At 41.5% G+C, this 57671-nt stretch carries 51 protein-coding genes, 1 pseudogene and 1 other annotated feature (1 of these 53 running past the window's edge); of the genes and pseudogenes, 42 read left to right on the top strand and 10 right to left on the bottom strand.

All coding sequences use genetic code 11. From position 1 onward, the window contains the following. The 10 genes from VP97_RS07105 to VP97_RS07060 form a co-directional block, all read left to right on the top strand. Positions 1-76 carry the end of a sensor domain-containing diguanylate cyclase gene (locus VP97_RS07105; RefSeq protein WP_156153437.1) on the top strand. Its footprint begins 1052 nt before the window's first position, so the window shows 76 of its 1128 coding nt (coding positions 1053-1128); the start codon falls outside the window, past its left edge; it ends in the stop codon at positions 74-76. Between the two features lie 35 nt (positions 77-111). Beyond that, entirely contained in the window at positions 112-573 is a 462-nt protein-coding gene (locus tag VP97_RS07100) for a hypothetical protein (RefSeq protein WP_050181047.1), read from the top strand. Positions 574-750: 177 nt separating this feature from the next. Beyond that, positions 751-2832, top strand: a complete 2082-nt coding sequence (locus VP97_RS07095; RefSeq protein ID WP_050181046.1) for a metallophosphoesterase family protein — start codon at positions 751-753, stop codon at positions 2830-2832. Between the two features lie 62 nt (positions 2833-2894). After that, complete coding sequence (locus VP97_RS07090; protein ID WP_050181045.1) at positions 2895-3209, top strand: DUF3892 domain-containing protein; 315 nt, start codon at positions 2895-2897, stop codon at positions 3207-3209. Positions 3210-3834: 625 nt separating this feature from the next. Continuing rightward, entirely contained in the window at positions 3835-4851 is a 1017-nt protein-coding gene (locus VP97_RS07085) for an HD domain-containing protein (RefSeq protein ID WP_050181044.1), read from the top strand. Between the two features lie 78 nt (positions 4852-4929). Continuing rightward, the gene (locus VP97_RS07080) at positions 4930-5580 is read left to right on the top strand and encodes a hypothetical protein (protein WP_050181043.1); all 651 of its coding nucleotides are present in this window, start codon (positions 4930-4932) and stop codon (positions 5578-5580) included. A 41-nt stretch (positions 5581-5621) separates the two neighbouring features. After that, entirely contained in the window at positions 5622-5996 is a 375-nt protein-coding gene (locus tag VP97_RS07075) for a helix-turn-helix domain-containing protein (protein ID WP_050181042.1), read from the top strand. An 81-nt stretch (positions 5997-6077) separates the two neighbouring features. Then, the gene (locus VP97_RS07070) at positions 6078-7166 is read left to right on the top strand and encodes a 5-methyltetrahydropteroyltriglutamate--homocysteine S-methyltransferase (RefSeq protein WP_050181041.1); all 1089 of its coding nucleotides are present in this window, start codon (positions 6078-6080) and stop codon (positions 7164-7166) included. 255 nt (positions 7167-7421) lie between these two features. Next, entirely contained in the window at positions 7422-8627 is a 1206-nt protein-coding gene (locus VP97_RS07065) for a ParM/StbA family protein (protein ID WP_050181040.1), read from the top strand. 33 nt (positions 8628-8660) lie between these two features. Further along, on the top strand, positions 8661-9242 hold the full coding sequence (locus VP97_RS07060) for a hypothetical protein (protein WP_050181039.1): 582 nt from the start codon (positions 8661-8663) through the stop codon (positions 9240-9242). A gap of 70 nt (positions 9243-9312) precedes the next feature. On the opposite strand, the gene VP97_RS07055 is transcribed toward VP97_RS07060, so the two are convergent. Continuing rightward, positions 9313-10650, bottom strand: a complete 1338-nt coding sequence (locus VP97_RS07055) for an MATE family efflux transporter (protein WP_050181038.1) — start codon at positions 10648-10650, stop codon at positions 9313-9315. 429 nt (positions 10651-11079) lie between these two features. On the opposite strand from VP97_RS07055, the gene VP97_RS07045 reads away from it, so the two are divergent. From VP97_RS07045 to VP97_RS24480, 14 genes and pseudogenes are all read left to right on the top strand, one after another. Continuing rightward, positions 11080-11487 (top strand): GNAT family N-acetyltransferase, encoded by a 408-nt coding sequence (locus VP97_RS07045; RefSeq protein WP_172656742.1) that lies wholly within the window; start codon positions 11080-11082, stop codon positions 11485-11487. 463 nt (positions 11488-11950) lie between these two features. Beyond that, positions 11951-13150, top strand: coding sequence for a staphylopine family metallophore export MFS transporter CntE (gene cntE / locus VP97_RS07040; RefSeq protein ID WP_050181036.1), 1200 nt, complete (start codon positions 11951-11953; stop codon positions 13148-13150). 453 nt (positions 13151-13603) lie between these two features. After that, positions 13604-16279, top strand: coding sequence for a beta-glucosidase (locus VP97_RS07035; protein ID WP_245629857.1), 2676 nt, complete (start codon positions 13604-13606; stop codon positions 16277-16279). Between the two features lie 128 nt (positions 16280-16407). Continuing rightward, positions 16408-17904 carry a glycoside hydrolase family 30 protein gene (locus VP97_RS07030; protein WP_050181035.1) on the top strand — a complete coding sequence of 499 codons (1497 nt, stop codon included), beginning with the start codon at positions 16408-16410 and terminating at the stop codon, positions 17902-17904. A gap of 78 nt (positions 17905-17982) precedes the next feature. Continuing rightward, positions 17983-18228: a binding site (T-box leader), on the top strand. Between the two features lie 56 nt (positions 18229-18284). Next, on the top strand, positions 18285-19451 hold the full coding sequence (gene trpB / locus VP97_RS07025; RefSeq protein ID WP_050181034.1) for a tryptophan synthase subunit beta: 1167 nt from the start codon (positions 18285-18287) through the stop codon (positions 19449-19451). Positions 19452-19497: 46 nt separating this feature from the next. Continuing rightward, positions 19498-20247, top strand: coding sequence for a hypothetical protein (locus tag VP97_RS07020; RefSeq protein ID WP_050181033.1), 750 nt, complete (start codon positions 19498-19500; stop codon positions 20245-20247). A gap of 213 nt (positions 20248-20460) precedes the next feature. Beyond that, complete coding sequence (locus VP97_RS24485) at positions 20461-20727, top strand: GNAT family N-acetyltransferase (RefSeq protein ID WP_425388444.1); 267 nt, start codon at positions 20461-20463, stop codon at positions 20725-20727. A 173-nt stretch (positions 20728-20900) separates the two neighbouring features. Then, complete coding sequence (locus tag VP97_RS07010) at positions 20901-21332, top strand: GNAT family N-acetyltransferase (protein ID WP_050181032.1); 432 nt, start codon at positions 20901-20903, stop codon at positions 21330-21332. Positions 21333-21612: 280 nt separating this feature from the next. Next, on the top strand, positions 21613-23052 hold the full coding sequence (gene hpaB, locus VP97_RS07005; protein ID WP_050181031.1) for a 4-hydroxyphenylacetate 3-monooxygenase, oxygenase component: 1440 nt from the start codon (positions 21613-21615) through the stop codon (positions 23050-23052). A 349-nt stretch (positions 23053-23401) separates the two neighbouring features. Beyond that, entirely contained in the window at positions 23402-23965 is a 564-nt protein-coding gene (locus VP97_RS07000) for a hypothetical protein (RefSeq protein WP_050181030.1), read from the top strand. A gap of 216 nt (positions 23966-24181) precedes the next feature. Continuing rightward, positions 24182-24946 carry an NAD-dependent epimerase/dehydratase family protein gene (locus VP97_RS06995; protein WP_050181029.1) on the top strand — a complete coding sequence of 255 codons (765 nt, stop codon included), beginning with the start codon at positions 24182-24184 and terminating at the stop codon, positions 24944-24946. 246 nt (positions 24947-25192) lie between these two features. Continuing rightward, on the top strand, positions 25193-25363 hold the full coding sequence (locus VP97_RS23760) for a hypothetical protein (protein ID WP_156153435.1): 171 nt from the start codon (positions 25193-25195) through the stop codon (positions 25361-25363). Between the two features lie 1022 nt (positions 25364-26385). After that, on the top strand, positions 26386-26556 hold the full coding sequence (locus VP97_RS23755; RefSeq protein ID WP_156153434.1) for a hypothetical protein: 171 nt from the start codon (positions 26386-26388) through the stop codon (positions 26554-26556). 20 nt (positions 26557-26576) lie between these two features. Beyond that, positions 26577-26756, top strand: a pseudogene (locus VP97_RS24480) (alcohol dehydrogenase); the annotation flags it as partial. Positions 26757-27171: 415 nt separating this feature from the next. Here VP97_RS24480 and VP97_RS06990 read toward each other — a convergent pair. Together VP97_RS06990 and VP97_RS06985 are read right to left on the bottom strand one after the other, a co-directional pair. Then, positions 27172-27657: a DUF4188 domain-containing protein gene (locus VP97_RS06990; RefSeq protein WP_050181028.1), complete on the bottom strand. Its 486-nt coding sequence runs from the start codon at positions 27655-27657 to the stop codon at positions 27172-27174. Between the two features lie 2 nt (positions 27658-27659). After that, the gene (locus tag VP97_RS06985; protein ID WP_082220275.1) at positions 27660-28214 is read right to left on the bottom strand and encodes a PadR family transcriptional regulator; all 555 of its coding nucleotides are present in this window, start codon (positions 28212-28214) and stop codon (positions 27660-27662) included. Between the two features lie 727 nt (positions 28215-28941). Between VP97_RS06985 and VP97_RS06980 the strand changes: the two genes are divergently transcribed. The 3 genes from VP97_RS06980 to VP97_RS06975 all read left to right on the top strand — a co-directional run bounded on the left by VP97_RS06980 (position 28942) and on the right by VP97_RS06975 (position 30490). Further along, complete coding sequence (locus VP97_RS06980; RefSeq protein WP_050181026.1) at positions 28942-29799, top strand: manganese catalase; 858 nt, start codon at positions 28942-28944, stop codon at positions 29797-29799. Between the two features lie 173 nt (positions 29800-29972). After that, a complete protein-coding gene (locus tag VP97_RS24345; protein WP_216594921.1) occupies positions 29973-30158 on the top strand; it encodes a hypothetical protein in 186 nt (61 codons plus the stop codon). A 146-nt stretch (positions 30159-30304) separates the two neighbouring features. Further along, a complete protein-coding gene (locus VP97_RS06975; RefSeq protein ID WP_050181025.1) occupies positions 30305-30490 on the top strand; it encodes a type Z 30S ribosomal protein S14 in 186 nt (61 codons plus the stop codon). A 185-nt stretch (positions 30491-30675) separates the two neighbouring features. On the opposite strand, the gene VP97_RS06970 is transcribed toward VP97_RS06975, so the two are convergent. After that, positions 30676-31188, bottom strand: a complete 513-nt coding sequence (locus VP97_RS06970; protein WP_050181024.1) for an immunoglobulin-like domain-containing protein — start codon at positions 31186-31188, stop codon at positions 30676-30678. 81 nt (positions 31189-31269) lie between these two features. Between VP97_RS06970 and VP97_RS06965 the strand changes: the two genes are divergently transcribed. Further along, on the top strand, positions 31270-31896 hold the full coding sequence (locus VP97_RS06965; protein ID WP_050181023.1) for a LysE family transporter: 627 nt from the start codon (positions 31270-31272) through the stop codon (positions 31894-31896). On the opposite strand, the gene VP97_RS06960 is transcribed toward VP97_RS06965, so the two are convergent. Beyond that, the gene (locus tag VP97_RS06960; RefSeq protein WP_050181022.1) at positions 31893-33254 is read right to left on the bottom strand and encodes an amino acid permease; all 1362 of its coding nucleotides are present in this window, start codon (positions 33252-33254) and stop codon (positions 31893-31895) included. The two genes, VP97_RS06965 and VP97_RS06960, sit on opposite strands and share 4 nt — an antisense overlap. Positions 33255-33468: 214 nt before the next feature. Next, positions 33469-33744, bottom strand: coding sequence for a YqhV family protein (locus tag VP97_RS06955; protein ID WP_050181021.1), 276 nt, complete (start codon positions 33742-33744; stop codon positions 33469-33471). A 704-nt stretch (positions 33745-34448) separates the two neighbouring features. Here VP97_RS06955 and VP97_RS06950 point away from each other — a divergent pair. Together VP97_RS06950 and VP97_RS06945 are read left to right on the top strand one after the other, a co-directional pair. Beyond that, positions 34449-37223 (top strand): sensor domain-containing phosphodiesterase, encoded by a 2775-nt coding sequence (locus VP97_RS06950; protein WP_050181020.1) that lies wholly within the window; start codon positions 34449-34451, stop codon positions 37221-37223. 24 nt (positions 37224-37247) lie between these two features. Beyond that, the gene (locus tag VP97_RS06945; RefSeq protein WP_050181019.1) at positions 37248-38882 is read left to right on the top strand and encodes a thiamine pyrophosphate-binding protein; all 1635 of its coding nucleotides are present in this window, start codon (positions 37248-37250) and stop codon (positions 38880-38882) included. A gap of 93 nt (positions 38883-38975) precedes the next feature. On the opposite strand, the gene VP97_RS06940 is transcribed toward VP97_RS06945, so the two are convergent. Then, entirely contained in the window at positions 38976-39722 is a 747-nt protein-coding gene (locus VP97_RS06940; RefSeq protein WP_050181018.1) for a hypothetical protein, read from the bottom strand. A gap of 231 nt (positions 39723-39953) precedes the next feature. Then, positions 39954-40115 carry a hypothetical protein gene (locus VP97_RS24200; RefSeq protein WP_172656741.1) on the bottom strand — a complete coding sequence of 54 codons (162 nt, stop codon included), beginning with the start codon at positions 40113-40115 and terminating at the stop codon, positions 39954-39956. A 187-nt stretch (positions 40116-40302) separates the two neighbouring features. Between VP97_RS24200 and VP97_RS06935 the strand changes: the two genes are divergently transcribed. Both VP97_RS06935 and VP97_RS06930 read left to right on the top strand, forming a co-directional pair. After that, positions 40303-41145, top strand: coding sequence for a pentapeptide repeat-containing protein (locus VP97_RS06935; protein WP_050181017.1), 843 nt, complete (start codon positions 40303-40305; stop codon positions 41143-41145). A gap of 483 nt (positions 41146-41628) precedes the next feature. Beyond that, complete coding sequence (locus VP97_RS06930) at positions 41629-43026, top strand: NCS1 family transporter (RefSeq protein WP_050181016.1); 1398 nt, start codon at positions 41629-41631, stop codon at positions 43024-43026. Between the two features lie 592 nt (positions 43027-43618). Here the strand turns inward: VP97_RS06930 and VP97_RS06925 are convergent. Next, positions 43619-45232: a PucR family transcriptional regulator gene (locus VP97_RS06925; protein WP_050181015.1), complete on the bottom strand. Its 1614-nt coding sequence runs from the start codon at positions 45230-45232 to the stop codon at positions 43619-43621. Positions 45233-45378: 146 nt separating this feature from the next. On the opposite strand from VP97_RS06925, the gene allC reads away from it, so the two are divergent. The 8 genes from allC (at position 45379) to VP97_RS06885 (ending at position 54228) form a co-directional block, all read left to right on the top strand. Then, positions 45379-46620: an allantoate deiminase gene (allC, locus tag VP97_RS06920; protein ID WP_050181014.1), complete on the top strand. Its 1242-nt coding sequence runs from the start codon at positions 45379-45381 to the stop codon at positions 46618-46620. Between the two features lie 13 nt (positions 46621-46633). Beyond that, positions 46634-47881, top strand: coding sequence for a pyridoxal-phosphate-dependent aminotransferase family protein (locus VP97_RS06915; RefSeq protein ID WP_050181013.1), 1248 nt, complete (start codon positions 46634-46636; stop codon positions 47879-47881). Between the two features lie 83 nt (positions 47882-47964). Continuing rightward, a complete protein-coding gene (locus tag VP97_RS06910) occupies positions 47965-49317 on the top strand; it encodes a uracil/xanthine transporter (protein WP_082220273.1) in 1353 nt (450 codons plus the stop codon). Then, entirely contained in the window at positions 49310-50509 is a 1200-nt protein-coding gene (locus VP97_RS06905) for an amidase (RefSeq protein WP_050181012.1), read from the top strand. Before VP97_RS06910 ends, VP97_RS06905 begins: the two co-directional genes overlap by 8 nt. Then, complete coding sequence (locus VP97_RS06900) at positions 50506-51372, top strand: fumarylacetoacetate hydrolase family protein (RefSeq protein WP_050181011.1); 867 nt, start codon at positions 50506-50508, stop codon at positions 51370-51372. The genes VP97_RS06905 and VP97_RS06900 overlap by 4 nt, the downstream gene beginning before the upstream one ends. A gap of 295 nt (positions 51373-51667) precedes the next feature. Beyond that, positions 51668-53056, top strand: coding sequence for an allantoinase (locus VP97_RS06895; protein ID WP_050181010.1), 1389 nt, complete (start codon positions 51668-51670; stop codon positions 53054-53056). Positions 53057-53216: 160 nt separating this feature from the next. After that, a complete protein-coding gene (locus VP97_RS06890; RefSeq protein ID WP_050181009.1) occupies positions 53217-53789 on the top strand; it encodes a membrane lipoprotein lipid attachment site-containing protein in 573 nt (190 codons plus the stop codon). A gap of 28 nt (positions 53790-53817) precedes the next feature. After that, the gene (locus VP97_RS06885) at positions 53818-54228 is read left to right on the top strand and encodes a hypothetical protein (protein WP_050181008.1); all 411 of its coding nucleotides are present in this window, start codon (positions 53818-53820) and stop codon (positions 54226-54228) included. Between the two features lie 306 nt (positions 54229-54534). Here the strand turns inward: VP97_RS06885 and VP97_RS06880 are convergent, their stop codons facing one another. Further along, complete coding sequence (locus VP97_RS06880) at positions 54535-55173, bottom strand: cupin domain-containing protein (protein WP_050181055.1); 639 nt, start codon at positions 55171-55173, stop codon at positions 54535-54537. A gap of 601 nt (positions 55174-55774) precedes the next feature. On the opposite strand from VP97_RS06880, the gene treP reads away from it, so the two are divergent. After that, the gene (treP, locus tag VP97_RS06875) at positions 55775-57214 is read left to right on the top strand and encodes a PTS system trehalose-specific EIIBC component (RefSeq protein WP_050181007.1); all 1440 of its coding nucleotides are present in this window, start codon (positions 55775-55777) and stop codon (positions 57212-57214) included. Between the two features lie 209 nt (positions 57215-57423). Continuing rightward, on the top strand, positions 57424-57671 hold a 248-nt coding region (locus tag VP97_RS06870; RefSeq protein ID WP_172656740.1), incomplete at its 3' end, for a transposase.

Genomic DNA, 57671 nt, shown 5'->3' with positions numbered 1-57671 from the left:
TCCTTTGTTTAAGCAGGCTGATCAAGCTTTATATAGGGCAAAACAGATGGGGCGAAACAGGGCATACATGCAATAAAGAAAAGAAGAAACACGGGTGAAGGAGAAAGGTAGATGGATAATTTTAAGTTACATGCCGGTAAACCCTTTCTTTTTAAAGAAAAGCTGGCTCAACAGCTTTCTTTATCCCAATCGCTACATCAGTCATTCGTGGAGAAACGATTTTGGTTTTGCAGCATGGATATAGGTGAATGGGAAGAGGTTGAAATCTTTATTGAAGGAGACGGGGAGGGGCCAGGTGAGTCGTTTATAAAAATAGCTGAGCAAATAAGCGTTCAATGGCCGGGGCATGTTGATACAGCGCTAGGTTATTTACAGACCTTTATGCCGGCACAGCATTTGGACGGCTATCACTTGTCTTCTATTTTAATTGGAACGATTTCAACAATAAACGAAGTGGCAGTTTGTGGATTTTCCTTATCTTTTGTGTATGGTGACTACCCGGATGCTTTTCAATTCAAGGTGAAATATAAAAAAGATGGCTGGCCGATCGGTTTTGAAGGAGGACCTCTTTAAAAAATTGAAGCCCACGATATAAGCTTATGAAGAAATGTAAACAAACTCTGCCGCTGCGGAGTTTTTTTTGTGGGAATGATCGGATCAATAAGAGACAGTACTTCATTGTTCGGCTCACATTTTATTCCATTTTTGAATATTCTATAAGGTAGTCTGAAAGGAAAGGAGTGGAGGCTGGTGAATCTTCCTGTTATTTTGTCGGGACCCATTTTACGAAGAGTAGATCAAAGTAGTGTCTTTGTTTGGATTGCCACGAGCAAACCGTTTCAGATCAGCGCAAAGCTATACCAAATCCATCAGTCGGATAAAGATGGTTATCATTTGATCAGTGACCAGAGTGAGATGGAGTGTATTCGTTTTGGGAAGCGTTTATTCATTTATATGATTAAAATAGTAGCGGATAAAGGAATCTTTCCGCTTGAAACGCTTCTCGGCTACAATCTTTTTTTTACAAGTGATTCGACTACCGTTGATTTGAGTGATTTTGGTCTGCTTGAGCCAGGCAGCAACTCGCTTGTATATGGAAACCTTCCCTATCCCTCTTTTTTTATTTCAGAAGGGAAACATACAAATATTTTATACGGTTCATGCCGGAAATTACATGGAAAAGGCGAAGATGCTATGGTTGCAGGTGATCGACATGTGGAAGAAACCTGTCGATCACTTGAGAAACGGCCACAAGCGCTTTTTTTACTGGGAGATCAAATTTATGCGGATAATGTGGCAGATCCGCTGTTTCCTATTCTTACCTCGCTTGGCCGGCAGTTGATCGGTAAGGAAGAACCTCTTTACAAAGTAGATAAACGCCTCGAACAATATCCATCTCTTTACAAAATCCATGGAAGAAAATTTATTATGGATCATTTATGCCGGTTTACATCGAATCAATCTCACAATCACGCTATTCAATTTTCTGAATACGCGGCACTATACGTATTATCATGGGGTCCTCAGGTATGGGAATGTATACAAGAAAATGGGGGACTGTCTGTATTTGAAGAAGAGTTGACAAACGATCGCATTCATTTCGCTTTTTCTAGAGAATCTGCTGTTCATAAAGTATACGAATGGGAACTCCGTCAGCATAAACAGCGTTTTTCAGAACAAGCAGAAGAACTGAGAGAGTCAATCGCTTCATTACATCACATCAGGCGTCTGCTGGCAAACGTGCCGACTTATATGATCTTTGATGACCATGATGTAACAGATGATTGGAACATTACGCAGGAGTGGAAAGAAAATGTACAGGGGACCTCTCTGGGACGTCATGTTGTCGCCAATGGAGTTGGTGCATATTGGGCTTTTCAAGGCTGGGGTAATGATCCAGATTCGTTTGGGCAGACTTTTTTGAAAGTGATGAAACGATATGCCGGGCGCTTTGACGTGGAATCTGAGGGCTATAAGGACTGGCTTTACCACTTATTGAACTATTCATCGTGGCATTTTACCGCTCCGACTGAGCCGAAAACCGTTTTTTTAGATACAAGGACCAAAAGAGGATATGAGTATTCGTCTGTCCCGGAGAAAATTGGCCGGATCATACAAGAGACTTTGCAAAGTCCAGAGCTGATCCGCCAAAGTGCCTGGCCGGCGATTGCCACATCACTTAAAGAAAGCGGCTGGAAAAGAGGGGAGATGTTAATCGTAGCATCGCCTACTCCGCTATACGGATTGGGCTTGATTGAATCCACTTTGCACAGGTACACCAATCCTCTTCGCCTCGCTGGTATCCCAGTGCATGAGCTTTTTGATTTTGAAGCATGGAAATACAATGGAAAAGGATTTACAACGTTTTTGCGGCAAATCTTGAATTGGGCTCCACGCCAATGCTTCATTGTTTCAGGAGATGTTCATTATGCATCTTCAGTTCATACAACAGTTCAATCAAATGATGAACGTAAAGCCCATATTATTCAATGCACAAGCAGCCCTCTAAATAACGCCAGTTTTTCAGGCATCTGGGGCCGGCTGGTACAGACTGTCACCTGGGTCAATGCGTGGAAACGAAAAAAGAAGCGAATCGTTCGATACTGTGATGAGCAGGATCGAATGATTCATCAAGAACCTGGCATTCATGTGCCAGAAAACTGCCAGTGGAAAGAAACAATCCAATATATACCGACGGATCGTGAAACGATCATGGAAACCACCAATAATATCGGTCTGCTCAGCTTTACAGAGACTTTTGCACAAAATGAGTTATTCATGAGCGAAGCCCAGGAGAAAAAGAGAGTCCGTTTTAAAAGGATCGATTTTTAATAAGCGTTATGATGAGTAAAAAGAGCTGATCCTGCCATACTAGCCAAAAAGGAGGGTATGGTATGCCACAGGACAGATTTGAACAGGCATATGATCAGTATAAACAGCAAAGCCAGGAAGGTACTTTTCGGGAAAATAGAAACTCTCAGCCGGACGGCCAGGAACGCATTATCGCAGTCCGGAAAAACGAGGACGGGGACATCATTGCTTTTAAAACAGCCAGCGGCCGGGAGCTTGATTACCTTGAAGCGCTGCAGGAAGCAAAAGCAGGAAAACTCGCTCATGTTGATGTGTTTGAGCGGTACGGGCGGGAAATCATTCGCAGTGAACCTGATGGTACAAAAGAGAATAATTTGGATAATCTCGATGCTTTTTAAGCGGAATCGTAGCCGTGTTTCTTACACTAATTGTAACCTGAAGACAAAGCCTCTTACCTCGGATAAGGCTTTGTCTTCGGTTTTTTTTGGATGTCTTCTTCCTCCTTTATAGCACCTGCTATCCGAAATATGTAGTCTGTCATTTACCATGATTTTATTTAATAAAGTGCCCTTCCAGCGATAATTTTGTCAGGTACCTCGAAAACAAAAAGATACTTTCATTTTTACTTTCTTGCGTTCTTTTAAAAGGTGAATTGGAACTTTCTGTTTAATATTAACTCACCAGGATATATAATAATAAAAAGTTCTCGTTTCGAGAACTTTTTAGGAGAAAGGCATAAAAAAGAATCATATTGCCTGGCAAAAGACCCTTTTGGATATTATATATATGGAGAAACGGATGATGTATTGATTTTTTTAAGGCCTATTTGAGATATAAAATGGGAGCTATACTTTTACTGGGAAAAACAAGACTTATTGCAGAATGTAACAAGAAATAATAAAACATAGTCAATTATTATGATTGATGTGTCATAAACCACCCATGCTAAAACAAAAAGCTGTGAAAGAAAATTTTTGAGTGCTTAAAAGTGGTAATGATAAATGACTTAAAGGAGCTAAAGTGATGGAAAAGATAGTATCCGAAGGGAGATTTCTAGAGTATATTTTAAATTCAATGGATGAATCCCTAATTTTAATTGATCAGAACCTGAAGATCCAGTATGTTAATCCTTCTGGAGAGCGGTTATTTGGGCTTGAAGGGCTTCCATATCAGGGTAAGCATATTTATAATGAGTCAAAATTTGTACAGCTGCCCTTCAATTATGATAAGAAAGTATTGGATGAAGTGCTGCAAACGGGCAAAGCACGAAAAGACGTTTTAAGAAAAACTTTTACTGGAAGAACGCTGTCAATGAATGCCATTCCGTTAGTGGAAGAAGGCGTGAAAAAGGGCGTTTTGGTTACGGGGAAAGATGTAACCGATATTGTCGATATGCAAAATGAAATTGATATGGCTTTTGCTTTGACACTCCCAAACAGTAAGGTAGAATATAAGCTCAAGAACACAGTGGAATATAATGATATTTATGATCCTCAAACAAAAATGATTACCATCACAGGTATCATATCCGACGGAGGCTATCGCCACGTAGTCAACTGTTTGAAACTCCTCTCCCATTTGTATCAAAAAGGGATTGCCAAAGTAATTGGCATTGATAAAGATCAATTGGTACAGGCTTTTATTTTCCATGATTTAGGCAAAACACAGCCGGTTCTGTCTATCGGGGATATCGTTGATCCTAAAAAAGCTTTTGAAGATGGAAAGCTTCATGCCTATCGAGGAGCTGAGATTGCCAAACAATTTTACTCGGTACATGAGGACATTGTAGAAATTATTCGTTACCATCATCATGGAGAGCATGAACTCCCTGGTACTTTCCCATGGCGCTTACGTCCTATGTACCGATTATTTCAGGTTGTGGATGGCTTGTCGGCTTCTATTACACGAGGTGGGGGAAAGGTGGAGTTCAGTGTGCAGGATTGTACCCTGACCATAACGGAAATCAATCATCGGCCTCAATACAATGGAACCTGGCAAGTTGATTTGTTTACAGGAACAAAACGCAGGCTGGAGTCATAAGTATTTTATGTTTTGATCCCATATTCAAGCTCACTACATCTCTAGAGGTACTATAAAACAGTAAAAGGTATGAGGTTTATGGACGACTATCTTATTCAATCACTAGAAAAATTTGTTTATACGAAAGAAATAAGAAAGATACTTGCGAGCATTGAACCTGGATTAAAAAATAACAAGGATCTATCAGCCGTTTTTTTTCATCTTTATCAAAAGGATTTAATTGGTGAGTATGAACTGGTAGCTTTCCAAACAAAGTATATGTTAAGTCAGTTCACTTCCTTGATGGAACGTAATTTTCAGAATTTAGATTGCGGTATATATATCCATGATGAAAATGAACTGAAGTTATGGAATGGATCAACGGCTAGCGTTTCAGCAGGCTATAATGAATACTCCAGTGGTTTATCAACTGAAAATGATATTTTAGATGGGGATAAAGTGCCTGTTTATATGAAAGAAATTGTGTCAATTTCAGATGTGGAAAGAGGAGAAGATATTACGTCTTTGAATCACAAAAAGGATCTTTTGAAAAATGGATATCGTTCAGTATGCTGTTCTCCTCTTACCTATAAACAACATACAATTGGCCATTCTGTTATGTTTTCTACAACGAAAAGGATTTTTACCGCAAATGAAATAAAAATGTTCAGTATGTACAACACACTCATTGAAGAAAAACTAGCGGAAATTAAAAACCATTTAATTCCCTTTATTAAAAGTGCCAAATAAAAAATGCTTATCCATAAAAGTAATTGAAAGAGGTGGTTAACATGATTGGATATGGAGAAAAATTAAAAGAGCTTCGTCTGGAAAACAACCTTACAATGGGTGATGCGGCCAGAATTGTAAGTATCGCAAAATCGACTTATGCAGGATATGAATCTGAATTCCGGCAGCCTTCTTTAGAAAAAATCACCCTGTTTGCTCACTATTACAATGTTTCAGTAGATTATATATTATGTTTAACCGACCAAAGAGAAAGAAAAGATCTAAATGAGGGCTTTAATGCGAAGAATCTACTCTCAGAAGAGCTTCATTGGGATGGTATCCCGTTAAATGAAGAAGAATTAAAGCATATGAATGAATTTTTAAAAACAATAGAAGAGAGAAATAAAAAAAGTAAAACAAGCAAAAAATTCGGGTAGGTGGAAAAGAAATACTGCCCAACAGATGTTTCCTTTTTTTGCTTGAAATGATACCCTAGTAAAGAAAGGAGTTTGATAGGAATGACAGCACCATTTTACGCCGATCATGTCGGCAGTTTCCTTCGCCCCGAGCGTATAAAGGAAGCACGTTTACAAAAAGAAAGCGGAGACATCACGGCGGAACAGCTTCGCTCGATTGAGGACGAAGAAATTATTCGTCTTGTTGAGAAGCAAACAGAAGCAGGCCTCCAGGCCGTAACAGATGGAGAAATGCGCCGTGCATGGTGGCATTTTGATTTTTTAGCAGGTCTTGATGGCGTGGAATTGTATGAAACAGAAGCCGGTATTCAGTTTGCCGGCGTGCAGACGAGAGCACACGGCATTAAAGTAACGAGCAAGGTTGATTTCACTAATCATCCAATGATTGAGGATTATAAATTCTTACATAGCATTAAAGGTGATCGTGTCGCAAAATTTACGATCCCAAGCCCGAATATGCTTTTTTTCCGCGGTACAATCGATAAAGCAGTGTATCCGGATCAGGAAACACTTCTGCTAGACCTGGTTGCTGCTTATCAAAAAGCGATTCAAGCGTTTTATGATGCAGGATGCCGTTATTTGCAGCTTGACGATACAGCGTGGGCGGTCTTTTTCTCTGAAAAAGGCAAAGAGCAGATTGCAGCACGCGGTCAAAATCCAGAAGAGCTTTTGCGTACGTTCCAGCGTGCAATCAATGAATCCATCGCGAAAAAACCAGAAGATATGGTGATCACCATGCACATTTGCCGGGGTAATTTCCGGTCAACCTATACAGCAACCGGTGGTTATGACGCAGCAGCAGAAGTTATTTTCGGCGGCCTGAATGTAGATGGCTTATTCCTTGAATTTGACGATGAGCGTTCAGGTGGATTTGAACCACTAAAATATGTGAACCGTTCAAACTTAAAAATTGTACTTGGCTTAATCACATCTAAATACGGGGATCTTGAAGATCCAGAAGCGATTAAAGCACGTATTCAAGAAGCGGCCAAGTGGGTTCCGCTTGAGCAGTTGTGCTTAAGTCCACAATGCGGATTTGCTTCAACGGAGGAAGGTAATTTGCTGACGGAAGAAGCGCAATGGGAAAAGGTACGCCATGTTGTAACTATTGCAAAAGATGTTTGGCAATAAAAAAGGAGCTGTCCCAAAAATCGATGAAAGTCGATTTTTGGGGCAGCTCTATTTTTGTGTGCAAATTAACCGATTGAAGTAAAAACATTCATTAGACATGCACATTAGCAGCTTTCGAAAATTTTTTTTCATAGAGAGGTAATTTACAAGAATAATTACTAGTATTGTGTAATAACCTATATTATTCTCTTATTTTTTAAAAAGAAACACGCTGCTCGTCTCTATTGGCCTACTTACTTAAAAGGAGAGATTAATATGGAGAACACGTATGATTTGATTGTTTCGAACGACAACGGAAATAGTGAGCACAAGTTGGTCATTAATGGGATTCCTGTAAAGCACCCAAATGTTTTTGCACGTATCTCAAAACCGCGGTCTGAAAAGAAAACAACTTTGGTAGAAGCGATAAACGAGCTGCACAATAACATTGATATTACCATTTCAAGTCCAGCCATTAAGCTTGCAGATAATACGAGAGTGCTCGTCGGACACGCGGCAATGGCAGGAGTGGCAGCAAGCAAAGTAAAAAACATGAATTTAGAAAAAGGGAAAAAGCATGAGCAGGATCTTCCCATTATCAATACACTCGGAATTGTAGCTGTAAAAACAGTACAAGAGCATTTTTCTGAAAGAAAAAAAATTGAAAACAATGATGTGCTAGAGGTAACGGTAAATATGTCTACATGTCTGCCGGCTTCTGTTTATAACGAAGTAAATGCAAAAATCTTTAAAGAACGTTTTCAAAAAGGAACCCATATGGTTACTGTGAACATAAAAAGTGATTTAAGAGTAGTCGTAAAAGTAACCTTTGGATATGTTGGCGTATCAGCTGAAGGAACGCCTCCATTATTTGAAATTATTGAAGACGGAGAAGGAAACTACCGCTCCGGAGATATGTTTGAAGAATTTATTAAGCAGTACAACATGAAAGCGGATTTAGATGGTCAGTATTTTCAAGATAAAAATTTAATGCATATTGACATTGGAGACGGCACAACAGAATTGATTATCACAAATGGATATGAATTAAAACATAGTGAAGGTTTGGAATATGGTCTGGGTGTAGCGCTTGAGTCGGTTGTTAGTATTTGGAAAGAGAAAAAATCTTATACACGGCAGGATATCTCTGAAATTATTAAGTCAAAGTCCCATGCCTTTAAGGAAGATATTTTGACGGATTTAAACGGAGAACCACTGGAAAACTTATCATTCGATATTGCGGAGGATGTGCAGAGCTTCGTAAATAATATGCGTTCAAAAGAAATCCATATCGCGGTTGTTTATGGCGGCGGCTCCATTCTATTAAAAGATCATTTGTACAGCAAGTTAATGGCGATTGCCAAAAAAGAACGGTTTAAGCTGCTATGGATTCCGCCTCAGTATGCAGTAGACATGAACGTAAACGGTTTAAATACATTTAATGACATTTATATGGACGAATTGACGACCCCTGTCTCATAAAGATGGAAGGAAGAAGGAGTGGAGGAAACCCATATGCAGGAAGACAAAAAGCCGACAATTTACGTGAAGACTGCGAGCTCTGCCTGCCCCGATATTGTCGGAGACTGGGCAGCAGGGCAAAAGAATCCGAACGAATCAATTAAATACTTGATTATTCAGCTGGCTGCCCATTTCGGAACCGCCGATATTTTTGATCCGACTATTATCAATACGTTAAATACAATGTTAAGTCGCAATCAAGCGGAAAGAATGCAGGCTCAGGCAGGGCAGGAAGACAGCAGCAAGCATATGCTTCAGCAGGCGGAGATTCTCCCGCTGATCACTGCAGAAAAAGAAACAATGACGAAAAAGAAAGCAGAGCCAATCGGAAACAAGGATATTGTCGAGCTGAAATTTGTTAATGACGTAAGTGCAAAGAAAAGCCAATCCGAGACTGCTAAAGCGGAAGCATCGTCTGTAAAAGAAAAAAACGGCAATAAAGATAAGAAAAAAGAAAACGAAGAAACGGCTCAACTTGAAATCGAAGAGGAAGCAGTTCCAAAAGAGGAAAAAGAAAAAAACCCGAAAAAGAAAGTGGCCAGACGGCCTGGAACCGCCTCAAATATTATGCAGTAAAACAGCAAAAATGACCTGCTTCGCCTGTGCTGTTTGATCAGCAAGGGCGTGCAGGTCACTTTTGTTTTTGTCAGCGAGAAGCAAACAGATCGATCTGCTGCCACTTGCCAAACCAGTAGTATCCAAAAGAAAATAAACTGCTAATCACAAAGCTTATCCCCATTCCCAGCGCAATACCGTTTTCTCCCCAAAAAGCTGAGCAAAGGTAGGTAAGTGGATAGCGTAATACCCAGAAAGAGAGAATGTTTAGGATCAATACTTGATACATTGCGCCGGATGCCCGGACCACTCCGTTTAAAATAAAATTTAATCCAATAAAGGGATAGAAAAAAGCCACGATCTTTAAATAGGATGTACCAAACTGGACGGCTTCTTCCTCCTCAATAAATAAGGTAATGGCAGATCGGGCCAGCACAAAAACGAGTACAGCAATTAGCAGCATCATGATGAAATTATATAAAGCGCCATAAAAAGCAATTTGCCGAACTCGATTCCAATGGCTGCCAGCTATATTCTGTCCAGCCATGCTGTTAACGGCTGTGCCAAGTGCCATAGCAGGAAGTGTAATCAAGCTGTCTAAACGCTGTGCCGCCCCGAAACCTGCAGCGGCATCCCCTCCAAAAGAGTTGACCACGGTCATGATCGCTGTTATACCCGCATAAATAACGGTCATCTGCAATCCGGCTGGAATACCTAATTTTAAAATAAGCAGCACTTCTTCCTTTTTCGGCAAAGCTGGAATCGAAAACGGAACGACTTTCTGGCGAAGTGTATACAAAACACCAAGCACAAAAGCCAGTCCCTGTGAGATAACCGTAGCCAGGGCAGCACCCCTTATACCAAGGTCAAAGGTAGATATCAAAATAGGATCAAGTACAATATTTAAAAGAACGGCAGCAAGAACAAAGAGCAGGGGGGTTTTACTGTCTCCCAGTGACCGTAAAACGGTACTGATAAAATTGTAGCCAAGCAAAAAGAGAATGCCGATAAAGTTAATCTGTAGATATGTAGCAGCATCTGGAATCATCTCTGCTGGTGTATTTAGTAATCTTAACATTGGTTCAGCATACAAGTACCCTGCTGCGCCCATTAAAATAGACAAGCCTGTTAAAAGAACAACGAAAGCATTAAGAAAACTTTTTAATCCATTCTTACTTTGATTTTCGCGCTGCTGGGATAAAATTGTAAGAGCTGCGTTGTTAATGCCAAGAATAAAAGATAATACTGTCAGGATCACTGTACTGGCAATACTAACCGCTCCGAGTGCAATTGCCCCGAGCAGGTTTCCGACCCACAGAGAGTCGACAAACTGATACGATACCTGCAGCAGATTCGCTGCCATAATGGGTGTTGAAAAGAAAAATAGTTGTTTAAATATATTTCCACTTGTAAAATCTATTTGCTTCACATAACCGTCTCCTTTATATCACACTTCATAATTTATCACAAAAATACCCGGGCTTCAGTATCAGCACCTCCAGAAAGAAATAAAACGAGATTCTTTTTTAGTATGATGAATCAACATTTCTCTTAAAGATATTTACGTGTAAAAATTTGTTGATAAACGGCGGCCGCATAAGATGGTTTCATTTGGATTGAGCATCGTTTTTGGCATGTATGTTAAAAGAAGAGGGGAGGATGGAATAGAAATAGAATTGCTGGTTAAGGGGCATCGGCGCACATTCAGAATATCACAAACGCGGTTGATAAAGAGTTTGTGGTTGAAACAGCTAGTCAGACAATATAGGAAAAAATGTATATTGGTCATGTTGCTGTCGACTTACGTGATACAGTCAAGTGGCTGTTACAAGTATAGAAAATGGAAAGGAGCAGAAACATGAGCCAAAATTTTACGTTTACACATTTTCCCGAGCTTCATTCAAGCCAGTTGACACTGTGTCAGGCAATGAAAGAAGATATCAAAGATCTTTTTGCCCTTTATGCAGACCAAACAGTTGTCCGGTTTTTACCGCTCCAGCCATTCGCTTCTTTAAAAGATGTAGAAGAAGAAATGAGCTGGTATCAAACTATTTTTGCAGACCAGCCCGGCCTTCGATGGATGATTGAGGATCATTATGCTAAAAAAGTGATTGGAACATATGGCTTTTTAAATTATGAGAAAATACATAATCCAATAGAAATCGGATACGATCTTGCGCTGGCTTTTTGGAGGCAAGGAATAATGGCAGAAGCTTTAAAGCCGATTATTGACTTTGGTTGGCTTTTCAATCATACAAGTCAATAAAATTGAAGCAAAAGTAGATAAGAGAAATCATGCCTGTATTCGATTGTTAGAAATAATGGAATTTCAGCAGAAAGGCTTATTGCGCGAGCATGAGTTTGAGAAAGGGGCTTATATTGATCTTTTTGTTTTCTCTCAATTAAGCAATGATCAGCCATCTTTTTCGTAACAAAAGGGCTTTCGCTAATACAGAAGACTTTTTTTGGTTGCTCTTGGTATATTTATTCAATTACTCTTTTGTTTAAAATTAAAATCTTTACATAACAGGCTGTTTGCTTTACCATTTTATTGATAATGATAATCATTTGTAAGAAATATGAGAGGGATGGAAAATTGTGAAAAAATGGCCTCGTTTACTGGCAATGTTGTTTGTTTTTCTATTGCGTACATACAAAATTCCCCATAATATACATGCTGATAAGCTGTTTTGGGAGGAAGCAGCAATGTATAGAGGAAAGCTTGTATCATGAACCGCCGGCCTTTATCTGCAAGTATGATACAGCTTTATGCTTTAGCTGTTCTTTTTTTTACAGCCAACTCTATTTTAACCGTTGTGTTCCCACTGCAGGCTGCAGAAGGCGGCTACAAGGAAGCTGAGATCGGGCTGATGATGGGAATGTACATGTTTGTTTGTATGGTGCTGCGCCCATGGGCAGGTCAGATGGTCGCCAGGCACAGTGTATTTACCATCATGAAATGGCTGCTGGTCGGACATGCGGCTGCGCTTTTACTGTATGTATGGCTGGGGGCGGACAGTTTGGTTATCGTACGTGCGTTACAGGGTGTCGTAACTGCTTTTTTCTCTATGTCTATGCAAATTGGTATTACAGAAGCAGTAAGTGATGAAGACCGTGGACAGGGAATGGCCATGTATTCATTGTCTACGGTTTTGCCGGGACTCTATGGACCGGCCTTAGCACTGCTTCTTTGGACTGGCTTTGACAGAAGTTATCTTTTCACCCTCATGATTTTACTTGCGGTTATCCCACCGCTGCTTTTGATTCGTTCTCCACTGCCAAAAGGATGTCAGGAAAATGCTTCATTTACATTTCGTGACATGTTTGCAGCGGTAAAAGAAGCACGCACCCATCGTGGGCTGGTGCTGTCTTCTGTTATCATGCTTATAGGGGCCTGTACATTTGGTGCTATTACGACTTTCCTGCCGCTGTTTATGCTGACAGAAGAGTCAGGAAGTCCGGCGTTATTTTTATTTATACAGGCAGTAGTGGTCGTCGCTAGCCGTTTTTTTCTTCGTAAACATATTCCATCTGACGGAAAATGGCATCCGGCTTTTATAGCCCTCGTTTTAATAAGCTCAATAATCGGTACTACCCTGCTCGCCCTGCTGCCGCTGTTAGGCTCTTTTGTTTACATTTCCGCTGTATTTAACGGTCTGGCAACAGCCTTAATGTATCCGGCGCTCACGACGTATCTTTCCTTTGCAGTGCCGCAGGAAACCAGGCACATTTTACTCGGTGTGTTTTTAGCTTCTTATGATTTAGGCTTTTCTCTCGGCAGCTTTGTGATGGGATTTGTTGTGCAGTTTGGTTCATACTCGGTTATGTTTACTGCTTGCTCCTTGATTACCCTTCTGGCACTAAGTATTGTCTGGATGAGGCGGGAGGAGCAAAATGTTACATTTGATAAAATAACTCTATCAAAATAAAAAGCAGTTGCCTTTTTGGGGCCATTGCTTTTTTGTACGGCTAAATATTCAGTCCTGCATTCATATAGTCAATGGTACAGCAAAAATTAACGTTATCTCAATGGTTTGAAAGTTAATTTTACAATTATATTTCTTTTGTATATCAAAAAATTCAGGCGGCCTCATCCAAATATAAACAAAAGAAAAATAGCGATAGGCAAAAAGATGTTTTTTATGTAAGCGCCTCACTTTTTCTTTACTTTCTTTTTGGTGAAAATAGCGGCTGTCTTTTTCAAAAAATCCCCTTTTTTTAGCCCCAAACGCTTCTTTTTAATTATCTCGAAATTAAAACATTTTCTCTATGGTCTTCTCTTCCATATTCGTTATGATGTTAGTGTTCAACGGACGAAGCGCAAAGACATACAGAAATGTTACAAAGCCGCTTTGTTTGAAATAAAAGAGGGAGTTGAAGAAATGATCGGCTTTTTAAGAAAAAAACAAAAGCCCGCTATGCTCGGTCTCGCTTTGACGATGGCACTGAGTACAGCAGCTGTACCACTCGCTTCACCTGCAGAAGCAGACACGCTTCCATGGATGGACAAAGCTCTTTCCGCTGAAGAAAGAGCAAACCTGTTAGTGGACAAAATGACTCTCGAGGATAAAGTTGACTTTATCACGGGTAATTTAAACAACTACTACGGGTTTTACAATGACGGAGTCGAGAAATACGGGATTCCTGCCCTGACGATGGCAGATGGTCCCGTCGGTGTTCGAATTGCCAACCCGGATGTACAGGATAAAAAATCAACAGCAATGCCGGCTGCGATCGGGCTTGCTGCAACATGGAATACAGAAACAGCTGAAAAGTACGGAGATTTGCTTGGGGATGAAGCATTTAATACAACCCATAATGTACTCCTTGGCCCAGGCTTGGACATTGCCAGAAATGCGTTTGGATCGAGAAACTTTGAATCATTAGGAGAAGATCCATACCTGCAGTCTCAAATGGCAACAGAGTATGTGAAAGCCGTTCAAAGCAATAATGTATTAGTAACAGCCAAGCATTATCTGCTAAACAATCAGGAATTAAACCGCTTTGTCAGCGATTCACAGGCAAGTGAGCGTGCGATCAATGAAATTTACGCGAAACCGTTTGCCAGTGTGATTCAAGATGCCGAGATGGGTAGTGTGATGTGTTCCTTTAATAAAGTCAATGGTGTTTATGCATGTGATAATGAAGAGATCCTGACGAATCTATTAAGAGATAAATTAGGCTTTGAAGGGTTTGTGATGAGTGATTACAGAGCCAACGTAAGTACGTCAAACTCGATTAAAGCGGGAATGGATTTAGAAACACCAGGAGATCCTGGCGGTTTATGGGGCGACAAACTCGTACAGGCCGTCCGTAACGGAGAATTAAGTGAAGAAACGATTGATCAAAGTACATATCGCATCCTATATCAAATGTTTGATAAAGGATTATTTGATAATCCGGCACAAAACAATAAGATTGATGCCAAAGCGCATGGTGCCATTGCCCGTCAAATTGCGGCAGAGTCTATGGTTCTGCTTCAAAACGACGACAGGGCATTACCGCTGGATACAGATAAACTAGATTCCATTGCAGTCATCGGTCCAGATGTCGATAATGCCTCTGCGGCTGGCGGCGGAAGCTCGCTTGTCAATCCAACGTATACAGTCAGTCCATTGGAAGGAATCAAGAACCGGGCAGGCAAGGGTGTAAAAGTAGAATATGCAGCTGGAACGGATCCAATTAGTGCAGGAGACTTGCTGCCTGGGCCGGATGCCGTACCATCTTCATTCCTGGCACCATCTGCAGATTCAGAAGAAAACGGCTTAAAAGCAGAGTACTGGTCTAATGCCAAAATGGAAGGCAATCCTGTTTATGAGCATACAGCCAAGCAGGCCAATCTGCACCTAGGATTTTATAATTATGAAGGTTTTAATGCGCAGTCAACAAAACTCGATAAGCTTCCAACAAGCTTAAACAGCATGATGTCAGCGCGATACACAGGAGTTATCCAAGTACCAAAATCAGGTGAATACAAGCTTTCTACTTCAAGCTACGGCTCAAGTAAAGTTTATCTGGACGGAAAGCTGATCATCGACAATACGGGCGAAACATTTGACACGGTAGAAAAAACGGTCACATTGGATGCCAATCAAAAGTATGACCTGAAAATTGAATATAAAACAGATTATCCGTACAATCCTGGCCGTGACAATGGTGCGAAATTACGCTTTGGCTGGGAAGCGGCTGATGACGTAGTAGATGAAAATATCAAAAAAGCCGTTGAACTGGCGAAAAAATCAGATGCAGCTGTCATTGTGACTAAAACGTATGACAGTGAAGGAAACATTGACCGTTCTGATATGGAACTGCCAAATAACCAGGAGCAGCTGATTAAAGAAGTAGCGAAAGTCAATAAACATGTTGTCGTTGTCAACGAAAGCGGCATGGCTGTTGAAATGGGAGACTGGAAAGACGAAGTCGACTCTATCGTTCAAGCCTGGTACCCGGGACAAGAACAAGGAAATGCCATCGCGGATGTTTTATTTGGCGATGTGAACCCATCGGGTAAATTACCGGTCACATTCCCAGTAGATGAAGACAAAACGCCTGTTTCATCCGACGAACAATACCCTGGTGTAGACGATGTATCAAAGTATTCAGAAGGTATTTTTGTTGGATACCGGGGATTTGAAGAGTATGGTATTAAGCCGGCTTTCTCATTCGGACATGGCTTATCGTACACAGAGTTTGGCTTCAAAAATCTAAAAACAAAAGTACGGTCTTCAGGCAAGAACAAAGAAACAACGTTTGAAGTATCTCTAAACGTACGCAACACAGGCGACAAAGCCGGTTCGGAAGTGGTGCAGGTGTACACAGGCAAATTGCCGACGGACGTAGAAACAGCACCGAAACAGCTTGCTGGCTTCCAAAAGATTGAACTGAAGCCAGGCAAGCAGCAAAGAGTCACTATTCAGCTTGATTCAAAAGCACTTTCTTACTATGACGAAGAAAAACATGACTGGGTAATGCCTTCAGGCAGCGTGCCGGTTTATGTAGGAAGCTCGTCGACAGACATTCGCTTAACAGGCAGCATCAAGGTACCGGCTAACCAGTAAGCGACGCAGTAAAATAGAAAAAGAACATTATAAAAGTGTGCGTTCATCCAATGAACGATGAATGCTGATTCCCTTTTCCCCACACCGGATACCACCGGGTGGGGAATTTTTCTAGGAGGTGAAGAGAAATGGATCAGTATCAAAAAAGAGCGCTTTTCATCTTACTCATCGGTGTGCTGCTGGTCGTTTTGTTTGTTCGATGGGGATCGACTGAAAAAAACCAGCAGAAAGAGGAAACAGGAGCGACGGTTTCTGCCTGGCTGACAACAGGTGATCAAACAAGCTTATTAACAAAACAGCCGCCGTTTTCTTTTTCAGCTGCAGAAAAATCAAATGAGCGGCTCATTGCGATTGACCGACGAAAAACATACCAGACGATGGACGGGTTTGGGGCGGCACTGACGGGATCATCCGCTTATTTAATCAATCAGAAATTGGACCAAGAAGCGAGAGAAGCGCTATTAGAAGACTTATTTACGAATAAGGGAATCCATCTTACGCACATTCGCCATACAATTGGATCATCTGATTTTTCTGTAGATGAACAGGGAAACCCAAGCACTTATACGTATGACGATACAAATGGAGAACAGGACTTTTCTCTGAACCATTTTTCAATCGAAAAAGATGGGGATGTAACGGCCGTGCTGCAATCGATTTTAGCTAAGCAGCACCAATTAACTATTATGGGAACACCCTGGACAGCCCCGCCCTGGATGAAATATGGTGAACGTACACACAATGGCTGGTATTTGGATTATACGGACGAAAACATCTATCGGGCATATGCAGAATACTTTGTCCGCTATATTCAAGCGTATGCACAAATTGGAATTCCGATCGACAGTATAACGGTTCAAAACGAACCGGGCCATACATCTCCGGATTATCCAACGATGAGCATGGGAGCAGAAGAGCAGGCGGCCTTTATTGGTGAGTACCTGGGGCCGGCTTTTGAAGCGAACGGGATTGACACGAACATTATTGCGTACGATCATAATTGGAAGGAGGCTTTAGCGTATACGTCTTCCCTATTTAGCAATGAAAAAGCAAACCGCTATACAGAGGGCGCAGCGTTTCATTGTTATGAAGGCAGCCCGGATGCCATGAGCGAGGTACATGCCCTTTTTCCAGATAAAAACCTGCATGTGAGCGAATGCAGCGGCGGAAAGTGGAGCCGGGATTTCGGTGAGAATTTGAGCTGGCAAATGAGCCATTTAATGATCGAAAGTCCGAGAAATCGGGCAAAAAGTGTGCTGATGTGGAACATGGCGCTGGATGAAAACAGCGGCCCGGCAAATGGAGGATGCCAGGAGTGCCGCGGGGTTGTCACTATCAACCAGCAAACCAGGAAGGTAACGAAAAACGTTGAATATTATGTGCTCGGGCATGCCAGCAAATTTGTAGAGCCGGGCGCGGTCCGCATTGGTTCGGATACGTATAAGGGAGCGGTCGAAACCGTCGCTTATCAAAATCCGGAGGGCTCTACTGTTTTGATTGCGTCTAATCCAAGTAAAGAGAAGCAGCAATTCCGAGTAAAAGACGGAGAAAAGTCATTTACTTATACACTGCCCTCTCAAAGCGCGGTAACCTTTACGTGGAAAAAGAAAAATTCCAGCCAATGAAAAGCAAAAAGTATTTGACCCTTTCTTCGGTTTATAATAGAATGATAGAAATTAACAAATGGAAAACACTTGTAAATATTCGCTGCGATGACGAAGAAAAGTAAGCAAAACGGACACTTCAGAGAGCTGATGGGTGGTGGAAATCAGCGTGGAAATTTTGTTGAATGGGCTTCTGAGCACCCTGGCTGAACAAGAGTAGGCCGGGGCGGAGCGTCTCGCCGATAAAAGAGACTATGTATCGAGCCAGTCTTGCTGGTTTCTGTACATCGAGCGCGTTTATAAATAAACGAACAAAGGTGGCACCACGGGTTTCTCGTCCTTTTTTATAGGATGAGAAGCCCTTTTTTTATACTTAAAATTCGAATAAAGGAGTGTTTGTAATGAATGGATCAGAAGTGAAAAAAGGATATTTCGGAGAATTTGGAGGCAGCTTTGTACCAGAAAATCTTCAGGCCGTGCTGGACAGACTCGAAAAAGCATTCTACACCTATAAAGATGATCCCGAATTCCAAAAAGAATTTACAGAGTATTTAGAAGAATTTGTCGGGCGTGAAAGTCCTCTTTATTATGCGGAGCGGCTGACGAAGGAATTAGGCGGCGCCAAAATTTATTTGAAGCGTGAAGATTTAAATCATACCGGCTCCCATAAAATCAATAATGTGCTTGGACAAATCCTGCTGGCTAAGCGAATGGGCGCCAAGCGGGTTATCGCGGAAACGGGAGCGGGGCAGCACGGTGTGGCAACGGCTACGGTTTGTGCTATGTTCGGGATGGAATGCGTGATTTATATGGGGGCGGAAGACACAAAACGGCAGGCGTTAAATGTGTTTCGAATGGAGTTGTTAGGCGCTAAAGTGGTGGCTGTCTCAAAAGGACAGGGGCGTTTAAAAGACGCGGTGGATGAAGCATTTGCTGATCTGGTCCAAAACTATGATCATACATTTTATCTACTCGGCTCCGCTGTAGGACCACATCCATTCCCGATGATGGTGCGGCATTTTCAGTCAGTTATCAGTAAAGAAAGCCGGAAACAAATTTTTCAAAAAGAAGGGCGCCTGCCTTATGCGGTCATTGCGTGTATTGGTGGAGGAAGCAATGCCATCGGCTCCTTTGCAGAATACCTATCTGATGAACATGTCCGCTTAATCGGCGTGGAACCAAGTGAAGCAGCTACGTTAACGAAAGGCACAGCAGGAACGCTGCACGGCTTTAAATGCCTGGTGCTGCAGGATGAGGAAGGAAATCCGATGCCGACCTATTCTATCGCGGCTGGACTTGATTATCCTGGAAGCGGCCCTGAACACAGCTACTTGAAAGAAGAAGGCCGAGCCGATTATGTAGCGGTCACTAAGGAAGAAGTGTTAGAAGCCTTTTTGCATTTATCTAAATCAGAAGGCATTATCCCGGCTCTTGAAAGTGCGCATGCAGTTGCATATGTGATGAAGCTGGCACCGACATTGCCGCAAGAAGAAAGTGTGATTGTCAATATTTCCGGACGAGGCGATAAAGACGTGGAGCAGGTGTTTGACATGCTCAGTAACCAATAAATTTTACGCTCTATATAGATGACAAAGCTGAAACGAAAAGTGCCGAATGCGGGATAAAGGAAAAGGGGAAAATCCGGTGACAAAATCAGGGCTGGACTTGAAGCGAATTGTATTTATTGGACGGACATTTGAAGAGTATATGGCCATGTTTGATCTTTCCATAGAAGAGCTGCAGGGACAAAAAGTGCTAGACTGCCCGGCAGGCTCCTGTTCCTTTACAGCCATCGGATGTCAAAAAGGACTGGACGTCACAGCCTGTGATATTGCGTATTATCACCCGACTGATGCACTTGCCGGCAAAGGGAAGAAGGATATTAAACATGTGGCAGAAGGCATGAAGAAAGCCGAACAAGATTATGTGTTCCACTATTTTCGTGATATCGATGACCTTATCCGACATCGAAAACGAGCTCTTGATGAGTGCACAGCCAGTATGAAGACGGAACCGGAACGCTATATTCCAGTTGAATTGCCAGTTCTTTCGTTTGAAGACGACGAATTTGATCTTATTCTTTCTGCTCATTTTTTATTTACATATGGTGACCGGCTGGATCTGTCGTTTCACCTTGATGTAATCGAAGAATTGCTTCGAGTTGCTCGGAAAGAAATCCGCTTTTTTCCGCTCGTTGATTTGTCCGGAAATCGGTATGAGCATTTGGATAAAATCATTTCGGGATTACGGGAAAAAGGGTACCGCGTGGAAGAAATTGCAGTACCTTATGAATTTCAAAAAAACGCTAATGCAATGATGAAAATTCAAAAAAGTAAGATAAAGATAGATTTGAAACAGCGCTGACACTCGGAAAGAGGGCCAGCGCTGTTTTATTTATAGTAAAAGCCGAAATAGACAGATGCCGTTCCCTGGTCGCATTTAAACAAAGGACTATTCAATCAAAGCATAGAAATATTCACTTTATTAGCACCTGTAAGGAAGTGAGTACCAGAGGTAAGGGAGTTAAATGGATGGGACAGAAGGGACTCTGGGATAAGAATAGGAAGTTAATGGCCTTTGGATACATTGCGGATACAGGTTTTTCAGCACGGATACATGGAAGATGTACTCATACACCCAGCATATCAAAAACAAGGCATAGGGGTCCGTTTAGTTAAAGCGCTGCTAGGAGAAGCTGAAGCATATGGATTAGAAATTGTCAGATTAACCTATGACAAACTTTTATTAGGCTGGCGGGTTTATGCCGTGTGCTGGTGGAGTGCGGAGAAAAAGCCAATAAGCTATCCAGGGATTTTATGTGCTGCAACCCGGCTTTCAGAGTGACTGCATCTTACTATAAGAAAATCAGGAGTTGTGAAACTCGGTAACTTTTAGGTTATCGGGTTGACGCTTTACAGAAGTAAAAGCAACAGAATACGCGCTGAATAGAATGAAGGTGCACCGTTTTTTAGGTATCTTAAACGAAAGAAGCTCATGAAGATAACGGAGGAAATCGGATGAATATCAGGCTAAAGAAAGAAAATGAAATAGAGGATCTAGTAAAAATCTGGTATGAAGGTTCACTGATTGCACATGATTTTATTGATGAGACCTACTGGAAGTCACAGCGAAACGACATGAAAGAGAAATATCTTCCTCTGTCTGAAACGTATGTAATCGCCGACGAAACAGAAATTGTGGGGTTTATTTCAATGGTTGACAGTTATTTGGCTGCTCTATTTATTGATCACAGCCACCAGGGCAATGGATATGGAGAAGAATTGTTACGTTTTGTAAAAGAGCAAAAGGAAACAATCCAGTTGAAAGTGTATCAAAAAAACAAGCAAGCTTTTCAATTTTATTTGAAAAATGGTTTTATAGCGAAAAAGGAACTTCTGGATGAATCAACGGGAGAAAAAGAATTTTTAATGGAATGGACGAAATTGTAAAACAAAACCTGCGATTTATTATGAATGCTGGTGTATCTGAAATAAGTGTAACCGCGAAGACATTCGGCTCAACTGGATTCGATTTATGGATGATCGAAAATAATATTTAATCAATAAGAGTTTAGAAGAGTAAAACAAGAAAGTAAGCGAGTTCAGCTCCATTTTGCATGCTGTTCGTTGTAATAGGATAAGCTTCTGTGCCGTATTAATGAAGAAACCATTTAATATGTTTAAAAAACGGTACAGTTACACCCACCATTAAACAAGTAGGAGTGTGCTTATGCCAGCGATTACTGGTAAACGTTACATCGAGCGAATTGACCGATTAAAAACGAATGTTTGGGTAGATGGAGTGCCTATAATGGGAAAAATTTCTGAGCATCCGGCATTTAAAGGAGTGATGAAAAGTCAGGCAGCTCTTTATGATTTGCAGCATAATAGCGGCCTTAAAAAGGCTATGACTTACTCATCACCGTTAACCGGTGCCCCGGTTGGACTGTCTTATTTGCAGCCTAAAACGAAAGAAGATCTAACAAAAAGACGGGCTATGGCCCAGCAGTGGGCTCTATCAAACAATGGTATGATGGGCAGAAGCCCGGATTATATGAATACAATGCTGATGGCATTTGCCGCTTCGTCCAATTGGTTAACTGGAAAAGAAAACTGCTTTCCAAAGCGCTTATTAAAATTCTATGAATATGCACGTGAAAATGACCTGTCAATGACGCATACATTCATCGATCCGCAGGTGAACCGGGCGAAATTTTACTTTGAAGACACGGATGAGCCGATTGCTGCAAGAATTGTAGGAACAAACAGCGAAGGGCTCATTATAAAAGGTGCGCGGCTTCTGGCTACACAGGGCGGAATAACGGATGAAATTGTTGTTTATTCAGCAGGAGGAGTTCAGGAGAAAGCCAAAAGCTTTGCTTTTTCGATTCCCAGCAACAGTGACGGTCTTACATTTATCTGCAGAGGCTCATTTGTAGAAGGAGACTCTTCCTTTAACTACCCGCTCAGCTCAAGGTTTGAAGAAATGGATACGATTGTGGTATTTGATCATGTAGTGGTTCCATGGGAGCGTGTTTTTTATTATCATAATATCGAAGTATCGAACCGCTTTATGCCATCCAGCTCCGTTTTGCCCTTTACGCTCCATCAAGTAGTTTCGAGGCAAATTGTGAAAACAGAATTTATATTAGGGATTGTCCAATCTATTATTGAAACGATCAATATTACCGAATACCAGCATGTTCAGGAAAAAGCGTCTGAAATTATTACCGCCCTGGAAACAATGAAGGCTTTAGTGATGAAGTCAGAAGCGGAAGCTCAAATTGACGAATGGGGATTTATGCGGCCAGATCAAACAACTTTGCAAATTGCGGTTCATTTTTTCCCTCGTATTTATCCGCGGTTCAGTGAAATCATTCAGCTGTTAGGCGCAAGCGGATTAATGACCATTCCAACCGAAAAAGCCTTTCAGTCCAGTATTAGAAAAGATTTAGATCAATACCTGCAGGCTAAATCGGCCAGTGCGGAAGATCGGGTTAAACTTTTCCGCTTAGCATGGGATTTAACGATGAGTTCATTTGGTACAAGAGAAACGCTGTATGAACGTTTTTTCTTCGGAGACCCCATTAAACTTTCCAGTCACTTATATTTCTCTTACGATAAAAAGCCATATGTCGACCGGGTAAAAAACTTTTTGCAAAAAGAGTAGGTGTAATGAAGAGCATGGGTAGAAAGAAAGGATCCATCAGTAAAAATATTTTTTGAAAAGAACCTGTGAAAGTAAATGATAAATGTATTTTAAAGAGCCTGGAGATCTGACAGATAACGTAACGTTTCTGCAGAGGCTCCGGCTTTTTTGCTGTAAAACAGCTTTTATAAGAATTAAAAAGGGAAGAGAATATTTAAGGGCGGAAAACTTCGCCGAATAAGTATGGGTTAAAACTGAAGAAGTTTGAAGATTCCCTCGCTGGCTATTTATCTATACTTTGGGGTACAAAACATTATACAGTGACAGAATCTCTGAGAGGAGCGACCAGTCAATAAAAGGAGAGGATTTTGTGAGCGAATCGAACCATCAAACCAATCATGTACGTGGACATAATAATATAGAAAAACAAATTACTTCATATATTCATGATAATCACGAAAACGGCATTTGTTCCAAACAGGAACTTTCAAAACAAATCGGCTCGATAAGTGAAATCAATCAAGCAATTGAAACATCCAGCCAATTTGTCGAATGGGGTGAAGACAACATTATCCTCGCTGAGAAGCTCATTATCAGAATCAGTGACCGAAAAATCATTACAAAATACTTCCAGAAGGCTTTCGAAAAGGGCTGGATTTCTCCTTATCAGCTGCTGAAAGAAATGAAAGCAGATAGAAGACTGGCTGCCATATTAAGAGAAAAAAGAATTGATGAAGCGTCAAAGCTAGCTTCCTGGATTAAGCTGCTGCTTCCCGAGGTAAAAGGAAACGGTCATTTTCTTTATCAGGCTGGCAGTCCCATAGAGAGTGTAGAGAAAGCTATCAAAGAAACACTTCCTGGAAAGATTTCCGAATCCTTCTTAAAGGAATTTCTCCAGGAACGTGGTTACAATCAAAGTGACATGACAAGCTGAATCCAGCATTTTTTTGCATACAACAAGAGGGTTTTCAATTATTTTTTAAAAGAAGCTGATAAAGGCTGGACCCTTCATCAGCTTCTTTTTTTACATAATGATCCTTTATCAAAAGGTATATTTTGTATAAGGAGGGGTATATTGAAATGGCGAAGCCTTTAGCAAACATAGCTGCTTTTATATGTACAAATAAACATACCTACTGGAGGACCTGCCATGAAAAAGAAAGTATCGATTATAGGAGGAGCCGGTACGATCGGAACAATTTTATACAGAGGATTAAACAGCAAATATAATATCGTTATTCTCGACCAAACCGCTCCAGAAGAAGCAGACCAATTTATAGAAGTGGATGCCACCGATTATGAATCACTTTTGACCAGTATTCCGAAAGATTCAGCGGCTCTTGTTAACTTACTGACCATCAAAACAGAAAATGATCTGGAAGATATCCAGGAATTTCATAAAATGCTCAACATTCATTTTATGGCTTCCTTTTATGCTTTTCGTGCAGCGATCGAATTAGGGATCCCTAAAGTTGTTTTCGCCAGCAGTAACCACACAACTGACTATTACGAGAATAATGGAGTTTCCTCTTTGGGCAGAGAAATCCAAACGGATGATTATCCATATTCCCGGGGGCTTTACGGGGTTTTAAAGCTGGCCTCTGAAAATATTGGACATATATTGGCTCAGGAATCAAAACATGATCTTTCTATCGTTAACTTGCGGATCGGCAGTGTTCATCCTGACGAACAGCAGGCTGTACAAGAAGATGACCGTCTGCATCGTACCCTGTTGTCTCATGAAGATACAATCCAGCTTTTTGATTTAGCGCTTCAGTCAACTGTAAAATATGGTACTTACTACGGTGTTTCAGATAATCCTGGGAAGCCATGGTCTACAGAAGCTGCCTGGCGGGAGCTGGGATTTGTTTCAAAGGTAAATGCGACAGATATTTTAAACAAAGACACGAGATAAAGTTCTTTTCAGATGAATATGGAAAAGAGCTGGTTTTTCCATTGGAGATCATCTTTTTTAGAAGGACACAATAAGTAAATATAATTGAGGATGATCTTCAATTGTACTTTTAGCTTTTATTTTTAAATACTCAAAATTGAAAGCGATTTCTTTTTTGTTTGTAATGTTTTTTGCTAAGAGAAAGCTTAAATTCATTGGGCAGACAGTAAAAAGCTGGGATAGTTATATGGCGAAGTATCTTTCAAATTGCAGAAAACCAGCCATTTTATTTTAATCCAGCTGACGGCCATGATCAGCCAGGAGTCCTATGTACTTGGTCAAAAAAGAACTGGTTATTTAATGAAACAGACGATCACCAAAATGGATGCGACTGTAAGAGCTATTGCAGACAGATCGATCTATCGAAACATGGGATAAAAGCTTCTGGATACCCTTCCGCTCCAAATAAACAGACAGTATGGAGAAGCTGACGACAAAAAAAGCTGTATGAAAACCCGCTTTACACACTTAATGTAAAGCGGGTTTTCAGCTTTAAATGGAAAGGGCATACACAAAGCAGAGCGTCTGACGTAATGAACCCGGTAAACTTTTATTAAAGTACGTTTTATATGTAACCGTCAGACGTAAGCAGCTTTTTATGGGCTGCAAAATTACATGTCTGACGTTTTATTTTTTAACCCTGTTCTTTCTAAGATAAGGAGGCATTTAACGTCATGAAGGGGGCCAATAAAATATATCTATATCATAAAATTTACTATTCTGAAGAAAAATATAGAAAAAGAGAAAATAGCCTGTAAAAACGTGAGAAGAAAACTTGCAGATTAAAAGCTGAAAACAGGTAAGAATAGCATTACACAATAGGCTTTTTTGGGGGTAAGAACCGCTGGGGTAAAAAGGGGGTCCCAGTTCTTACCCGCCCATTCTTACCTGGAAAAGACCTGATAATGTCAGCCTGTATCTATGATCAAGCATTAAACAAAAGGGTTGACACATTCTTACCCAAAAAAGAAGGTGGAGACCCCTCTATACTCACATTACAAATAATTTTTGCCGGATTGGTATGAAAGGAAAGGTTTAGTTGAAGCAATTCGGAAGCATGGAGAATTGTTTTAACTAAACCAATCCCGGCCATGAACAAAACAAGGCACGGTATATAAACGTCATGTTGACCCTGTAGTGGACTCTCATTAAATATACTAAAGTAGTAAACTCCGAGAAAAAGGTATTTTTTTAATCGGATCAGGGTTTAAACTGCCTGTTGAACCGTTTAAAGTTTCGGGATGTGAACAAAAGGAACCGTTTTCCAGCCTGAATGGTTTTTATAGCAGCTTGTACTTCAACGTTTACCTTGTCATTCTCTTTTTATTATTTTGACTAAGAATAATCTAGCAGTATAAAGAATATATTTAGAATAGAATGATAAGAAAGGGAGGAATCTAATGAGCATTCAAACTGAAAATGTCACTTATTACAACGGATCTGGTTTACATAATGTTACGCTTGCACATGAGAAAACATATAAGGAATTTGTGGTTAGACCTGAACAAATTGAAAAAGGAGTTATCTACCCTTGTTATCCATATTTCCCTTATCAAATAACTAAAAGTTAATCGATGTTAGTTGATTTTTACTAACTGCTGCTCTTGTTGGCGGAATTCGGAAAATACAAGAAATACTCGATTTCGCTACTGAATACGACATTTCCCTAATGATTGAAGTGATGAATGCTGACCTGGTAGATGAAGCATATGAATGGGTTCTCCGCAGTGATGTGTGTTGTCGCTTCGTTATTGATATTGCCACCTTGTAATTTGCGAAATATTTTTTATTACCTTGCATTATTTTTAGGTAAAGACGATTCAACCAATTGGATTGGTTAACTCGTCTTTTTTTATTCGATCTTAACGTCTTTTGTTAAATAAACTATATGAAGGTGCTTCCTTGTCAGGGTTCAGTATTTTTAACGCGACAGAGAGGTTCAATCTTCTGATGTCTGTATAGATTCTGATCGGTTAACACTCCTAATTGTTCTGCAAGAACGCGGGGAGGATAAGTCATTCGATTTTTACATCAACAGTCTATAACTTCTACGTGAGCCGCTCCTAAAAAATGAAGAAATACACCTCCATGCAGCTCCGCCTTGGTCCCTTCAAATGAATTTTTAACAAGGATAAAGAGCACCTGAAACTCACTTTTAGGTGCTCTTTTCTCGTGCTGATTATAAATTATTTCGCTTTGTAGGAGGTAAGCCGTTTTTGAGCGGAATTTCGTTCTGCCGTAACGGGAATATGTTTCAGTGCTTTTCCTAAGCCGAAGTGAGGCATATTTCCATAGAGAGATTCATAATTTCCACTTTTTACTTGATAGGTTTCGTGATAAATGCCAACAGCAGGATTGTTGCCGACCTTTTTATGAAAGTTACCCCAGGCTGTTAAATGTTTTTCATTTTTAGCATAAGCAAGCAGATCATCCATTGAACGCCAATATTGAATCATAAGTGTTGTTTTAAGTCCGAAATAGTTTTCCGCTGATAGAAAGCCTAAATCATCTTTGTTTGTATAAAGCTCCCGAATCATTCCGGGCATAGCATTGAATACAGGCAGCCACTTATTTATTGCAGCGGGCTTGTTGATTCTCATTCCAATGATGAACACAACAAGATCTTCCGTGTTCTCTGTCGTATAACGCCCAGGATAAATATGCTTGCTCATTCCTAAACCCCCTCATGTAATAACTTGTCAAAAGCGGCCTCACACCATTCCACAGCAGCTTTCGTTATTCTTTTTCCATAGTCTAATGTGAACAGCCAATACATGGTGTCCGCGGAGGTATCGTGGTACTTGGTAATGGCCTGTTCAATCGCGGCATACGTTTGGAAACGACTTTCTAAATCCTTTTTATAACTTTCCAGCAGTAATAGCGTTTTTTCTTTAGGCTGATGGCGGCTAAAAAACAACTTAAGCAAAATTTCATTTCGTTCAACAGGCAGTTGTTTAATGGGCTGCTCTAACCAATTCTTGAGCGTTTCTTTTCCTTTTGAAGTAAGGGAGTACTCATTTTTGTCTGGTTTTCCGGGGGTGGATGAAATTTGAACTTCTGCCAACCCTTCTTCGACAAGGGATTTTAGTGTCGGATAGATTTGTCCATAACTAATTTTCCAGAAGTGATGTAAGCTCTGATCAATAAACTGCTTGATGGCATAACCAGATCTGCAGTCTGTTGTTAAAATTCCTAAAATGGCGTATGTGGTATCACTGTAAGTTTTCAAATTCGTCATCCTATCTAAAAGATATATATCATTTAGATATATTATACATAACCGATCGGGAAAATACAAACAGTTTTTTAGGAAAAATAAATAATTAACTTGGAATTTTTTGGTGAATAAAAGAAAATAAACAGGGGACCCGGATAAAATATTAGAGAGGGAGCAGAGGGAACAGTTTATGTTGATTTAGCATTTTAACCTGTATGCTTGCAAATGACCTGCATTATTTTAAGTAGATAATATGCACTGCTTTATCGTCTGTTTCCCACTAGAGTTATATACTAACTTTTTACTCTTCGTACGAGACACACTTTACCCCGTCCTTTTTAATTCATACTCGCTGGTGAGCATCTGTATATTTGAATTTCCACATTTGCCGATACCATTTCACTTCTTTTGCCCGCACAGGCAGGTAGTAAGCCTGCCGTTCCAGCTAAAGTTGTAGAGTGGAAAGAAGTTTTTACATTTTTTAAATTTAAATAATTATTGAAAGGGAAGGACAAGATAAAAAGAGAGGTGCGGCACCTCCTTTCCTTTTTCTAACAACGGAGCGTTTCTTTGGTATTGTTCCAGTCTCTTTATTCCGGTAAAAGGTATGTAGATTACAAATAATTAGTAGCAAAAAAAGGGATCAGATTTTTCGCTACTAATGATTCGCAAAATCACCTTCCTGGGAGTTCTACATACGTTATAGAGGTAGGAAATCTTCCTAGATGGAGTGTGAGAGATGTTTTATCATATAAAAGAGCTGCAATATCAAGCAAAGCCAGATCGACCAGATCCTCTTTATGCTAAAAAGCTTCAGGAAGTACTCGGCGGCCAGTTTGGTGAAATATCCGTAGCACTTCAATACCTTTTTCAGGGATGGAATGTTCGTGGAAACGGGAAATATAAAGATTTGCTGATGGATACGGGAACGGAAGAGCTGGCCCATATTGAAATGCTTGCGACAATGATTGCCCGGCTTTTAGATGGGGCACCGGTGGGGGATTTAGAGGAGGCAGCCAAAGACCCTGTTATAGGCGCTATCTTAGGGGGAATGAACCCGCAGCATGCAATTGTATCAGGCCTTGGTGCAATGCCCGCTGACAGTGTAGGAAACCGCTGGACAGCTGATTATATTATCGCTAGTGGAAACCTGCTGGCTGATTTTCGGGCGAATTTAAATGCAGAATCCCAGGGGCGACTGCAAGTATGCCGGTTGTATGAGATGACGTCAGACCGCGGGGTGCGTGATATGCTTTCCTGGCTGATTGCCCGTGATACTATGCACCAAAATCAGTGGATCGCCGCAATTAAAGAGCTGGAAGCAAAAGAAAATGTAGTAGTTCCAAGTACATTCCCGCGCAAGCTTGAAAAACAGGAAGTAGCTTATACTCTCTTTAACTTTTCAGCAGGAAACCAAAGTGCTGAAGGACGATGGGCATATGGTCCGAGCATGGATGGGAAAGGCGTGTTTCAGTATGTAGAACATCCAGTGCCGCTTGCGAAAGCACCTGTTTTAAAGCCGGCCCCTCCTTATATTTATAATACGCCGCCTTCTGTGTTAAAAAGTAACACACCTCCACCGCCGAGCATGTGCTGAAATGGTTTAGAGTAGAAGGAGCAGTACAGCTTGTACTGCTCAGTGTGTAGACAAAGTCTTTCTCTTTCAAAAAAAACCGATAAGTGGTGTTGAAGATCAATCAGCCAAGGACTGGGTATACATTTCCTCTTTTTTAAAAAGAAAAAATACGACCTTATTAATTTGGTACTATCTTGTCGCAGGCTACTTGGCGGCGGGAGGGCGGCGTAGACTCCTATGGGACTAGAGGGCAGCTGAGACCAGAGAAGCCGCCAGGTGCACTCGGGCTCAGCGCCTGCTCCATGGAAAGCGGAGCTGCCCGGATGCCGCCGATCTATCCTGTTCATGTAACGGTTATCAATCATTTTTCTACAGCCTGAGCAGTACAGCTTGGACGGCTTTATCTTTTCAGAGATCAGCAAACAGATGGAAGATGCAACCCAGCATCTACCTGTTCACTTTTTACTTAAATGAGGTTATAATTGACTATCTCTCCTGCCCTAATTTTAAAAGGGAGGTTTTTTAGTTGGCAAAAAAAGCACTAATCATGAAGCATAAGGGTAAACAAAAGTTCAAAGTGCGTGAATATACTCGCTGTGAGCGTTGCGGCCGGCCTCATGCTGTACTTCGTAAATTTCAGCTTTGTCGTATTTGCTTCAGAGAACTTGCTTATAAAGGACAAGTGCCAGGAGTAAAAAAAGCAAGCTGGTAAACATATTGATGGGGTTTTATAATAAAGGGACCTACGGGTTTTACCGATGTCTTTACAGTCAGGCGTAGGCCTGGCTTTTTTTGTGTGAGAAATATTATTTCAAGGACAATTCAGGGAAACGTTTATAGCGCGTACTGGCGGGAGACTTTTCATACAGAAACAAGAAGAATAAAGCGCGGGGCAATTTATTGGATAAACAAGCGGTTATTCGTAACTTTAAACGGCACAGCCAGAATCAATTTATTTTTTTTGCGATTCTGCCTTGAATCCATTAGTTCTCCAAAAAACTTTACAAGCCGGTATTTTCCGGGTGGAAGGTCATTTTCCAAATAAGGATCAAGGGAAACGGTTTGTACAATAGATTCATCCGGGAGCAGCAGGGAATTCCCAGCTTCCAATGCTTTTATCTGTAGAGGAATTGAATACCAGACACCGTCCATGTATTTTTCAATAGCGAAATGCTCGCCATATGTAAATGAAAGACTACTTTGATTTACTACGGTTACAGTTATATCATTTTTAGGCAATTTGCCCTGTTGATTTTTAATGGTGAATAAAACTCCATCTTTTTTTGAAGCAAGGTTTTGGAAAGGAGCCCTTTCAAAGTCTGCGGTGACTTCCTGTTCATTTATCTGGCAGGCTGTCAAGCTACATAAGTACACAAATAAGAAAAGTAAATTAAAACGTCGTTTATTCATCATAAATTCTCCTATCTTTAGGCGTACAAGCCCTTCTTTCTGAATATGATGCAAAGACATCATTTTACAGGAGGTTACGTAATGAACTCACTTTTTACATATATGTTTCTAGGCCTGTCTTTAGCGGCACCAGTTGGACCTGTGAATGCGGCCCAGTTAAACACCGGGATCAAAAATGGTTTTTTCCATGCATGGATTTTTGGGATTGGTGCATTAACGGCAGATGTGCTTTATATGCTTATGGTCTATGTAGGTGTGGCGCATGTGATCGAGCTGCCATTTATCAAAACACTTCTCTGGCTGTTTGGCTGCTTTGTTTTAATGTATACAGGTATTGAAAACCTGCTAACCCTTCAAAAAATTGAGCTGGATATGCGCTTTGGCAGAAATATTCCTCTGCGTAAATCCCTTTTTTCCGGATTTTTCATGTCACTTTTGAACCCGCTTACGATTCTTTTTTGGCTCGGGATTTATGGATCTATTTTGGCGGAAACAGCCCAATCCTCTACACAAAATCAAATTGTTTTACATAGCTTGGCCGTTATCTCGGGCATCCTCGTATGGGACATCACGATGGCTTTTCTTTCAAGCGGTGCCCGGCGATTTTTATCGACCGGGGTTTTAAAAGGGATTTCGGTTGTTTCATCTCTTTCGATGATTGGGTTTGGTATTTATTTTGGTATGGAGGCTTATAAAGTATTGTTTTAACTCATTTGTTCTTGAGGGGATTGACCCTCTTCTTTCTTCCATTTTCGGCGGAGAATCAAGACGACAATTGCGATAACGGTGATAAAGGCCAGGCTTATAAAAAATCCTGGGCGGCTCGCCTGATGAAAAAGTGTCCCGCTGAGCGCTGCCAAAACAAGAATCATGCCAATGATTCTTTTTATTTTGTCTCCCATTGTAGGCTTGATCAGTCGATGGTAAAAAATCAAAATAAAAAACCAGTTATATAAAAGCATCAGGCCGGCAGCAGTAGTAATATACTCATATACATTTTTGGGCAAAAGCAATGAGGAAACGATGGATAAAATAAGACCGACCGATGTTAATGCGACAGCTGGCAGCGGTATCTTTCGTTTCTTTTTCTTTTGTTTGCTGAAAATAGCCGGTGCGTCTCCTTCTTCAGATAAGGTAAGAAGGATGGTAGTAACTGAAAATAGGGATGCAGACATCGTTGAAAACCCAGCAATGATAACAGCCGCATTAAACACATGCGGGAAAAAATCCAGGTGGTAGCTCAGTAAAGCCATGGCAAATGGACTTTTATCCGGCTGAAACGATGTCCAGGGGATTAATAACAGAGCCAGGGAAAGAGCTGTTACATAAATCAAGCCAAGAATTCCAAGCATTACTTTTCCTGACTTTGGCGCATCTTCTTTATTTCGCAGATGAATCGCCATCACACCCATTACTTCAATACCGCCATGTGCGTAAAAAGCAAATAAAAGCGAGCTCCAAAAGCCAATTCCGCCATTTGGGAAAAATCCGTTAATGGAACGGGGCATCCCTGCTTTTGGGTCACCATTAATTACACCGGTAAGAGCGAGCACAGCAAGTACAATGAACATAAAAATGGCTGCTACTTTCATGACAGCAAACACGGTTTCAAGCTTGCCGAACGCTTTTGTTCCAATAAAAAGCACAAGCAGGCCGCAAACCGCAAATCCGGATGCGAATATCCATATTGGAATATGTGGGAACCAAAACTTTGATAAAATTGATATTGCCGTCAATTGGCTGCCAATGATTAGCATTTCTGAACACCAATATACCCAGCCGCTGCTGAAGCCTGCCCATCTGCCGTAAGCTTTTTTAGCATATGAACGAAACGATCCTTTTTGAGGATCCTTCGCAGACATTTTAGCCAAGGCTTCAAAAACAATATACGTTCCACACGAAGCAAGAAGAAAGGCGATCACTACGGAGGGTCCCGTCATTTGAATGGCAATACTTGACCCGAGAAAAAAGCCGGTGCCGATAATACAGCCTACTCCAATCAGAGAAAGCTGCCACCAGGCAAGTTTTTCATTATCTTTACTGCCGCCACACGTTTTTTGTTCCATTCATACATACCTCCCCTACAAGAATAAATTCTCACGAGAAGGCCGAATTATGTAAAAAAGGGAGTGGGAAAACTGGTTTCTCCTCCCTTAAAAAGGAAGTGTCTCTCATAAAAATAAATATTAAAGGAAATCCTGATATGTACGAACTAATCTGTCCATAAAAACAAAAAGAAAAGCCTAATCAGCTTTTCTTTTTAGATGGCTTGTCCTTCGCTTATTTGGAACGCAGGCTGTATAAAATAAGTAAGATGCCGCAGACAAGGCCAATGCTTTTCATCAATGGCATTTTTCCGGCCATTCCATATAAGCCAATTCCTGTTGTGACAATTAAAACAACCGGCCCTACTAAAGCAAGCATGCTGTTGATGTAAAAAGCTTTCTCTAAGCTGTTGAACTTTAGCATCAATAGAGCAGCGGTTACTTCAATGCTTCCGGAGATTAAGCGCAAGGTAATCATAAGAAGCAGTGCTTTTTCAATGACAACAACCATATCGTTTTCCTCACCTCTTTTTAGCGCTTCTTTGTTTCTCTGGCTTGTCCCGCTTGATTGGAACAAACAGTTTTATTCATTTCTTTATATGTATGCGGTCAGAGGTTAGACTAGAGATAAATTAAGCAAAGAGAAGAAAATAAATAAAACTGGCATCTGTAAAATTACCTCTTATATTCCTTTTAAGTATTATTTAGTAATTTTTGCTTTCATTTTCACATAGCAACATCGATGGATAAGTGTAAAATCCTCTTGAGAAATAAATTTTAGTTATAAATGCCTACATAAAAGTAGAAGGAATACCAAAAATACATAGTATAATAGAAATAAAAAATATAATAAAAGAGTGGAAAATCTTTAAAGAGAAAATTGTATATAATAAGGATATAAAAAAGTTTATAAAAAGGATAAAATTTCAAAATATTCGGATGCCTAATAACTGAAAGCAGCCCGGATATTGTTATTTGTTTTACCTGAACAAAACCTGGAGGCGGTTCACTGTTTAAGGAGAAAAGGTAAAGAAAACAGATAATGTGATATTCGGGCTGCTTTTTCCGATTCTGATAAAGCAGTTTAAGAACTTATAAATCATATAGCGCACGGATTTTGAATAAAGAAAGGCTTCATAAATAAAAAAGAATAACAAGCAAAGAAATTCTTCCAGCGCGTAAAAAGTATGAATGTAAATAATGGAGGATGCATGAATGGAGAAAGAACAGACAAGGTATTCGCGTCTTGCACATATTACCAAATTAATTAATACGAAATTAAATTTACGTGAAGTGCTGGGGCATGTCGTCACAGCTATCTCTGAGGAAATTGTGCAGTGTGATTCTGTAGGTATTTACCTGCCGCAGGAGGACGGGACATTCAGAGGCTACGTGGGGAAACCGGAAGTAATAGAGGGAATGACTCTGGACATGCATGTGATTGATACAGAAAGAGACCTGCTTGCGAAAGAAGTAATTGAAACACAAAAAACAATTTATATACCCGATACGTCAAAGGATGACCGCCCGGATCCGAGGAACATGATGCATTTTAAAATCCAATCGCTTCTGGTTCTTCCTATTTCCTATGAAGATAAGTTATTTGGTCTTGTTTTTTTGTTTGATTACGGCACTCCAATGAATTTAACAAAAGAAGAAATTCAAACGGTGGAAGCCTATGTGAATATGGCGGCCGTGGCGATTCGCAATACCACTAATTTGACCCGTAAAGAAAATCTTATTGCAGAAAAGCAGATGCTGTTGGATTTAACGCGTGAGCTTTCTTTGTGTTCAACCATGAAAGAAGTAGTCGATACATGCTTTTTTTATGTAGGAAAGGCCCTGAACAACTATAACGTCGGTGTGCATTTGCTTGATCCTTTGGCAGAGAAAAAACTGAAACCGGCGGGCTTAAGCGCGCATAGTGACTGGAATGAAGAAGACTGGATTAACATCCACATGAAATCGCCGATGGATTCAACGAGCGATGCTGTTTTCCAGGAAGTGATTAAAACAAAAACGGCAGTGCTGATTCCAGATGTATTTAAAGACAGCCGGCCCAATCATGAGCTATGCAGAAACTTCGGTATTAAAGGTCTTTTTATGCTTCCTATGATTGCGATGGGCGAAGTGTTAGGGGCTATTGCGGTAGTGGATCTGGAGAGGGAAGGGTTTGTCTATCCAGAAGCAGACAGACAGCTGGCACAGTCAATTGTAGATGCAACGGCCTCTACTCTTTCGAACCTGTTATATATGGAAAAACAAGAAGTCATTATAGAAGAGCGCACTTCTGAAATCACGATTAAAAATAAAGAGCTTGAACATGTTGTATCGGAACTGCGTCAGCTTAGCCGCGAAAAAGAACTGATTCTGCACTCTGCAGGAGAAGGGATTTTTGGGCTGGATCTTGACAGCCGTATTACTTTTTGTAATGTAGCGGGGGAAACGATGCTTGGATACGAGAAAGGGGAGCTCATTGGAAAACTGTCTGATGTGATATTTCCGAAAAAACAAGTTCCAAAGAAAAAAGTCAAAACGGCTTATTCAGAAGTGGAGCAATATTTTTACCGGAAAGATGGCACGTATTTTCCGGTAGAATATGTGATTTCTTCTATGAAAGAAGGAGCCAACGTACTGGGCGAAGTTGTCACATTCAAAGATGTTACGGAAAGAAAACAGATGGAAGAAGAAATAAAGTATCTTGCTTTTTACGACAGCTTAACCGATTTGCCTAATCGTGTTTCGTTGAATGAGAGACTGATTGAAGAATTAACGCATGCAAGGGAGCATCCGGGAGAAAAACTGGCTATTTTGTATTTGGATTTAGACCGCTTTAAGCTAATCAATGATAGTTTAGGGCATAGCTATGGTGACTTGCTTCTGCAGGATGCTGCTAAGCGGTTAAGTGCAAGCATTCCGTCAAAAGCAAGTGTTTCAAGGCAGGGAGGTGATGAGTTCACCATTATTTTGCCGAAAATCAAGAGCGAGGAAGAAGTCATGACTGTAGTAGAACAAATCAGTCACTCTTTTGCCAAGCCGTTTTATCTTAAAGAAAATGAAGTTCATATTAAGACAAGTATTGGTATCAGCTTGTACCCGGAAAATGGTGAAGCCGCTGAGACACTGATTAAAAATGCGGATACAGCAATGTATAAAGCAAAAGAAATATCAGGAAACAGCTTTTACTTTTTCAAAAGCGGGATGGATAACCGGACTTTTAAAAGCATGAAGTTTGAAAATGCCCTGTATAAAGCCCTGGACAACGATGAGCTGGAAATTCATTATCAGCCTCAAATAGACAGCAAAACAGGCAAAGTTATTGGTGCTGAAGCGCTTGTAAGGTGGCGCCATCCGAGAGAAGGGCTGGTCTCGCCTGCTGAGTTTATTCCCATTGCAGAAGAAACGGGATTAATCGTTCCAATCGGGGAGTGGATGTTACGCAACGCATGCAGGCAAGTAAAAAGGTGGCATGAGCAGGGGCTTTTCATCAATGTAGCGGTCAATTTATCCGTTCGTCAGTTTGAAGAAAACAATTTATTTTCGATTATTAAGAGTGCCCTGGAAGAAGCCGATTTGTTGCCCGAATTTCTGCATTTGGAATTAACTGAAAATCAAATTATGAAAAACATGGACGCGACCTTTACAACGATGGATCTGCTCAAGGATTTTGGGCTGAAAATTGCAGTGGATGACTTTGGGACAGGCTATTCTTCTTTAGGCTACTTGAAAAACCTTCCGATCAGCACATTAAAGATTGACAAGTCATTTGTGCAGGATATAACAGAAGATCAGGACAATGCTGCTATTACCAATACTATCATTACATTAGCACGAAATTTAAATCTTGATGTGATCGCAGAAGGTGTAGAAACAAAAGAGCAGGTGGATTATTTAAACACAATGAACTGCTATTTAATGCAGGGCTACTTTTTTAACAAACCATTAACAGCAGAAATGTTCTCAGAAAAATATCTTGACCACAAAAAATAAAAAATAAGCTCAGGGGGATTTTTTATGAAAGCCATTCGGTCAGTGTTGAATTATTTTGAAGGCATGGGTGTAAAGTACATTTTTGGTATTCCAGCAGGTTCAGTGAATGCTTTATTCGATGAACTATATGATATTCCATCTATCACACCGATTATTACAAAGCACGAAGGTGCTGCTTCTTATATGGCTGCTTCTTATGCAAAATATACAAATGGGCTGAGCATCTGTGTAGGCTGCAGCGGTCCGGGGGGAACAAATTTAGTTACGGGGGCAGCCAACGCGATGCGGGAACACTTGCCGGTTTTATTTTTAACCGGAGCCGTTCCTGTCGACACAGTCGGATTAAATGCCTCTCAGGAGTTAAACGTGGAGCCGGTGTTTGCACCCGTTACAAAGTACAGTGTGACAGTAACAAAAGCAGAGAACCTGCTCGAGGAAATTGTGAAAGCCGCAGAGATAGCCGTCTCTGGCGTTCCAGGACCTGTTCACATTTCTATGCCGATTGATGTGCAGCAAGGAAAAGTACAAGAAAAAGCGGTACCGACACCACCTGTTAAAAAGCCAACAATTCCGAATCTTGATACAATCAAAAAGGTGGCCAGGGAACTGGTAAACAGAGACAGCGGTTATCTTTTTGTAGGACAGGGAGCTCGATATGCAGTTGACCAGGTGCTTGAGCTGGCAGAACTATTACACTGGCCAATTATGACGACGCCACAGGCAAAAGGCGTTATTCCAAGCAGCCACCCTCTTTCGGCAGGCGTATTTGGCTTTGCCGGTCACGAGTCTGCTTCTACCCTTATTAATGAAGGCGGCGGCGAGGTTTTATTGATCATCGGATCCGGTTTAGGTGAAACAGCTACGAACAATTACAATGCAAACCTGACAAAAGATCGATTTGTTGTGCAGCTTGATTTTGATGAAACAGTATTTAACCGAAAATATAAAGTGGATGCACCGGTGTTAGGGAATATTCATTTAAGCCTCGCTTTCTTGATTGAAGAATTAAAGATATTAGGTGCATCAGCACAAAAGGAAACAAAGATTGCTGAAAACAAAAGTGCAGCTGGGGAAGAATACAATACGAAAAATGTGCTGTTAGCACTTCAGAATTACCTGCCTTCGGATTCCAGATACTGTGTAGATATTGGAGAGTTTATGTCCTATGTGATTCATCACATGAAAGTGAAGGAATCTCACACATTCGACATTAATGTACATTTTGGTGCCATGGGAAGCGGCATTGGTTCCGCGATCGGGTCAAAACTCGCTGAGCCTGAGCGGCCGACGGTATGTGTAACAGGAGATGGCTGTTTCTTTATGCATGGAATGGAAATCTTAACAGCAAAAGAATACCGCCTGCCGATTTTATTTGTTGTCATGAATAATGCGCGTCTTGGTATGGTTTATCATGGACATACACTGCAATATCAGCGCTCGCATCCTACTTTTGAACAGGAGCCTATTAATATTACAGCGATGGCAGCAGCGATGAATATTCCAAGCTTCAGAATTGATAGAATGGAAGATATGAACGAGGAAGTAATCAGCGGTTTGATCAATGCAAAGGGACCGGCTGTTTTAGAGATAGCGCTTGTTGATAACAATGTACCACCAATGGGAGACCGAGTGAAATTTCTCTCCTCTTTTGCAAAATAAGCAAATCCTAAAGTGCATCTGTTTATGGCTTTTATAGACATAAAAATGCTCTGCCTGTTTTTTCAGGCAGAGCATTTCGTTTAAGGGAATGGTTTATAGGTGTGAATAATTGTGTTTAATATACTTCTCAATCATTTTCATCGTTTTTACTTTGAAATCATTCGGAACAGCTTCTCCGCTTGGGTTAGTATAATAAACGCTTTGGATGGTTTCATCGTAATAGAAACCGAGTGTGGCTAAAGACTGCTGCAGATCATCTGGTACTATTTTAAGACCTGTTTTCTCCGTAAAATAGTCGGTTGGGACGATCCGTGCATCAATATCCCCAGTCCCTGTATAGACGATAAATAAATTTGTTTCGCTTTGAGAAAGCCACTGGCCTTTTGAATAAAGTGAAATTCTGGCTGCATCCAATTCCGAGATACCGGCTAAATTGATACCGAAAAGCTGATTAACCATCGTGCGAACATCAGCGCTTGTCAGGCTGCCTTCATGCTGTTTAACCTGCAAATCCATGGCTATAGCAGGCAAAGAAGCCACAGCTGCATCGCTTTCTTTCAATGAATATGCCTGCAATACACGAGCTTTTTGTTTAGGGAGCAGTGTTTTCTCGTTTAAATCAATATGGTACGTATTTTTTATTACATGAAAAATGTCCGCTACGCTTAGTTCTTCTTTAAATAAATCCATGCATAAATCCATTAACACTGCTTTTGGTGTTACTCTTATATAAGCAGACAGCTCCGCATCAGAGACAAAATGACCTTTTTCTTTTTTGATCGCTTCTTTCACTATTTGAGGGATAACCGATGAATCGTTTATGGAAGCTGGCTTTGGCATGAAAATCCTCCTAATAAAAAATATAATTATTAATGCTATTTTGATTATAGCGTAAAAACAAAGGAGTCAATGAAAAACTTGGCATCTTAACTTAATTGGTTGTGGTGAAGAAGTAAGAATGGAGGAAGAGAGATAAGAGGGACCTGCTTTTTCCGGGTTTGCTGCTGACTATTCTGAAAAACTATAAATAGAAAAAGCGTGAATCCTAATAAAAGGATCCACGCTTCTGGTTTATCCGAGCGGCAGTGACTTTTGCTGCTCGGGTGCTTTACTTTTTGAGCTGCCGCCCATGGCTTTAAATTGATTCATTAGTTTTGTCCGAGATTTTTCATTTCGAAGAAGGTAAGCTGCTCCCAGTGCCAGTGTTGTCATCATTGCTTTATTTCCTGCCATGTTATGCACTCTCCTTTGTGATAAGTTTACCTTCGTACTATTCCCGATCTTTAAAAGAATAAACAAAAGATAAAAAAGAGAACCTTTCTGCTAAAAGAGGGGTTTGTTTTCTAAAAGAAGGAACAGTATACTTTTCCATAAGCAGACAAATGAATAATAGATTCATTATTGAAGGAAGTGTTAAAGGGTGTCTAGTCAACTAGCAAGTACAAAAAGCCATTTGCGAGCCGACTGTGATAACTGTTTTGGTCTGTGTTGTGTGGCACTGCCTTATGCAAAATCGGCTGATTTTGCCATGGATAAGGACAGTGGTACACCATGCAAGAATTTACAGGTGGACTTCTATTGTGGCATCCATCAAAACCTTAGGCAAAAAGGTTTCAGGGGCTGTGCAGTATACGAATGTTTCGGAGCGGGACAAAAAGTATCACAGTTTACATACAAAGGTACAAGCTGGCGGGAAAATCCGGCATCTAAAAAAGAGATGTTTGATGTCTTTCCCATTATGCAGCAGCTTCATGAAATGCTTTGTTATCTAGGAGAAGCGCTTGAGTGGAAGGAAACAGAGCCAATTCATACAGACCTGCGGAGAGCTGTAAAGGAGATAAATGCGCTTACACAGCTCAGCCCTGAAGCTATTTTAGCACTTGATGTTCCCGTTCACAGAGCGATGGTCAATCAACTTTTACTGCAGTCGAGCAAGTATGTGCGGGCAAGAGCTGTATCAAAAAAGAAAGCGAAAGCAGCACTTAGAAAAGATTTTTTTGGCGCAAAGCTAAAAGGAGCGGATTTAAGAGGGGCTGACTTGAGGGGAGCGCTTTTGATCGCGGCAGACCTGAGAGGAGCGGACCTCCGGCTGACAGATTTGATTGGTGCCGACTTTCGTGATGCCGATTTAAGAGGGGCCGACTTGACAGGAAGCATTTTTTTGACGCAGGCTCAGGTAAATGCAGCTAAAGGTGACCGGCACACAAAGCTGCCTGTTTCACTGCGTAAACCGGACCATTGGCTCGAATCAGTAAACAAGTAATAAGGTAAAAATCAGTTCCTTTAAAAAGAATGAACTATTGATTAAGTTCTGGATTCATACAGAAAAGGTTGTTTAAAACAAATGATCATGAATGAAGCAGCTATTGGAAAGCTGCTTCTTTTTTGTGTCTGTAAAGAAAATACTTGTTTTAAAATACTTCTAAAAAACCTTTTATTCAAATCATCTAAAATAATACTGAAAAATGTACATATCTCCCAATGACTTTTAATTCAGATTTTTATAAACTTCAATTATGTTATATTAAGTCACATGAAAAAGAAAGTTATCTTCCATAGATAATTCATATCTTTTTTACAGTTTATTAATGAAACGAGAATGCAACCTAAAATGACTTAAGAGATATATCGCTTTTAAAAATAGATTTTACATTTACTTAACTGAATATTCTATCAATTAAATCTGGTTTTATCAATATGAAGAAGCGTTTTTCTCTGAAGACTAAGAATGGAGTTGAGGGCAACTGTGTCAACAAATTTAGCCAGGCAGACAGCAGAAGAAGTACAGGTTCCTTATTCAAAAGGAATCGATGAATCGTTAAAACCAAAAACGGAGAAAAGCCGAACGGTCGGATCTTTTTCCTACATGTTTATGTGGATTGGTGACGGCGTAAACCTCGGAAATATGACGCTCGGTGCCAGTTTGATTGTAGCCGGTGCAGCTACACTGAACCTTGTGCAGACCTTTTTAGCAGCGGCGATCGCCATTGGTATTATTTCAACCTTTTTTGCTTTAAATGACCGGCTGGGATACAGAACAGGAATTCCTTACGTTGTACAGCTGAGAATGTCATTTGGCAGTAAAGGATCAGTTATATCTTCCTTGCTGCGCGGTGTACCGGCGATTGTCTGGTACGGGTTTCAAAGCTGGACTGGCGGAACGGCATTAAACGAAATTGCAAAAGTTTTAACCCAGGGTTCTTTTGATAATATAGCCGTTTGTTTTATAGCAATCCAGCTTGTTCAAATTGTTCTTTCCTTGTTTGGTTTCCATGCGATTAAATGGATGGAAATTTTGGCATCTGTTGTGATCATGCTGGGACTCGTTTATGTATTCGGTATTTTAATGACGTCCCACAGTGATGTTATTGCGGAACGGTGGGTACATGCAGAAGGCTCATGGGGCTTGCCATTCTTTGCCTTTATTATGGTGTTCCTTGGAAACTATGCAGCGATTTTCTTGAGTGCAGCGGATTATTCCCGAGAACTGAAAACAGGAATCAGTGATACAAAACGAGGATTTTTATACTTCTCTCCCATCGTAGTTGCTTATGGTTTTGTTCTGACGATCGGTGCGATGCTCGCAGCAGCTACAGGCATTTCCAATCCAGTAAAAGCTTTTGCCGTCGTAGTAGATAACCCGTATATCACGGTTGCTGTTTCTGCATTTATCGTCATTGGTGCGGTTGCTGTAAATATGGTGGCTAATATCATTCCACCAACATATGTAATTACTTCACTGACAAAATTAAAATACAAACCTGCTGTTGTCATTACCGGCCTGCTTGCATTTTGCTCTTTCCCGTGGGTTTTGGTACAGGATTCATCAGCAGAGGGCTTAAATACGTTCATCTTAATCTATTCTGCTTTCCTGGGCCCAATTGTTTCAATCCTATTGGTAGAGTACTATATTTTACGGAAACAGAAAATAAATGTTTCAGATTTGTATGAAGAAAATGGACAGTTTGCAGGGTATAACCCATGTGCCATTATTGCGATGCTAATCGGAGCGGGAGCGGCTTTTATCCAGGTAGATCTTGGCTGGATCATCGGCGTTGTTGTCGGCGGGCTTTCCTATATCCTGCTCATGAAGCTTGCATTTAAAAATTCGAAGTTTAAAAAAGGTACAATTTTTGAAAAATAAAAGAAAAGTGAAATAGAAAAACGAATCGACAAACACCCTCCAGGCGAATGAGCAACAGCTGATTCCAATCCTGAGAGGGTGTTTTTGATGCTGATTTTAGAAGATGCATGTTTGGAAAAAGCGGCTTAGGGATTTTCTTTATAAAGTAGAGACATCAGAATGCAAAACGTTTCTCGATTATAAAAATGAAAAAGTGCAACGTCTTGAACGAGCATAAAGTTGTCGGTGCCCGGCTCACCGCTGTTATCTTGCTGGAATGGGGAGATGCGCTAACTTTATGAAAGGCGCTATTTACTGATTCAGTCACGTATATAATCTTAAACAGGAATGAAAAAACAAACCCAGCTTGGCTGATAACGCTGGAGAACGGAAAATTAAAAGGTTAAACCATTAAACTGTACCTTCCTGCTTGCTGTTACTTTTTATAAAACAGGGGAAATTCCAAGCTCTATAGAGTGATAAACAAGATGGTGTGGCTAGTGGTATTCTGTTCCGTAGCTATTAATTCTATATACTTGTTAGTACTATTAGTATCAATTGCTAATTGATACTCCCACGGCTTTAGCTGTGGGAGTGTCAATGTAAAACTAGATCAGCTGTTTTGCAGCAGCGCTTTAATTCGAAAAGCAAGACGGAGGCATAAAGTCTGTTCAGGGTCTTTTAAGCTGCGACCAAGCAGCTCCTCGCATTTTTCTAGCCGGTAAATGACAGTATTACGGTGAATAAACAAGCGCTTGGCTGTTTCGGACAGCTGGCAGTGTGACTCCAGGTAAACAGATAAGGTTTGCATCAAAAGGTCATAATCTTTCTTTGGCTCGTTTACGAGTGCCTGGAAAGTATTATGGTAAAACTGCTTCATCTGTTCATATGGAATCATTCGCAAAACCTCTGATACCTCTTTTGGCTGATAGGCTTCTATAAATTGCGTACTGCCAAGCATTGACCCGTAATAAAGAGCATTCACTGCTTCTTTGTAAGCTTCCGGCAGACGAACTAGGTGCTCTGCATATGTGCTGATGCCAAAAGAAATTGTTTTTTGCAGCTGCGTGCCAACGGACGATTGAATCGCTTTTAAAAAGGAAAAAAAGCTTTCTTCACTGTTTTTCCAGTTCCCTTTGGCTTCCATTAAAACAATGTATTTATCGTCTGTCGCATACAGCTGCATGCTCCCTTCGGCGCCCTGTATGTCTTCATCAATCGTATCGTAAATAAGCTCTGATTCCCATTGATGCTCAGCAAGAGAAAAGCTTTTTTCGGTACGATCAATGCGTCCTGCCGCACAAAAATAGCGATTTTCATTTGAAAGGCCGAACTCCCTTGCCCGATTCAGTATTTCTTCAGAAGAGGAAAAAGCGCCATTCATAAAATTTGTGAAAAATTCGTTTCGAAGCCGCTGTGTTTTTTGTTTAAGAGCATTTTCCTTCATTAATTCAAAAGCAATCACGTTGGCGGCCTGTTCGACCATTAAAACAGCAGAGCGGTCTGTTGGCGGAATAAACCGGTGAACGGCCAGGTAGCTCGGCTGTTTTTTATGCGTGTAAATAGGGAACAACGTAAATGTCTTCAAGGCTTCTTCATGTCGAATTGAAAAAGCTGTAAATCTTGTTTTTGGAAGATAGGCGCCTATGCCGGCCAGTAAAGAGTAAAAAGAGTCAGATAAACTACCTGTACCAGAAAAAGGCCGCAGCTGCTGATTTAAAAGGGTAATCCGGCCGCCGGTTAAGCCAGCCAGACTTTGAAGGATTTTATCCAGACCCTGGCCGTTAATAATAAAGTTCGTAAATTGCTGGTGTGTTTTCATCGCCTGGTGTAGTTCTGTTGTCCGCATATCCAAAATGCAGCTGAGTGATTGATGGACAATATCTCCAAGTGATGTATCAACAGGTATATCAATAATCGGCAGTTGATACTGGTCAGCAAGCGCGATCGCTTCAGCCGGAATGTTATGTAAAAAGCGCTTTGTTTTAATGCCAAGGCCGGCACAGCCCTGTTTATGCATTTCCTCCAGAAGCCCCAGCATGGAAGAAAGGTCGTCTTTTAAATGAAAGGCGGTCGTGACCAGTAATTCATTTGGCTTAAGATAAGAGATAATATCTGGAGCGTCCATCATATTAACGGTATTTACTTCACGGTCCAACCCCGCCCGTCCTCCAGCAATAACAGCGCCGGAAAAAACTGGAAGGGCTAATAAATCCTGCATAAACATCTTTATTCTCTCCTTGATTTTCGAATAGTTTGACCTTTTAGTTAGATTAAACAATAAAACGAGATAATTTTCTACATTTTTGTGAATGTTTTTCGCTTATTGTTCCATTACAATAAAAGCAATAAGAAAAGAGCAGGGGGATGGATATGATTAAAACAGATCCGCCTATCGAAACGAAAACGGCATATGAAATGACTGAATGGCTGGCTCGTTACGGGCAGACCGAAAGAGGCGGCGTAACCCGTCTTTTATATGATCAAAAGTGGCAAGACGCCCAACAAGCACTGATGAGGAAAATGGAAGAGTCCGGGCTTGTGTCTTATTTTGATGATGCCGGGAACCTTTACGGGCGCCTGGAAGGATCTCAGAAAACGGAAGCTGTTATTTTAACAGGTTCCCATATCGATACAGTCACAGATGGAGGCAAGTACGATGGTGCGTACGGCATCGCTGCCGGTATACTAGCGCTGCAGTCATTGTTTGAACAGTACGGCCGCCCGAAGCAGACAATTGAAGTCGTATCGCTTTGTGAAGAAGAAGGAAGCCGTTTTCCCCTGACCTACTGGGGATCTGGAAATATTACAGGATTGCGAAAGCAGGATCATATAAAGGAACTGAAAGATACGTCCGGCACGTCATTCACAGAAGCGATGAACAGGGCAGGATTCGGTCTTGGACACTTCCGCCAGGCAAAGCGAGATGATATCGATTGCTTTATTGAACTTCATATTGAGCAGGGGGAAGTACTTGAACGGGAGAACAAATCCATTGGGGTTGTCAGCCACATTGTCGGACAGCGCCGCTATAATGTAACAATTACGGGAGAAAGTAATCATGCCGGCACGACACCAATGCCATATCGTAAAGATGCCGTCTATACGGCGGCATTACTGATTCAAACCTTGATTCAGCGGGCAAAAGAAACCGATCCTGAACTGGTAGCGACAGTAGGCAGAATGGAAATTAAACCGAACATTCCAAATGTGATCGCCAGGGAAGCGGTGTTTTCCATTGATATTCGCCACAGTCAAGAATTGCTGCTGGAGTCGTTTAGCACCTCTGTTTTCCATACATTCCAGCGCATTTGCCAGGAGCATGGAACAGGCCTTCATATTGATAACTGGATGAATGAAAAGCCAGTTCCGATGTGTGAAAAGCTGAGTGCGCTGTCGATAGATATTTTAAAAAGGGAGCAGACCCCTTATAAAGTCATGACAAGCGGTGCAGGCCATGATTCTCAAGTGTTTGGCCGGTATGTACCAACCTCTTTATTGTTTGTACCGAGCCATCGGGGGATCAGCCATTCGCCGGATGAATATACAAAAGCGGTGGACCTCGAAAAAGGAGTCCAGCTGTTAACAAAAACATTATACGAGTTAGCTTATTAAGGAGGAAAACAAAATGACGGTATACCGTGAATTAAATACACCTTTACGCACCATTATGACCCCGGGACCAGTTGAAGCAGATCCGCGGGTGCTTCGGGCGATGAGCACGCCAATTTTAGGCCAGTTTGATCCGGCATTTACCCAGATTATGAATGAAACAATGGATATGCTGCGCCAGGTATTCCAGACAAAGAACCATTGGGCATTTCCAATCGATGGAACGTCCCGCTCAGGTCTTGAAGCCGTCCTGACCAGTGTAGTGGCACCAGGAGATAAAGTTCTGATCCCGATTTTTGGCCGGTTTGGCCACCTGCTGACAGAAATTGCAGAGCGTAATGGCGCCCAAATCCATACCATTGAAACAGAGTGGGGGCAGGTATTTGACCAGGATGAGATCATTGAGGCTTTGGAGCGTGTAAAACCGAAAGTCCTGGCTATTGTCCACGGTGAAACATCAACAGGATGCATGCAGCCACTTGATAAAGTCGGGAAAGCCTGCCGTGAGATGGGTATTATCTCGATTGTAGATGCAGTCGCAACGATTGCCGGAACAGAGGTGAAGGTGGATGAGTGGCAGCTGGATGCAGTGATTGGCGGAACGCAAAAGTGTTTTTCCGTTCCATCCGGCATGGCACCGATTACGTATAATGAGCGCGTTGAAAAAATTCTTTCCTCCCGCAAGAAAGTGGAAAGAGGCGTGCGAACAGCGGAAGATGCAGTGGATGTTTTGCATCCCATTCAAAGTAATTATTTTGATTTAAGCCAGCTGCAGGATTACTGGGGGCCGCGCCGTCTAAATCATCATACAGAAGCAACGTCTATGCTTTATGCACTCCGTGAAGGAGCACGTGTTGTGCTTGAAGAAGGTCTTGAAGCACGATTTGCTCGCCACCGTCTTCATGAAAAAGCAATCATGGAGGGTGTTAAGGCGATGGGACTTACACTTTTTAACGATGTGCCGTGGAAGCTGCCAATGGTAACATGCGTGAACATTCCTGAAGGCATTGACGGTGAAGCTGTCCGGTCGATGCTCTTAGAGCAATTCGGCATTGAAATCGCCAGCTCGTTCGGTCCGCTTCACGGAAAAATCTGGCGCATTGGTGCAATGGGCTACAGCTGCCGCAAAGAAAATGTGTTTGCTGTATTGGCAGGTCTTGAAGCTGCATTAATCCGAAATGGAGCCGTTGTTCAAAGAGGAGAAGCGCTGCAGGCTGCTTTAAATGTATACGAGACAGCTGCTGCCGAAAAAGTTATGATGTAATAAGGAAAGCCGGCTTCAATCCATGATTTTTTGATGGGCAGCCGGCTTCTTTATTCTTCGGTGTGGAAAAGAAGGTGAGCAATATGTGGGAATGGACAAAGGTAACACACTGGACAGCAGGACTGCAATGGCTGTTTTTTCTTTTTACCAATACAGTGGTTATCCCTATTACAATTGGAAGTGCATTTGGGCTGGAGCAGGGGAAAATCGTGGCACTCCTTCAGCTTTCTTTTATTTTTACAGGGCTCGCTTGTATTGTACAAGCCCTGTTTGGTCATCGCCGTTCGATTATGGAAGGACAGTCAGGCCTCTGGTGGGGCGTCATTTTAAGCATGTGCTACATTGCTCCCGCACAAGGCATTCCACTTTCTGTGCTGGGAGGCAGCATTTCAGTCGGTATTATTTTGTCGGGGATCATCACCGTGCTGATCGGTGTATCGGGTTTGGCTTCCCACATTGCCAGATGGTTTAACGCGGGTGTCATGGCCGTTTTCACCTTTTTATTGGCGGTCCGGCTAAATACTATTTTTTTAAAGGGGATGCTTGGCATTCCTTTTAGCACAGGAGAAGTTTCTCCGCAAATTGATGTTCCGGTTTTTTTGCTGTCATGCGCCATTGTTCTATTTACCATTTTTCTTAGTGTAAAAGGGCATGCCAAGATCAGCCGGTATTCTCTTTTAATCAGTATTATTGTCGGCTGGCTTGTTTATGAATTATTTTTTTCAGCAGGCGGTGAAAGTATCGACATGGGCGGTGACGCTGCTGTCAGCGTATTTCTTCTTGGAGCTCCTTCTTTTGATATTGGCATTATCATTACGGCCGTCGTAGCCGGTATGCTAAACCTGTCCAATACATTTGGTGCTTTAAAAGGAACGGATTCCATGTATGGGGCTCAAACGGAGAACCGGCAGTATCGCCGCTCTTTTACCATTTCAGGTGTTTTCACCATGATCTCCGGCTTGTTCGGCATGGTGCCGTATGCACCTTATGTGTCGTCTATCGGTTTTTTAAATCAAACACGTATTTTAGAAAGACTGCCGTTTATTCTTGGGGGCGCCATGTTTATAGTGATGGGCATCATTCCTGCCATTGGCCACTTAATGGCTAAAATGCCTTTGAGTGTTGGCAGTGCAGCCCTGCTTGTTGCTTATATGCGTCTTTTGCAAACTGCGCTTGGTTACTTTGAACAAATCGACATGACGCCGGCAAACCTGTATCGGGTCGCAGTGCCGCTCTTTATCGGCATTATCTTTCTGTTTTTCCCAACGGAGTACTTTCTATCATTTCCATCAATGATTCGTCCGCTCGTCAGCAATGGCCTCCTGATTGGGATTTTGCTGTCGCTTGTGATAGAAAATATCCGCTTTAAGGGACGGCGTAAAAAAAGAAGCCGTCGTTATAAACTTATGAAAGGGGAGGTATATCAAAATGACTGATCAATGGAACGCGTTTATGGACAAGGAAGTCGAGCTTGCACCAACGGGGGAAGGACTGCTCCATGGCCGCCTCTTTGCGGTGAAGGATGTATTTTCCATTAAAGGCTATACATGCAGTGCGGGAAATCCTGACTGGCTTCGGACACATGATCCGGCGGAGGAAACAGCAGACTCTATTCAAAAACTGCTGGCCCAAGGAGCAGCTCTTACAGGCACTCTTCAAACAGATGAGCTGATGTACAGCTTGAATGGTGAAAATGCTCACTACGGTACACCTGTTAATCCGAAAGCGCCGGACCGGATCCCGGGCGGCTCTTCAAGCGGCTCAGCCGTTGCTGCTGCTGCTGGTCTTGTTGATTTTGCGGTTGGGACAGACACTGGCGGCTCGGTCCGTATTCCTTCTTCCTACTGCGGGCTGTACGGCATTCGCCCGACACACGGAGCTGTTAACATAAGCGGTGTGATTCCGCTGGCAAAAAGCTTTGATACAGTTGGCTGGATGGCTAAGGATATGAACATGCTTGCTCAGGCAGGCGAAGTTCTGCTCCCTTCTTCTGATGAAAAGAAGCCGTTCAAGCGACTATTGGTCGAAGAAGCAGCCTGGGCACTGCCAGACAGGGAAACAGCTTCAGCCCTTCAGCCCTTTTTAGAGACCGCTCAAAAAAGAACGGAGCATGCTGAGTCTGAGTCTGTCCGTGTGGCAGAAGAAGGACTGGCTGCCTGGACAGAGGTATTCCGGACCATCCAGGCACTGGAAATCTGGGAAGAACACGGCTCGTGGATTATAAATGAACAGCCGGCATTTGGCCCGGGTATTGCTGAGCGGTTTCGCATGGCCGGTACCTTACAAAAAGAGGAGTGCCAAAACCAGTTTGATAAATGGAAAAAGATTCAGAGGCGTATGGATGCTCTCTTAGGCGAGGATGCGCTGTTAATCATTCCAACTGCACCAGGACCGGCGCCGCTTCTTAATTTACACGGTGAAGAGGCAGAACAGTACCGGGCAAAGACGATGCAGCTTACTTGCATAGCCGGGCTTGCCGGACTGCCTCAAATTACGCTGCCGCTTGCAGAAGTGAACGGACTGCCAGTCGGATTATCCGTAATCGCAGGAAAAAATCAAGACAGACGGCTGATCGATTGGGCACTTTCATTTGCCAAAAGCTGCAGCGGGGAGGAAATGAAAGGATGAAGCTTGCCACGGTTTACTGCAATGGTCAGGAAAAAGCAGCACTGATTGAGCAGGACAACATATACCTTATGAATCAAGTAAACGAAGCAGCCGGAAAACAATGGAGTGAAGAATTGCTGCCGCTTCTGCAAAACGGTGAATTCGAGGAATTGAAAAATTGGTTTCATAAAGAAGGACGCAGTCAGCTAAAGCCCAAAAGCGGCCTTGACCTGGATGGTGTATCGTTTGCGCCGTTATTCCGCCATCCCGAAAAAGTGTTCGGGGTTGGCATGAACTATATGGAAAAAGCGTTAGAGTTATCAGGCCAGCCGCCGGAAGAAGAACCGGTGATCTTTATGAAGCCGAACTCAAGCCTTATTGGGCCAAATGATCCTATTCAAATCCCGTTGCAGTCACCGAATGTATCTGGAGAAGCAGAACTGGCCATCGTCATTGGCAAAACGTGTGAAAATGTAGAAGAAGCGGATGTTTGGGAGTATGTGGCGGGCTTTACGAGCAGTCTGGATATGACCGCAAAAAATATCCAAAATCAAAATCCGCGTTTTTTACAGCGGGCCAAAAGCTTTAATACCTTTTGCAGCTTCGGCCCTTATTTGATCACCGCCGATGAATTGCCATCCCTTTCTTTGATCGAGGTGGAAACCGTTTTAAACGGCATCGTCAATCATAAAAATGTCATTGCCAATATGATGTATCAGCCGGCGTTTATCGTTTCTTTTTTCTCTAAGATCATGACACTTCAGCCGGGAGACGTCATTTTAACAGGGACGCCCGGATCCGCTTTGATTCAAGAGGGAGATGTAATTGAATGCCGGATCACTGGATTCCCGAGTCTGGCTAATCCGGTAAAAAAACGTCTGTAAAACGGATGAAAAGCTGCTTCAGAAGTCAGCCAGTCGCTGCTCTCTGAACCGGCTTTTTTTTTCATAAACTGCTTCCAAGCAGCGGCTATTTTTTTGGATAATGTGTACAAATAGGAAAGAAAAAATCACATATTTACTAATGAATTAAAAGTTCGAATATTATAAAATCAACTTAACTGAAAACATGTAAAGAAACGTAACATAAACAAAGAGAAACAGTGATAAAAAGACTTTCATTGTTATAGAGGAAAGATCAGTTTAATACAGCTGGAAAGCTAAAGACAGGAGAATGAAAATGAAACAATTCGATACAATCATTCAAAATGGAACGGTTGTTTTTCCCGATGGATCAAAACAAACAAACATTGCGATTAAAGGTGGGAAAATCGCCGAGATTGGTGAATCTATTTCTGGTGAAGCAGAGCATGTGATTGATGCAGAAGGCCAATTCGTGCTGCCCGGCATGATTGATGTTCATGTTCACTTTAGTGATCCGGGCCGTGATTATTGGGAAGGCTTCCATACAGGTTCTCAGATGATGGCAGCAGGCGGCTGTACAACTTATTTCGATATGCCGCTCAATGGTATTCCATCTACGATTGATAAAGATGCACTTTACCAAAAAGCTAACAAGGGAAATCAAACTTCCTGGACTGATTTTGCCCTGTGGGGCGGCCTGGTACCGGGAAATGAGCCACACCTGGCTGAACTGGCCGAAGAAGGTGTAATTGGGTTTAAAGCTTTTCTTTCTACAACAGGCAACAAAGAATTTGAAAATGTAGATGATATAACGCTTCTTAAAGGCATGAAAGTCATCGCTGAGCTTGGTAAAGTGCTCGCTCTTCATTCAGAAAGCGGTCCGATTACCGACTGGCTCAAAGAAGAAAAAGAGAAGGCCGGGCTTGTGTCAGCAGATGACTATCTTGAAACACGCCCGATTGCGGCTGAAGCAGAAGCTGTACAGCGTGCTTTGTATTACGCGGAAGTAACAGGATGCCCGCTTCATTTTGTACACATCAGCTCTGCTGAAGCAATTGAAAAAATAGAAGAAGCGAAGCGTAAAGGCATGAATGTGACGGTTGAGACATGCCCTCACTACCTAATGTTTAACCACCATGCACTGCAGGAAAAAGGCGCAATTGCCAAATGTGCGCCGCCGCTTCGCCAGCCAGAAGAGCAAAAAAAGCTGATTGAGCTTTTAATCAATGGAAAGTTTGATATGATTTCTTCGGACCATTCACCGTGTACAAGTGACTTGAAAGATCCAGCTACATACAATTTGTTCCAGGCTTGGGGTGGTATCAGCGGCGGCCAATTTTCTCTGCTGTCAATGATGGAGCTTGCTCTGCAGCACAACATTCCATTTGAACATGTAGCGAAATGGACAGCGCTCAACCCTGCCAAGCGGTTCGGACTTTCTTCAAAAGGACAGATTGCGGAAGGATATGACGCTGACTTTGTACTGCTGTCTACAGATGAATCATTTACAGTTACAGAAGAGAATTTTTTGGCTAAAAATAAAATCAGCTTATATATCGGCCATACATTCCCATGTTCTATAAAGAAAACCATCAACCGCGGTCATGTAGTATATGATCAGGGTGTGATCTCAGCCGAGCAGCCAGGCGGCCAGTGGATTAAGCCAGGTAGAATCGAAGAAAAAACAGCCAGCTCAGTTAACTGAGCTGGCTGTTTTTTTGTTAGCAGGCCGCCGGTACTGCTCAATGCCCATATACTGTACTTATTCACAAATATATTCTTTTGCGTAAAACATTTTGTACTTCCAAGTTAGAAGGTTTCTTTTATTTTCCATTCGTGTAAACTAAAAGAAACGAGGTGAGCACATGAAAAAAATCTTTCTATTTACAGCTTTTATTTTTCTGCTATCAGCATGTAACTCCACCAGGGAACAAAGCGAGACGGGAGAGAAAAAGGAGCCTGCACGCTTTGATTATGAATTAAATCATGATCTTTATGCAACGCTTGAATTCCATACGGTTGCTAATGATGGAACTTCTTCACTGCTGAAAGCGTCGCGGCCATATACCATTCCAAAAGGTACGCCGGTGAAAGTTGTAGCTGCTATTACAAACAAGGGAGAAAAAGACTTCGTATTTGAAGGAAATCCTTGTTCAGGAAAATTAACCGTATCTGTGACGAATAACGAACAAACCTTTAGATTGAGCGGGCAGGGAAATGTGACGCCGGATGTTTGTACAGCACAGCTTGTCACACATACGCTAAAAAAGGGAGAAACACTCGAGGCAGAAGCTGTGTTTGAAACAGATTATGACGAGCTTGCTGTGGCTCCTGAGGAAGCAGGGGAAGAACCCAGCATGAATCCATTTAACGCTGTTGCTGCATATGGAGAGGAACGGTTTAGTTCAACGTTTGAAATCGAGGAGACAAACGAGTAAAAATAATAGATTCAAGGGAGATCACCTGATGTCACCTATTGCGATCACCACGAGTTTGTTTATGGTGGGACCGGTTTTGATTTTGTTCCTTTGCGCTTGCATTTTTCGAAAAAAGAGAGTGATGTTACTTTCGCTTGCATTTTGTATCAGTATGGCAGAAATTGTTTATTTAATATGGGAAAAAGATAACGAAAAGCTCACCATAATGGAAAATATAGACGCAGTAGAAGCACATTTGCAGGAAAGGTATCCGGGTGAGGAATGGATCTTGAGAAGACAGGAAGGTGTTTTCCTGGATCACGGAGGAATTGAAGTGATCTTTTTGAATGAGCTCGATGAAGGATACCATTACTATGTAGACGACGGTAAAGTCAGGCAAAGTGGCGGCTTTTCCATAGAAGGAGCTGACTTCGAAAGAAAGCACAATGAAGAAAATTAAAAGATAAGCACATTTGATTTTTAAACACGCTAAAAGCAGCCGGAAAAGCCGATATATGCTTCGGGCTGCTTGTTAAATATAAAAAAGGAAATGAACACACTTTAAAGAATGTGCTCTAACATTCTTGCTGCGGCTGTTGTTTTTTCGACAGTTCATACAATTAGAACACTTTCAAAAAAAGATGGTTTATTGATCTAATGAGGACAACCTGCGCTTTTCAGTAAAGTTTCCTGCACAGAGGCTAACAATAAACATAAATGGTATTAGAGGATTATGAATCCTGCTGAGTGTGTATATAGAGAATGATTATTGCTTCCCGTAGTAAGAAGGATAAGTATAATATGGAAGTCCAGGATAAGGATGATTATTTTGAGGCTGCTGAGAAGGATAGTTTGAATATTGGCTTTTTGCTTGATTGCAGTCCTTATATGGGCGGATAAGCGTCGAAGGCTGAACAGGATGGACTGCACGTTTCCATTGCTCTTCGTCAATGCAATAAGTATGAGCCATAATGTTTGCAGGGGTTAATGTAAGGATGTCAGATCCTAAGATTACTTCCGGCGTTGGCGCGTTAAAAATAGCTAAAAGGTGAGTGCGATCAGTGGTTGCGACTTCATAATGCCACCAGCCCTGCGGAACATTCGCGACCTGTCCCGGTGTAATAGGGTAATGACAAAGCTCCTTTGTAAGGGGATTCAACATGGATACAGTGGCTGCACCTGAAATGCAATAAACTAGCTCGGCTGCATTTTGGTGATAATGAGGCTCCACAACGTTATGGATGCTTAAAAAGATGTCGAGAAGAGATACGTTTTTCAATGTATTCAGCTGCTGCACGCCAAGGACATTGATATAGTTGCTGTTGTCCTTTTGAAAAAAACGACTACTGTTTACATCAAACGTAAATTGAGTTGATGGAGCCGTATAATCCATATAAGAAGTCATAAAATAAATATTCATCCCTTCTATAACATATTGGCTGAGTAAACCTTAAAGGCAGGTTATGCACCCATAAAGTAGTTGGTGTCTCTGAAACGTCATATAGGTTAATTGGCACTCATTGTAGATGTAAAACAGATAAAGCCAGAACTGACGGAACTAACCCCATAGAGTAAGACAAATAAAAACATCTTTAAGTTGAAAAATGGGTATGTAATTACCCGAAAAGCCAACTTGGAGGTGTTTTTTTATGGACACAGGAGTATAGTCAGCAAACAGATGAAGAATAAAAGCCGCGAAAAAACGCTGTTGCTTGCATGATGTGGGATATCGTCCCATGAAAATAAGTGTAAAACGAACAGGGTTGATTCAATAAAGCATGTTCATACGCGAAATAAGAGCAAATCACCTTTCCTTATGTATAAATTTTTATTAAAAATCCTAGTTGACAATCATGTATATACAAGATAAAATGAAAACGCAAACACATCTTGTATATACAGGTAAAACTAATTCGTAAACAAAAACACCTCCTGTATATATTGGTTTGATTACTGCAGAAAACGAAGAATTGGAATGAACGCCAATTCAACAGGGGGAAAAGGGAATGAGTAAGTATACAGACCCAGCGAAAGAACTGCTGGAGCGCATTGGGGGAAAAGATAATGTTGCTGCTGTTACACATTGTGCAACCAGAATGCGTTTTGTTTTAAAAGATCCTCAAAAAGCAAATGTAGAACAAATAGAAGCAATTAAGCTCGTAAAGGGAACCTTTACTCAGGCTGGTCAATTTCAAGTTATCATCGGTAATGAGGTTTCTTCATTCTTTAATGAGTTTGTTCAACACGCAGATATAGACAGCGCTTCCAAAGAAGAAGCAAAAGTGGCTGCCAAGCAAAACATGAACTTTCTTCAACGAATGATTGCTCACCTTGCAGATATTTTTACGCCATTAATTCCAGCATTGGTAGTCGGAGGTCTTATTTTAGGCTTTAGAAATGTAATCGGTGACATCAAAATGCTGGAAGGAGGAACGAAGTCACTGGTAGAAGTTTCTCAATTCTGGGCAGGTGCACATGCGTTTTTATGGTTGATTGGTGAAGCGGTATTCCACTTCCTGCCTGTAGGTATCACGTGGGCAATTACAAAGAAAATGGGAACGTCACAAATTCTCGGTATTGTTCTTGGTATTACCCTCGTTTCTCCTCAGCTTCTAAACGCCTATGGAGTAGCAGGCGCTAAAGCCAGCGACATACCCGTATGGGATTTTGGCTTTGCACAAATTGAAATGATCGGCTACCAGGCGCAGGTGATTCCTGCGATTCTTGCCGGTCTTGTATTAGCGTTCTTGGAGCGTAAATTACGTGATATCGTTCCAAATGCTATTTCTATGATTGTTGTACCGTTTTTTGCTTTACTGCCAACTGTTTTAATTGCCCACACTGTATTGGGTCCTATTGGATGGAGCATCGGCTCATTTGTTTCTAACGTTGTGTATTCAGGTTTAACTTCATCATTTGGCTGGTTATTTGCGGCCATCTTTGGCTTTGCTTATGCCCCGCTCGTTATCACTGGATTGCATCATATGACCAATGCAATCGATCTTCAGCTTATGAGTGAGCTTGGAGGAACAAACCTGTGGCCAATGATCGCTCTATCAAATATCGCGCAGGGTTCTGCTGTTTTGGCAATGATCTATATTAATAGAAAAAATGAAGAAGAAAAGCAGGTATCGATTCCAGCTGCAATCTCCTGCTACCTGGGGGTAACAGAACCGGCCATCTTTGGTATTAACCTTAAATACGGCTTTCCATTTTTAGCAGCTATGATTGGATCTCTGACCGCAGCAGTCATTTCTGTAGGAAGCGGCGTAATGGCCAACTCCATCGGTGTAGGCGGCTTGCCTGGTATTTTATCTATTCAGCCTCAGCACATGATTATGTTTGCAGTCGCAATGGTTGCAGCGATTGTAGTACCGCTTATTTTAACAATTATATTTGCAAAAACGGGAGTATCTAGAGTTACATTCAAGAAAAAAGCAGCGTAAGCAGCAAGGAGGGAGAAAATTTCTCCCTCCTTTTTGTTCGTGTTTTTTATCGCTTTTTTCTAATCGGCAGCCCTTATAACGAAATGGCAAAAGCGGTGTACACATAGGGTACACCGCTTCAGCTTGTAGACAAAGTCTTCATTTTGAAGATGATGTCTACAAGCTTTTTTTGTACAATAAAAACATCAAAATCTTGTGGGGGAATTTGTATGTTATCAAAACGACCGGAAAACCGCCGGAATCAAATGGAAGTTGTCGCGCTCGATCAGCTTGTACCTGCTGACCATCTGGTTCGCAAAATCGAGGCGGCAATCGACTTTGACTTTATATATCCGCTAGTGGAAGATATGTATTCTGCCGATAACGGACGGCCAAGCGTCGATCCTGTTGTACTGATTAAAATGGTGCTGGTCCAGTACCTGTTTGGCATCCGTTCCATGCGCCAGACGATTAAGGA

Origin of the sequence: Domibacillus robiginosus (genome assembly GCF_000966195.1) — a bacterium.
Classification (GTDB): Bacteria; Bacillota; Bacilli; order Bacillales; family Domibacillaceae; genus Domibacillus; species Domibacillus robiginosus.
Note: the sequence above shows the minus strand (reverse complement) of the source record. Positions and strands in the feature narration are given on the sequence as shown.

Coding starts and splice junctions, on each gene's coding strand:
- VP97_RS07100 (WP_050181047.1), top strand. CDS start 112: ATGGATAATTTTAAGTTACATGCCGGTAAACCCTTTCTTTTTAAAGAA.
- VP97_RS07090 (WP_050181045.1), top strand. CDS start 2,895: ATGCCACAGGACAGATTTGAACAGGCATATGATCAGTATAAACAGCAA.
- VP97_RS07085 (WP_050181044.1), top strand. CDS start 3,835: ATGGAAAAGATAGTATCCGAAGGGAGATTTCTAGAGTATATTTTAAAT.
- VP97_RS07080 (WP_050181043.1), top strand. CDS start 4,930: ATGGACGACTATCTTATTCAATCACTAGAAAAATTTGTTTATACGAAA.
- VP97_RS07075 (WP_050181042.1), top strand. CDS start 5,622: ATGATTGGATATGGAGAAAAATTAAAAGAGCTTCGTCTGGAAAACAAC.
- VP97_RS07070 (WP_050181041.1), top strand. CDS start 6,078: ATGACAGCACCATTTTACGCCGATCATGTCGGCAGTTTCCTTCGCCCC.
- VP97_RS07065 (WP_050181040.1), top strand. CDS start 7,422: ATGGAGAACACGTATGATTTGATTGTTTCGAACGACAACGGAAATAGT.
- VP97_RS07060 (WP_050181039.1), top strand. CDS start 8,661: ATGCAGGAAGACAAAAAGCCGACAATTTACGTGAAGACTGCGAGCTCT.
- VP97_RS07045 (WP_172656742.1), top strand. CDS start 11,080: ATGAGCCAAAATTTTACGTTTACACATTTTCCCGAGCTTCATTCAAGC.
- cntE (WP_050181036.1), top strand. CDS start 11,951: ATGAACCGCCGGCCTTTATCTGCAAGTATGATACAGCTTTATGCTTTA.
- VP97_RS07035 (WP_245629857.1), top strand. CDS start 13,604: ATGATCGGCTTTTTAAGAAAAAAACAAAAGCCCGCTATGCTCGGTCTC.
- VP97_RS07030 (WP_050181035.1), top strand. CDS start 16,408: ATGGATCAGTATCAAAAAAGAGCGCTTTTCATCTTACTCATCGGTGTG.
- trpB (WP_050181034.1), top strand. CDS start 18,285: ATGAATGGATCAGAAGTGAAAAAAGGATATTTCGGAGAATTTGGAGGC.
- VP97_RS07020 (WP_050181033.1), top strand. CDS start 19,498: ATGCGGGATAAAGGAAAAGGGGAAAATCCGGTGACAAAATCAGGGCTG.
- VP97_RS07010 (WP_050181032.1), top strand. CDS start 20,901: ATGAATATCAGGCTAAAGAAAGAAAATGAAATAGAGGATCTAGTAAAA.
- hpaB (WP_050181031.1), top strand. CDS start 21,613: ATGCCAGCGATTACTGGTAAACGTTACATCGAGCGAATTGACCGATTA.
- VP97_RS06995 (WP_050181029.1), top strand. CDS start 24,182: ATGAAAAAGAAAGTATCGATTATAGGAGGAGCCGGTACGATCGGAACA.
- VP97_RS23755 (WP_156153434.1), top strand. CDS start 26,386: ATGAGCATTCAAACTGAAAATGTCACTTATTACAACGGATCTGGTTTA.
- VP97_RS06990 (WP_050181028.1), bottom strand. CDS start 27,657: ATGAGCAAGCATATTTATCCTGGGCGTTATACGACAGAGAACACGGAA.
- VP97_RS06980 (WP_050181026.1), top strand. CDS start 28,942: ATGTTTTATCATATAAAAGAGCTGCAATATCAAGCAAAGCCAGATCGA.
- VP97_RS06970 (WP_050181024.1), bottom strand. CDS start 31,188: ATGAATAAACGACGTTTTAATTTACTTTTCTTATTTGTGTACTTATGT.
- VP97_RS06965 (WP_050181023.1), top strand. CDS start 31,270: ATGAACTCACTTTTTACATATATGTTTCTAGGCCTGTCTTTAGCGGCA.
- VP97_RS06960 (WP_050181022.1), bottom strand. CDS start 33,254: ATGGAACAAAAAACGTGTGGCGGCAGTAAAGATAATGAAAAACTTGCC.
- VP97_RS06955 (WP_050181021.1), bottom strand. CDS start 33,744: ATGGTTGTTGTCATTGAAAAAGCACTGCTTCTTATGATTACCTTGCGC.
- VP97_RS06950 (WP_050181020.1), top strand. CDS start 34,449: ATGGAGAAAGAACAGACAAGGTATTCGCGTCTTGCACATATTACCAAA.
- VP97_RS06945 (WP_050181019.1), top strand. CDS start 37,248: ATGAAAGCCATTCGGTCAGTGTTGAATTATTTTGAAGGCATGGGTGTA.
- VP97_RS06940 (WP_050181018.1), bottom strand. CDS start 39,722: ATGCCAAAGCCAGCTTCCATAAACGATTCATCGGTTATCCCTCAAATA.
- VP97_RS24200 (WP_172656741.1), bottom strand. CDS start 40,115: ATGGCAGGAAATAAAGCAATGATGACAACACTGGCACTGGGAGCAGCT.
- VP97_RS06925 (WP_050181015.1), bottom strand. CDS start 45,232: ATGTTTATGCAGGATTTATTAGCCCTTCCAGTTTTTTCCGGCGCTGTT.
- allC (WP_050181014.1), top strand. CDS start 45,379: ATGATTAAAACAGATCCGCCTATCGAAACGAAAACGGCATATGAAATG.
- VP97_RS06915 (WP_050181013.1), top strand. CDS start 46,634: ATGACGGTATACCGTGAATTAAATACACCTTTACGCACCATTATGACC.
- VP97_RS06910 (WP_082220273.1), top strand. CDS start 47,965: ATGTGGGAATGGACAAAGGTAACACACTGGACAGCAGGACTGCAATGG.
- VP97_RS06905 (WP_050181012.1), top strand. CDS start 49,310: ATGACTGATCAATGGAACGCGTTTATGGACAAGGAAGTCGAGCTTGCA.
- VP97_RS06900 (WP_050181011.1), top strand. CDS start 50,506: ATGAAGCTTGCCACGGTTTACTGCAATGGTCAGGAAAAAGCAGCACTG.
- VP97_RS06895 (WP_050181010.1), top strand. CDS start 51,668: ATGAAACAATTCGATACAATCATTCAAAATGGAACGGTTGTTTTTCCC.
- VP97_RS06890 (WP_050181009.1), top strand. CDS start 53,217: ATGAAAAAAATCTTTCTATTTACAGCTTTTATTTTTCTGCTATCAGCA.
- VP97_RS06885 (WP_050181008.1), top strand. CDS start 53,818: ATGTCACCTATTGCGATCACCACGAGTTTGTTTATGGTGGGACCGGTT.
- VP97_RS06880 (WP_050181055.1), bottom strand. CDS start 55,173: ATGACTTCTTATATGGATTATACGGCTCCATCAACTCAATTTACGTTT.
- treP (WP_050181007.1), top strand. CDS start 55,775: ATGAGTAAGTATACAGACCCAGCGAAAGAACTGCTGGAGCGCATTGGG.